Raw genomic sequence first — 40722 nt, 5'->3', positions numbered from 1 at the left:
ATAGTCTCGTAGGGTAAAGGCGCTGTTTGGGCTTGTACTGTTGTTATGTTGTGTAACGTTAGATTATTACCTGCACTAGAATAATCGTTAGTGGTTGAACTTACAATATCGGTCATGGGGTAATAGGCTTGTAAATTTAACCACGACACTTTACTACCTAAACTATGATCTTCTACATCTTTTGGGATAGCCTTACCACGTATTACACCTCCATTATTTTCTATCTCTTGATATACCATTTGCTGAATTTGCTCCTCCGTTAAGGCCGTATCGAATACACGTACTTCATCTATACTTCCTCTAAAATGACCAAAACCTGCCGTACTTGTATTAGTTGGATATCTCCCTATAGTAAATTCGCGAGTGGAATAAATATGCGGTGTGCCATTATAATTTTGTGTGATTAGCTCAGAATTTAAATATGCACTTGAAGTTGTACCTACTAACTCTCCGTTTAAATACAGCTTTACGGTTTGCTCTGAGGAATTAAACACACCAGCTACATGGTACCACATATCGTTCTCTAAACTTATACCTAATAACGGATCGGGTTGTACACTAATATTACTCGATGGGTAGTTACTCGAAGAGGTCACCTGATTTTGAGTAATAACATAAAATGCTGGGGTACGGCCTTTAGTAATATAAATACGCATACTTTCTTGTCCAGCTATACTGTAATTATCCGGCAGGTTACCAGCATTATCATGAGATATTTTTACCCAACTCATTATAGTACCATTATTCCAATTAGTAATAAACGGCGTGCCATCTAAATAATCATCTACACCATCAAAATCTATGGTGGCTACATCAGACATTACGGTTAAATCATCTCGATAATCAACATCGCCTGTGCTAAGTACATCGCCATCGGCATCTGGTAAAATACTTAAATCTGTAGGATCTTCTATATCTTCGTTCACATCTAAACTCGAATCGTTTATTCCATTGGTTTCAAAAACATCATCTAAGCCATCGTTATCGGTATCTGTTCCGCCTAAGGTACTAGCCATCCCGTTTTCTTCTATATCCAGGATACCATCATTATCACTATCGGAATCTATATAATCGGGGGTACCATCGCCATCCGTATCTTCTAAGGCTAGGCCCCCTGTGTAATTGTTATCTACACCATCATCATCATAACCATAAGTAGGTAATACATAACCTACTGTGGGTTGTGCTTCTATATTATCTGGGATACCATCGTTATCACTATCCAAATCTAAGTGGTTGGGATAACTATCTAAATCCGTTTGGATTTCGGTAGAATAGGCTAACTCATATATTTGTAAGGTTACATTATTGCTAGACCCATTGTTTTTTGCAGTTCGAATCACTAATTTATCAACAGGGCCATTTACTATAATTGCGGCACTGTTTTGAGGAGCATTTCCAGCTACTGTAGCCGATCCTACAATAGTATTATTAACTATTGTTCCTGTTGTGCCTAAATTTATATCTTCTAGTATTACAGTAGCTTCTACACCACTTAAAGTGGCTTCAAAATCTGCTCTATCTTCGAAATCGAAACCTCCCATTTTAAAGTATAAATTATGAACTGGCTGATCAAATTCAAAAACATAAACTCCTTGATCGCCATTCACGAAATCTGAATTCTTAATTTGCAGATTAATATAATCTCCAGTAATTCCTGCCTTAGATGCAGAACTTACACCAGAGCCCCAATTTGCATTGCCTTCTAAACTATAACTGAAATTAGCAAAATTTGTTCCAAATGAAAAAATATTATTTATTACAGCCGAACTTGATGTTTTATCGCTAAAAGTCTGACCTAAATCGATATAACCAGTTGGGGTATTCATTTCTACAATGTCTAAAATACCATCGTTATCATCGTCTAAATCACATGAATTAATAATACCATCCGCATCGGGGTCGTTTTCTGTTGGTGTGCCTATTATTGTTCCACTAGAACATACATCAACATTGGCATCGGGGTCTGCACACGTTCCTCCAACTGTATCTAAAGATGCACTACAATTTCCATAAATTTCGCAGGCTTTTGATACATTCGCTAATTCTGTGCCATTAAAAGTTGAATATACATTTGCTTTTTGAGCAGCAGTTCCGCCACTTATATATTCTATATCTAAATTAGGCCCTATTTCGGCACCAGATCCTACATTTGGCTTAGTGCTCCATTTTATATAACCTAATTTTGTATTATCTAAAGGGCCTTGAATTTTACCAATGGTGCCTTGAATACTCCCATCTATTGTAATTAAACCCTCATTATACAATATATTGCTCGTTCCGGCCATATTAATTTTCCCTCCAATATACATAGTTGCATAATTGTATATTGATGAATTTGTGCTACCATAATCTATATCTCCTCCAATTACATTAAATATGTTAGTATTAATTACAGAACCTCCGTTAAGATTAAAGCCTGATTGGGTAGTAATTGTTCCACAATTTGTTAACACAGAATTGACACTAAAACTAAAATTTGATCCTATATTTAAAGTTTCTTGATTCGTAAAATTAGTTGTTCCTTGCACATTCATATTTGTTACATTGAACGTTCCATAGTTATAAATACTATTAGTAGCTGAAGCATTGTTAAATTGCAAAACTCCAAATTCGGATATACCAGAATTCTTATAAATATTTATGCCAGAACCATTGAAAGTAAAAGTTCCATTACCCGAATTTCCAGATTTAATAAATCCTGAAGATTGAATATCTAATGAAAAATTGGCATTAAACGTTGGGCTTTGATTAAAAATTAACGTCCCCTGTACTTCTATTGAAATGTCATGACCGTTTGTAGTGTTTAAATTATTTTGAATTGTAACAGTTACTCCGGGAGCTATACAAACCGTACTATTATTTTGAAAAACAACATCGTTTAAAGTAGCATTTGATGTAAAGCAAGTGATTGTGTTACTATAAAATGTAACATTTCCACTTGTTGGACCAATAGTATCGCAACTATTACATTGCGCACCTAAAGATAATGGCATATTTAATACCAAAACTAAACTTAAAAATATAGTTAACTTTTTAAACATAGGCTCTAGTTTATTTCATTTTAGCTAAGCATAAATAAATCCAGTTGATTAATAGTACACCGACACATTAGCTTATAAAATTTACCATTTAAATAGTTTCATAAATTAACTAAACTCATAACAACAAAAGTTTTAGTTAATCTCACATTTGTTAATTTTTAATTATTTTTTTAGTAAGCACCTCGTTTGAGCTGGTACGTAAACATACTACGTATGCTCCAGTAGATATATTACTTAAATTTATTCCATTTTCTAATGTTGAATTGTCTACATTTTCTAACTCCATAATACGTTGCCCTCTCATATTTATTACGGCTAAGTTTTTAGCAGAGCCACTAAATTTTTTAACATAAAACGTATTGGTTGAATTTTGGAAATACATGTAGTTCGCATCAAACTGTGCTTGCTCTAAACTTAATGTTTTAGACTTACTTTGAAATACAATTTCGAAACGGTCGTTAAAAACACCTTGCTCTGAAGTGAAGCTATAGGCCTCGTTTCCAGTTAAATCAAAATAAGTATCGGTTAAATTATCACGTAAATATACTTCCTGATCGTCGGTAAAACTTTCGAATTCGGTTGCTGTTATTTCAAAACTATTATTTCCCGAAGACCTAAAGTTTAGTGATACAACTTTATCGCTTGTTATTTCTCCGTAAGCTTGAATGGTCATATCTGCCCCCTCTAGATTTAGCAATAAATCGTTATTAGTTATTTCTACACATTCTGCTTCGTAACCATAATCAAAAGCATCGGTAGTAGTACTGCTAAATCCTAAAAGTAATTCTCTATTAGTTTCAGGGCCAGCAATCGAATTAATTTCTAATCGTATTTTCATGAAATCATCACCACTTTCGTCTTTACTTGTATTTCCTTTATCGTCGTCTTTTGAATTAGACTTAAGGAACAAAGAGCCTGAGTTATACGACCCGTTACTATCAGATTCTTTTATAAAAACACGCTGACTATTTTTAAATTTAATTTCACCATCTCCAACGACTTCTACCATAAAACCTTGACCAACTGGAATATATCGGGTCGGTGTTAGAGTACCACGAACCGTACCTAAAATAGTTCCTAAGATACCTTGAAATTGATATGCTTTTATAGAACCTAATTTGGTTACAGTGGCATAACCACCATCGTATTCGTCAAGATTATGAGATGTTCCGTCCCATTGCTGCCATAATTGAACATAGCCTGCAATAACACCATAATTATCCTCGATAAACTCATGAACATCGATAGCAGACGGATAAGGATTAGCAACTAAATATTCGGTTTTTGTTGACCCTGGAGTAGAACCAAAACCACCTTTATCTGTTACGCTTAAAACTACAGTTCCGTTGTTTGGTTTACCTTCAAAAATATACTGCTGAGAATCCTCGGAAGTTCCCGTTCCTTTTTGAGAATAACCAATAGCTGGAGAAATATTTGAAGAGGTTCCTATTTTTTTCCAATCCCAGTAAGTTAAGCCATTTTTGTAAGTGTATAACCAATATGTACTTACATTACCTCTAGCTGTATAGCTTGATGTAAACGTCATTGGGTTATCGTCACCATCTTTTAACATATTTAAATTAAAAGGGGTATTGTTGTCGTTGTTAGTAGAAGCATTATTATTAGTTAAACTAGTAGCACTTAACGTCCCAACAGGCGACCCCCAATAATTATACCAAAATGCATTTGATGTTCCTTCTTGGCGTCGGCGAATTTTTCCCGATGCAGAGGTTACTAAATCGCTAGTTGAAGTCTGAATTAACTGGCTATCATCCTTTAAATCCAACGCACCATTTAATTCGAAATACCAGCTGTTCATAATCTGGTTTTCATCACTTACTGTTAACGAAACGCCATCTTCAATAATTAATCCTAAACTTGAATGTGAATTTGTTGTTGTAACGTTACTAGCTATTTTAACAATACTCCAATCTTTATTACTAGAAATATCTTCGATATCCCAAACATCTCCATATAACCAAGTACTTTCGATTTCCCAGTCGCCATCAGAAATAGTCTTATAAGGCATAGGTGCCGTTTGGTCTTCTATGTTGGCAATATTATTTATTAAAGCGCCAACGTTATAACTCGAAAAATCGGTTATAGTGTTTGACACAATATTACTCATTGGGTAATAAGCTATAAGGTTATCCCATGCTATTGTTTCGGATGCATCACTAGTAGTAATTGGTTTTGGTATTACAGTACCGTAAACATTACCTGAAACGGCTTCAATTTCTTGATAAACCATTTTTTGAATTTGAGATTCGGCTAAAGCCACATTGAAAACTCTTACCTCATCAATACCCCCCTTAAAATATTGTTTATCAGAATCAGTAGTAGACAACCTTCCAATTTCAAAATTCCCGTTAGAGTTTGAACTATTTTCTATTTGAGTTAATGATAATAGTTTTAAAGTAGTATCCACCAATTCCCCATCTACATAAAGCTTAACTAAACCATTGTATCTTGAATAGCTTGCTGCAATATGATGCCATTCATCGTAATTTAAAACGCAACTACAGTTCACAGTTGTTGAGGTTAAGGCATGCTTGGTATTTATTGTCACCGCCGGTTTTCTTCCATCTTTTAACCATAATTTTACACCGTCATCTTCACCAGCTATTACCATATCGGTTAAATTTCCATTATCAGATTTTATCCAAGCCATAATAGTTACTTCGTCTAATCCTTCTAAAAAAGCAGATCTCGATAAATAATCGTCTACTCCATCAAAATCTATACTGGCAACGGATGGAGGATTGATATTAAAACTATCTCTATAATCTACATCTCCACCAGTAGCCAAATCGCCATCGGTATCTGGAAGTACACTTAAATCTGATGGATCTTCGATATCTTCATTAACATCCCAAACAGGATCGTTTGTTCCGTTAGTTTCGAAAATATTATCTAAACCATCATTATCTTCATCTGCTCCTGCTGCAGCGTTCGCCATTCCGTTTTCTTGAATATCTGGTGTACCATCGTTATCAGAATCGCTATCTAAATAATCTGGTGTACCATCGTTATCGGTATCGACTGGTGTTAAACCTGCGCCATAGTTATCCCATAATCCAGGATAAGATCCTGTTGTATTTACAGTGCCACTTGGCAATATATAACCCGAAGTTGTTTGGGCTTCAATATTATCTGGAATACCATCGTTATCGCTATCTAAATCTACTTTATTTTCGTAGCCATCTCCATTAGAGTCTGTGCATGGTGCTTCTTCTAAAATAATTATTTCGATATCATCGATAAAATTCCCTACCGATTTATTACCATTAGCAGTACTAACAGCTTCGAAAATAAAAAATGTGTTGTCTTGTCCTGCTGGCACGTCATAAACGCCAGTATAAGATCCCCAAGCAGAAGTTCCGTCAGACATTGTTTCTACTGTTGTTGCGAAAATTAAATCGGCCCCTATTCGAACAGCGGCTACGTCTACTCCATCTCTACCTCTGTGCTTAACAGACCATTGCACTTTTGCACCCGCAGATACACAAAGCTTTTGATATAGAGCTGAAGTTTCATTAGCATTTAATTCTACAAAATTATTACCTTCAGCTGATGGCACACCATAAAAGCCACTTCCCCACAGTTCAATTTTACTATCGGTAGCAGTGGTGTTCCAACCTGGAACATTAGATTCGTTAGTTGTTTTATTACCACCAGTAGCTACTGTAGTTTCTTCAAAACCTCCGTTTATTATGCTTTCGGCACAATACAATATCCCACATTCAACAGAATCTAAAATTCCATCATTATCATCATCTACATCAATAGTATCAACAATACCATCGCCATCGGAATCTAAGTTTGAAACCGGAATACTGTTCCCGTTAGAAAACAAAACATTATAATCTTCTACTTCTCCTGCTCTATAATCAAAATCGCAGGCAGTAAATGCTGTACTATTACCCGTAATAAAACCAATTCGCATTACCGAATCTCCTAAATCGACATTGCTTGGTATGGGAATACTAATTGGTACATCAATAGTTTTTGTTTCTGATTTTTCTTTAGAACCTTGAACTGAAAACAAGAAACGCTCTCCCGAATCGTCGAAATCGTCGTCACTACTTTCATTAAAGTTTAACCAAATGGCTAACGTATTTTCGCTTTTGTTCCATCCATCAACTGTAACAGTAACCGTTCCGGTAAGCGTAGTACCAACAGTTAGCTCTTCAGCTGTATTTAAGATTTGGGAATAACCACCTGTTGTTCCAGTTGTTACATTATTAATGTTAGCAATATTTACCTCACTAATATAGTTGTAATTATAATCGTTAATGTCTGATGGTGTACAAAAAACGGGGGTTGTTGGAGTTGTAACCGTACTGCTGTTTATAAATTCTATATTATAATCTTCTATTTCTCCAGCTTTATATTTAAAATCGCAAGAATCAAAGCTTTGACTTTGACCAGATCTGAAACCAATTCGCATTCTTGATATTCCAGCTTCAACATCTGATGGAATTTCAATTTCGAAAGGCACATCGATGGTTTTATTACCACTTTTGTTATTTTTGTCTCTAACAGTAAATTGAAATTCTTCGCCATCATCATCGAAATCGTCATCGGAATTATTAAAATTCATCCAAATAATAAGGGTGTTTTTATTTTTATTCCAACCATCAACAGTAACTGTAACTGTGCCGCTAATAGTTTCTCCAGCATTGAAAGAAGTTGATGGTACAGAAGAAAAATAGGTATAATCTCCTGTAGAACCAGAACTTGAATTATTTATACTACCAACACTTACATTTGAAATGTAATAATTGTTTGAAGTACCAATATTTTGGGTTTCACAATACTGAGCTTTTACACTATTTGTACTCAAAACAAAGAATACAAATACTAAATTAAATAGTAATATTTTTTTCATAGGTTAAATTAATTAGTTTGGGACTAATAAATTTTGCACTACTAACTACTACTTTGACGTTAAATGGATTGGATTAATAAATATTTACGAGGGAAGTAAATTTATTTAAGTAAAAGTCTTTATTTTATTGCAAATTTATATTGGTTTTAAACTGCCTGTTATTACTCTATTCTATTTTCGGTAAAATACCAAAAAAGACGAAATATAACATTGACGAAAATTTAAGTGTTCATTTTTACCGATTAATAACTTTTTTTATCATTTCAAATATTTTTTTAAGTGAGCAGTTCGTTAATCCGTTCTTAAACAAACCACATATGCTCCTGTTGATTTACTTAGAATAATACCATTTTTTATAATGTACCAACACCCACCAGTTGTTTTTAATTGATATCCTCCGTCATTGTCATCTGATGCTCTGATATGGTTAATATAAGTAGTTTTGGTATCGGGAAGAACCAAATCTAATTTTTGTTCTATACCTGTAGCAATTGAAATATTAAAATCTGTAGAAACACCCTCTTGAGTATCGATATAAATGGACCAACTATCATCAGCTGGTATACGCGGCACATTAGTTTGGGAAACCGATGCATTAAAAATAAGACACGTTATAAACGCACAAAATGGTAGCTTTTTTGTCATTATTGATAGATTTGGGATATCAAAATTTGACTTTAAAATTTTATAAATTTGGTATTAGCGTAACATATAGTGTATATTAAACGCATAACTTTTTATAATTAAAAAATTTATAATACTAAAACACTGAAAATGATCTGAGGGAATAATACTTCCAGTTTTTCATTTTATAAAATAATAAAATCTTGTACAATGTTAAACAAAAAAACTGAAATAGCCTAACAAAACATCGATATAGTGCTTATTTTTTTCGGTAAAATACACTTTTTTATAAAATACTTGATTATTTCATCGATTTATGTTAATTCCATAACGAAATCTTCAATTTTTGAAAGTAGCTGAACTTTTATAATAGGATTTTTAAGAGATATTTTATTGTATTTTGACACATAAATTGTTGAAAAACCTAACTTTTCGGCTTCTAAAATACGTTGTTCAATGCGTTGAACAGGACGAATTTCTCCAGATAAACCAACCTCGGCCGCAAAACAAACATCTTTAGCTAGAGCCACATCTTCGTTTGATGATAAAATGGATGCAACCACTGCCAAATCTATTGCAGGGTCATCAACCGTAATACCACCTGTTATATTTAAAAAGACATCTTTTGCTCCTAACCTAAATCCGGCCCGTTTTTCTAAAACTGCTAAAAGCATATTTAAACGTTTAGCATTAAAACCTGTGGCACTTCTTTGAGGGGTTCCATAAACAGCTGTACTAACTAAAGCTTGTACTTCAATCATTAAAGGACGCATACCTTCAAGAGTCGATGCTATTGCATTACCCGACAACTCTTCATCTTTTTTTGAAATTAAAATTTCTGATGGATTAGAAACTTCACGTAAACCAGAGCCTTGCATTTCATATATACCTAATTCGTTTGTTGAACCGAATCGATTTTTATGTGCCCTTAAAATTCTAAATACATGATTGCGATCACCTTCAAATTGCAAAACGGTATCTACCATGTGCTCTAATATTTTAGGGCCAGCAATATTTCCATCCTTCGTAATATGACCAATTAATAATACTGGAGTTGATGTTTCTTTTGCAAATTTTATAAGCTCAGTAGTACATTCTTTTATTTGAGAAATACTACCAGAAGACGACTCAATATAATCACTATGTAATGTTTGGATAGAATCTATAATAACAATATCTGGTTCTAAAGCTTCTATTTGCTTAAATATATTCTGCGTTTTTGTTTCAGTTAGAATATAACAATTATTATTATCTGGGTTAATACGTTCTGCACGCATTTTTATTTGTTTCTGGCTTTCTTCACCTGAAACATAAAGTGTTTTATATGGTAATTTTAATGAAATTTGAAGCAGTAATGTGCTCTTTCCAATACCAGGTTCTCCACCTAGAAGTGTTAATGATCCAGAAACAATACCTCCACCCAAAACGCGATTAAATTCGCCATCAAAAGTATCTAAACGAGCTTCTTTTGACGCATCAATATCTTTAATTCGTAATGGAATAGACGCTCTTTTAGCAACTGAAGTTGGTGTTTTCCAATCGCTTTTTTCTGGTTTTTGTATAACTTCTTCAACAATAGTATTCCATTGTTTACAAGCATTACATTGCCCTTGCCATTTAGCATATTGTGTACCACAACTCTGACAAAAAAAACTTGTTTTTACCTTTGCCATTAAAGTCCGAAGTCTTCTTTAATAGATTCAACTCGGATTAACACATCATCTTTAGTAATTCCAGCAATTTCTTCAAGATCAAAAGCTGATTGATATGCTTTTAAAGCTTTTTTAGGTCTTCCTGTTTCTTCTAAAAAGCGACCTTCATAATAACCACCTAATAAAGATTCCGGGTAATCTTTTTTGGCTAGTTTACTTAATCTATCGTAATCTTCGAATAACTCATTTTTTTCAATAGCCGCCGAAATAGCTTTAAAATCGTTTACTAAAACTTCTTTTTTAATACCGTATAAATCATTAATAGTTTTATATTTATCTTCAAGATATGTAACTGGAGAACCATCTAATTCTACGATAACTTCTTTATACTCCTTTCTAGAAATAGGTTGAAAAACTTTAAACATATTTTCAATAGCACTCGGTATAGCATGTGTTGGTACAGAATAATGCGAGGTAGTTTCAAAACTATCAAATTTATAATTTACATTAGGATTACTTACACTTTGTAAATCGGTATTTAAAGCGTTTGTCATTTCTACAATGCTTCCAATATCTTCTTTGGTATTTGCTAGATAATAGAATATTTTAGATTCGGTTTTACCCAAAACTTCAGGTATATAATTTAGCATGTTTGGCGCAAGCTCTGGGCTTATAGATATATAACCTTGAAAAATGGGATTAGGTTTTAATAAATAATAATTTATAAAATTAGCAGTACTACCATGCCCGACAGCTACCCTAAAACTACCAGCATTAAAATTGCGCTCTAAATAAGGAATAAGCTCCATAGCTAAAAACTCGAAAAACACTGCGCCAGTTTCGGAAGGAAGTGAACTCATTTGCGAGTACATACAGTCATCAGAACGTGTTTCAGATTGATTTAAACCAACTACTAAGGCATCTGGCATATCCTCCCAATAGGAAAAATAATCGGCGTTACCCGCTACGGCTTCGAACATATAATCTCCATCTAAAACTAAAAACAAAGGATACGTTTTATTACTATCGGGATTATAACCACGAGGTAATTGAATTTTTAATTCACGTTTGTCACGTAATTTTTCCGATTGAAAGATTTCGTATTTGACTTGAGCTTCAACATATATTATGGAGCAAATAAAGAACAAAAAGAAAAACGTATTTTTATTCATTTTTAAAGATTTGAGATTTAATAATGCAAGTTAATAAAAATTAAGATAGCTTAGAAAGCCAAATTTAATGCTAAATTCACCCCTTTATTCTATTAAAAATTGGTAAATAAATTAACGAAAAGCCTCCAAAAACAACAATAGCTAAGGTTTGAGACGACCACATAATCCAGCCAAAAGCTCTACTTGGGTCTTCTGGAATTGTAAATAAAGAAAATGCTAAAACTATTGCTTCCGGATAAGAACCAATTCCCCCATTTGTAGCAGCTATACTAAAACTTGCTGCAATAAAAGCAATTAAAAGTGCAGACACTGAAATATTGCTTGTTTCTGGTAAGGTAAATGAAGTAACATAAAACATAAGTAAATACATAAGCCATATAAAAAGAGTATGTCCTATAAAAGCCCATTTTTTTTTCATTTTAAAAATACTTAAAACACCTTCAATTAATCCCGATAAAAAGCCTTTAATTTTTAATGCAAAATTCGATTTACTTCTATTTATTACCCAGACAATTAAAACTAGTGTAACGAGACCTATTAAGGCCGAAGTAAATAATTTAATAGGATTAAATTTTTCAATTAAAAAGCTATAAATAAAATCGAATTCTAACAGTAATGTTATTGCCATAATGCTTAACATAATTACCATATCGGCTATTCGTTCGGCAACAATGGTACCAATACCTTTTTCGAAAGGCACATTTTCGTAGTTAGTTAAAATAGAAGCACGTGCTACTTCACCGGCTCTGGGTACGGTATAATTTATTAAATAAGTGGCAAAAACAGCCATAATACTATTGCCTAACTTAATATTATACCCCATAGGCTCTAGTTGAAACCGCCAACGATAAGCTCTAGACAAATGACTTAACAGACCTAAAACCATACCTAATACAATAAAGGTATAATCGGCTTTTTTAAAGTATTTAAACAACTCTTCAATTGAAATTTCTGATAAAGAATACCAAACTAAAAAAACTCCCAATAATAATGGGAGTGCAATTTTTAAACTACTGTTTATGTTAAATTTCAAAAGAAACTATTTAAGCAAATTAGTAGCTTCGTCTGGAAAAACTAATGCTGGTTTAAAGTTTTTTGCTTCCTCAAGATCCATAAACGCATAGGTAATTAAAATTAACGTATCTCCTAAAGCCACTTTTCTTGCAGCGGCCCCATTTAACGTTATTTCCCCACTATTTCGTGGCCCTGGAATGCAATAAGTTTCTAATCGTTCTCCATTGTTATTATTTACAATTTGAACCTTTTCGCCTTGAATAATATTGGCGGCATCCATAAGATCCTCATCAATAGTTATACTACCAATATAATTGAGTTCTGCACCAGTGCATTTAACTCTATGAATTTTAGATTTTACTACTTGTATTTGCATGTGGCAAAGATAATTAATTTAGTGCGATATTGTCTATTAGTCGTATATCATCGGCATAAACCGCTATAAATGCTCTATATTTTTTTTTACTCGATTTTCTATGAACAGGTTTTAAGGTTTCTGCATCTGCAATTATAAAATATTCTAGTTCTAATAAATTATGCTTTGCAAATTCCATAGTTACCCATTGTGTAACTAATGTAGCACTTTTTGTGCCAAAATGTGCTCTGGCAGATTTTAAGGTTCTGTAAATAAACGGTGCCGCCTCTTTATATACTGGTTTTAATCTAGTATTACGAGAGCTCATCGCCAAACCACTACTTTCTCTGTAAATGTCACAACCTACAATTTTAACTGGAATATTATGTTTTTCAACCATGTTTTTAATAATAGCCAGTTGCTGATAATCTTTCTCTCCAAAATAAGCTCGATCTGGAGCTATAATTCCAAATAAGCGTTTAACAATAGTACCAACACCGTCGAAATGACCATGACGAAATTTACCTTCCATTTCATACTCTAAACCATCAAAATCGAACGATTCAGATACGGTGTTCCCCTCATAAATATCGTTAACCGTTGGTGCATAAACCAAAATATCTTTTTCACTTAAAGTTTTTAACAGCGCAACATCCGTATTTAAAGTTCTTGGATATTTTTCCAAATCATCACTATTATCAAACTGTGTTGGATTTACAAAAATACTAACTACCACCTTTTCATTTTCAACCAAAGCTCTTTTAACCAACTGCAAATGCCCTTTATGTAATGCACCCATTGTCGGCACAAGGCCAAGGCTTATATTCTTTTGCTTTAATGCCGCAATCGCAGCTATAATTTCTTGCTTATTATTGTAAACTTCCACGCTTTAAAAAAAATTTAACGGCTGCAAACTTAAGATTTTACAGCCAATTAGCATAAATTTTTGTAGTTTTGCATGTTTTTTATATCGAAATTGAAAGAATTAAGCTTTTTAATTCGACGAAAAACAAATCAATAATTACTAACGGTTTTAAAAAATCGTTATCAGTAACAAAAACAAACATATGAAAGATAAGAGGATATTGTATGTATCATCTGAAGTAGTGCCTTATTTACCCGAAACCGAAATTTCTTCTATGTCTTTTGAAGCACCAAGATTGGTGAATCAACAAGGTGGACAAATTCGTATTTTTATGCCCCGATATGGCAATATTAATGAACGCAGACACCAATTACACGAAGTTATAAGACTCTCTGGTATAAACCTAGTAATTAACGACTTAGACATGCCGCTAATTATTAAAGTTGCATCGATACCAAAAGAGCGCATTCAAGTTTATTTTATTGATAACGACGAGTACTTTAAACGCAAAGCAACGTTAACCGACGAGGATGGGAACCTATTTCCAGATAACGATGAACGCGCCATATTTTTTGCGAAAGGTGTTATTGAAACTGTTAAAAAATTAAACTGGTCACCAGACATCATTCATGTTCATGGTTGGTTAGCTGCTTTACTGCCTCTATATTTAAAAGAATATTATAAGGACGAACCACTGTTTAGCGAAAGTAAAATTGTTACTTCAATTTACAATCAAAGCTTTGATAATATGTTAAACAACGATTTAATTAACAAAATTAAGTTTGATAATATAACTGAAGACGCTATAAAAACGTTAGACAAGCCAACATACAACAATTTAATGAAGGTAGCTATCGATCAATCTGATGCATTAATTGTTGGTTCGGAAAACATTCCAGAAGAACTTGATGCACATATAAAAGCATCAGATAAACCTACCTTAGAATATAAAAGTAGAGACGAATTTGGCGAAGCTTACACAACATTTTTTAATAATTCCGTTTTAAGCTAAACAGCATTTCTTATAAAAATCTATGAAAAAGAATTTTAAAGCCCTTAAGTCCTCTGTTGCTTTTTTTATACTTGCATCCTTTTTTATTGCTTGTGATAAAGATTTTAATGTAATAGAAAGTGACGTTTTAGGAAGAGACAACACAAATTTTTCTACTAATTTTAAAGAACTTCCTATTGTTGCTTACAACAAAAAATTAGATTCAATACAAATAAATGGTTTATCATCAAATATGTTAGGCGTTTTTAATGACCCAGCTTACGGACAAACCATAGCAAGTATTGTTGCACAAGTTACGCCGTCAACATACTCCCCAGATTTTGGAGAAAACCCAGAAATCGAATCTGTAGTTTTTAACATCCCATATTATAGTACTATTATAGATTACGATGAAGACGGAAATGCCGAGTACCAATTAGATTCCGTTTATGGCAACACATCCGAGTCAATAAAACTATCTATTTATCAAAATAACTATTTTTTAAGAGACGCTAACCCAAACACGGAAGATAATAGCGCTCAAAACTATTTTTCGAATTCTAATAGTTCTCAAAACTCAATGCTTACTGGCACTTTTGCTGTTAATTTTGACGAACATTTGGGAGAAAAACTTTTAGAAATTCCTAATTTTAAAGTTAGCGCCAATAGCAACCAAGTAATTACCGATACAGACACAACTTACGCTGCACCGGCCATTAGATATACAATAACAGATCCAGATGATTTAACCTTTTGGTTTAACACCTTTATAGCAAAAGGTGACGATCAAGAATTGAGCAACCAAAGCGAATTTAAAAATTATTTTAGGGGCCTTTATTTAAAGGCTGAAGCCAACAACATCGATGGTAGTTTGTTTTTATTAAATTTAGCTTCAACAGATGCTACTATAACAATAAATTACACTGAAGAATCGACAACTGCTGGCGAACGTATAGATGCCACTTACACTTTAAATTTTTCGGGTAATATAGTAAACCCAATCATTAATAATTACAATGTTGTTATTCCTACACCAAACAAAACTGAGGGCGACAATAAATTATACTTAAAAGGTCAAGCCGGATCGATGGCTATTGTAGATTTATTCCCTAACGGTGTGCAAGCTTTTAAAGACGAATTTTTAAGCGGTGATGGTGATTTGTTAAAGCTTATAAATGAAGTTCATTTAGAGATTTATGAAGATGCCGATATAGAAATTGGAGCATACGACGAAAATTTTCATAGATATGACCGAATTTATGCTTATGATATTAAAAATAACACTATAACATACGATTACGCAGGTGATATAACTGCAAATACTGTTACACCATTAAACTCAAATATAATTAGTTTAAGCCAAAGAGACACCATTTCGGGTAAATATAAAATTCGTTTAACCGATCATTTTAATAGTATTATTTTAAACGATTCTACAAACACAAAAATTGGTTTAGTTATTTCAAACAACGTAAATTACACCACCAATGCAGAAATTTTAAATAGTGAAGACGAAGTAACGGCAATTCCTGCCGCAACTTACATTTCACCAAGAGGTACTATTTTACATGGAAGTCACGAAAATATTCCAGACGATAAACGTTTAAAATTAAAACTATTTTTTACCGAACCAAACTAAAATAACATAAGTTTGGCATCTAATAATTAAACGCAACAACTAAACATTATGTGCGGAATTGTAGGATATATTGGCCATAGAGATGCATATCCAATTATTATTGAAGGCTTAAAGCGACTAGAATACCGTGGGTACGATAGTGCTGGAATTGCACTTTACAACGGTAAAACACTCCATGTTTCTAAAACCAAAGGAAAAGTATCCGATTTAGAAGCTCGTTTTGAAACCAAAGCCTCAAAACATGGCACCGTTGGTATTGGCCACACACGTTGGGCAACTCATGGAGTTCCAAACGATATTAACTCTCACCCACACACTTCAAATTCTGGAGATTTAGTAATTATTCATAATGGAATTATCGAAAATTACGAATCGCTTAAACAAGAATTAACAGCTAGGGGTTACACTTTTAAATCGGACACCGACACCGAAGTTCTTGTTAATTTAATTGAAGATGTAAAACTACAAGAAAATGTTAAACTTGGGCAAGCCGTACAAATTGCCTTAAATCAAGTTATTGGCGCGTATGCCATTGCTGTTTTCGATAAAAATAAACCTGAAGAAGTTGTCGTAGCTCGCCTTGGTAGTCCATTGGCCATTGGTATTGGTGAAAAAGACAACGAGTTTTTTATAGCTAGTGATGCCTCTCCGTTTTTAGAGTACACCAAAGATGCTGTGTATTTAGAAGACGAAGAAATGGCCATAATTAGCCGTAAAAAAGGTGTAAAAGTTCGAAAAATTAAAGATGACAGTTTAGTACCAACATACGTACAAAAACTGCAACTTAATTTAGAGCAAATAGAAAAAGGTGGTTACGAGCATTTTATGCTTAAAGAAATTCACGAGCAACCAAAAGCTATTAGAGACACATATCGCGGTAGGTTATTACGCAATGAAGCCATCATAAAAATGGCTGGTGTAGAAGATAACATGAAAAAGTTTTTAAACGCCAATCGTTTTATAATTGTAGCCTGCGGAACATCATGGCACGCTGGTTTAGTTGCCGAATATATTTTTGAAGATTTAGCACGAATTCCTGTTGAAGTTGAATACGCTTCAGAATTTAGATACCGAAATCCTGTAATTAACGAAAATGATGTGGTTATTGCCATTTCGCAATCTGGAGAAACGGCCGATACTTTAGCTGCTATTAAGTTAGCAAAATCTAAAGGCGCTTTTGTATTTGGTGTTTGTAATGTAGTTGGTTCATCAATTGCACGAGAAACTAATGCTGGTGCTTACACCCATGCAGGGCCAGAAATTGGTGTCGCTTCAACAAAAGCTTTTACCACTCAAATTACTGTATTAACACTGATGGCACTGCGACTTGCAAGAGCAAAAGGCACGATTAGTAGTTCCGACTTTAGAAAATATTTATTGGAGCTAGAAATGATTCCAAATAAGATTGAAAAGTCTTTAGAATCTGATGCACACATCAAAATAATATCCGATATTTATAAAGATTCAAACAACTGCTTATACTTAGGAAGAGGTTTTAATTTCCCAGTAGCCCTAGAAGGCGCCTTAAAACTTAAAGAAATCTCATATATTCATGCTGAAGGCTATCCTGCTGCCGAAATGAAACACGGTCCCATTGCCTTAATAGACGAGAATATGCCTATTATTGTAATTGCTACAAAAAAAGGGCATTACGAAAAAGTAGTAAGCAACATTCAAGAAATAAAATCTAGAAAAGGAAAAATTATTGGTATAGTTACCGAAGGTGACCAACAAGTAAAAACTCTGGCAGACCACGTTATTGAAGTCCCAGAAACCTTAGAATTTTTAACGCCATTATTAACTACCATTCCGTTGCAGCTTTTATCGTATCACATGGCCGTTTTATTGGATAAAAACGTCGATCAACCTCGTAATTTGGCGAAATCTGTTACAGTAGAATAATTTTCTATCAAATTAACACCCATAAACAGGCTAATTCTCACTTTAAAACCACTTCTATTGAACAAATAATAATTTTTGTTATCGTTTTTTGTTAAAAAACTAATATGCATGCATAATTTTTTCTATTTTTATGTTAAGTAATGCATTAATATATATATATTGCTTGTTCGAACTAAAACTAAATTTTATAGATGAAAACAATTCTCCAATTCTTTTTGTTACTATTCTGTAGTATATCCTTTGCTCAAACAACCATTTCGGGGACGGTAGTTGATGATAACGACCAACCTATTCCTGGAGCAAATATTTTAATTTTGGGAACCACTACAGGAGTTGTAACCGATTTTGATGGCAACTTTACTTTAACCTACGGGCAAAATCCACCATTTACAGTACAGGCTAGTAGCGTTGGGTTTGAAAGTTCCACAATTCAAGTAACCCAAAACAACCAAAAATTAAACTTTGCTTTAAAAGAAGGCACCACACTCGACGAAGTTGTGATTTCCGCTTCCAGAACACCAGAACGTGTTTTCGAATCACCTGTAACCGTTGAACGGTTTGGGTTAAAAGAAATTAAAAATACTGCTTCCGCAGATTTTTACGACGGTCTTGAAAACTTAAAAGGCGTTGATGTTAATACAAACAGTTTAACCTTCAAATCAATAAATACACGTGGATTTGCAACCTTTGCAAATAACCGTTTTATGCAGCTAGTTGATGGCATGGACAATTCTACCCCTGCATTAAACTTCCCTATTGGCAATTTGGTTGGAATGACAGAAACCGACGTGCTTAGCGTAGAGCTTTTACCAGGAGCTTCATCGGCATTATACGGTGCTAATGCCTTTAATGGTATTTTATTTATGCGAAGTAAAAACCCTTTCGATCATCAAGGGATTAGCGGTTCAATAAAAAAAGGAATCACTTCGCAAGAAGCTGCAGGTGATAACGATTATATCGATGTTAATTTTCGTGCCGCTTATAAATTTACCGAACACTTTGCTGCCAAAATTAATTTTGGTTATTTAAAAGGAACCGATTGGGCTGCCACTAGCGAAATTGACAAAATTGACCCAACGAGAAGTAGAGCAAATTTAAATTACGATGGAATTAACGTTTATGGTGACGAAGTTTCAGCAAATATTCGCTCGGAAGCACCAGATGCAATTAAAGGTATTATTCCTGATGTTGAAGTAAGCCGAACCGGATACAACGAACGTGATTTAACAGATTATAATGCCGAAAGTATAAAAGCTGATTGGGGCCTATTTTTACGTCCTTGGGCTAACGATTTCGAAATTCAATATGTTGGAAAAGTTGGTACGGGTTCTACCATTTACCAAGGAACAAACCGTTATTACATCGATAATTTTTTCCAACAACAACATAAGTTAGAATTTAAAAACGATAACTTTTTTGTAAGAGGTTATATCGTTGCCGATAAAGCTGGAGACTCTTACGATATGGTATTTACCGGTATTAATATTAACCGCGCTTGGAAAAGCGACGAAGATTGGTTTAGACAATACATAGAAACCTACGCCGGAGCAACTATTGGCGGTGCAACCGAAGCCCAAGCTCATGCTGCCGCTCGTGCCCAAGCCGAATCTGGCAGATATTTGCCAGGAAGTACAGAATACCAAGATGCTTTTAACCGCAGCATTCAAGACCCCAATTTAGCGACAGGCTCTAAGTTTCAAGATGCCTCAAAATACTATCATTCCGATGCTAATTACAATTTTGGACACTTAATGGATTGGGCCGAAATTCAAGTTGGCGGATCATACAGACGCTATAGTTTAAATTCATTTGGAACCATTTATACAGATACCGATGGACCAATTGACTATTCAGAGTATGGTTTGTACACGCAAATACAAAAAACCATAGAATTTGATGAAGACCTAAGCCTTAAAATAACTGGTTCTGCACGTTATGACAAATCTGAATTCTTTGACGGGTTTGTATCTCCACGTTTATCTTTAGGTTTAACACTTAATGAAAACCATAACATTAGAGCTTCAGCTCAAACTGGTTTTAGAAATCCAACAACGCAAGATTTATTTATTGGTTTAGATGCTGGTAGAGCCATTTTAATTGGTGCTGCTCCAGACAATTTAGATCGTTACGAACGCACTTATTCTCTTAGTACAGAAGGACAAGCATTAACGCAACAACAAAGCATAACTCAAACAGGTAGAGTTGCTTACGAAAACTCATACACTGCAAGTTCCGTTTTAGAATTAGCAGAAACTGGGAACCCTGCAGTTTTAGAAATTTCAAACCCAGATCTTATAAAGCCTGAACAAGTAACATCGGCCGAAATTGGATATCGTGGTAAATTCAATGGTATTATTGTCGATTTTAGCGCTTACTATAACAAGTATCAAGATTTTATTTCGCAAGAGGTAGTAATTTCTCCATTTTATGGTACCGTTGGAGACGGTGGCGCTTCGGTAGTTGCAATTGCCAACGATGATTATCAAGCATATAGTACTTATACCAATTCTCCTGCAGATGTTAATTCTTATGGTGGTTCGGTTGGCGTTTCAACTAAAGTATTTGGAAATTTCGATTTAAGTGGAAGCTATACTTACGCAAAATTAGATTTCGATCGTCAAAAGTTTCCAGATTTTACAACAAATTTTAATACGCCAGAACATAAATTTAAAGCGTCATTCGGTAATACCGAATTATTTAAAAATTTTGGCTTTAATATCGCTTATAGATTTAGCGATGATTACTATTGGGAAGCCACTTTTGGTAACGGTTTAGTTCCAGAATTTCATGTTGTTGATGCTCAAATCAATATAAAAGTCCCAAATATTAAGTCCGTTTTTAAAGCTGGTGCAACCAATCTTTTGGGTGACGAATACTTTACTGCATTTGGTACAGGAAATATTGGCTCTATGTACTACGTTTCTTGGACAATTAACAACCTATAATTATTATGAAAAATACAACTTACACTAAATATACATGGCTTTTTGTTTTACTAATTGGGTTTGTTTCTTGTAACGATCCAGAAGATGTTTTAGCCGACTTTAATATAGACGCAAGCACAGAAACCTTACCTAGCTTAACTTCAGGTTCTGTTGACTTCTCTACTTATGTAGCTATAGGTAACTCATTAACAGCAGGTTTTACAGACAATGCTCTTTTTATTGCTAGTCAAGAAAATTCTATGCCTAATATTTTATCTCAAAAATTTCAATCTTTAGGCGCTGGAACATTTACCCAGCCTTTAATGAATGATAATTTTGGTGGACTTATTTTAGGCGGAAATATAGTTTACGATCCTGATACTGGCGAACAGCTATTAGCACCGCGTTTAGTAACTACTGGTGGCGCGCCCTTAGCTTTAACTGATGTTATTGGAGATGTTACACCAACAACCGATTTTTTATTAAACAACCCTACTGGGCCATTTAACAACATGGGCGTTCCAGGAGCAAAAAGTTTTCATATAATCGCTCCAGGTTATGGTAACATTACTAACTTTCCGGCAGCTGCAAATCCTTATTTTATACGAATGACAGGTAGTACACCAGATGCCAGTGTATTAGAATTAGCCATGGCGCAAAACCCAACGTTTTTCACACTTTGGGCAGGAAATAATGATGTATTAGGATATGCAACAACAGGAGGAGACGGTAGCGACCCTATTACAGACGAAACAACGTTTAATTTTGCCATTAATACACTTATTACTTCACTTACATCAAATGGAGCGAAAGGTGTAATGGCAAATATTCCTTATGTAACAGATATTCCGCATTTTACAACTGTACCTTATAATGCGCTAGATCCTACGGATGAAGACTCAGGAGCCGATTTAGTTGCTCAAATACCAACTTTAAATACTGTTTATGGTGCTTTAAACCAAATTTTCTCGGTATTAGATCCTTCAAGAATTATAACCTTTTCTGAAACTGAAGCTAATGGTGTGGTTATTCGCGATGAAACACTCACAGATTTATCTATGCAAATAACAGCCGCTTTAAGCACAAGCGATAGTTTTTCACTTTTTGTACAAAGTCTTGGCTTATCTGAATCTTTTGTACCACTGGTAGCAACTCTAATGGGAAACTATTACGGTCAAGCAAGACAAGCAACAGAAAGTGATTTATTTGTTTTACCTAGCAGTTCAGTGATAGGTGAAGTCAATACCACTTCGTATGCTACACTTTTAGGTTATAATTTATCGCCAGAATTAGCTGCACAATTTTCTGTTGAAGGTATAACATTACCTTTAGAAGACAAATGGGTATTGTTACCAAGCGAACAAGAGGATATTAAAATCGCAACAGATTTATTTAATGCAACTCTTAAAACTGCAGCAGACAATGCCGGTTTAGCCTTTGTAGATGCTAATGCACTTTTATCTGAATTAGCAACAACAGGTCTAGCCTCAGATAATTTTATTTTAACCTCTAATTTAGTAACTGGTGGTGCCTTTTCTCTTGATGGTGTACATTTAACTGCAAGAGGTTATGCCTACATTGCAAACGAGTTTATGAAAGCTATAGATATTACTTACGGTAGTAATTTTGAAGCCTCAGGTAATTTAGTCGATATTGGAAACTACCCAACAAACTATTCGCCTTTACTACAATAAGTTAAAAATTTCACAATTTATAAAACACCTTCAAAACGAAGGTGTTTTTTTATTATGAAAAAACACAAAAAAACAACTTTCAATTTAAATTAAAAGGTATATCTTTGCACGCGAAAACTAAAAGTGTTTTCATTTAATTAAAACACATAATATTAAACAAATAAGCAATGTCTAAAGTTACAGGTAAAGTTGCACAAATAGTTGGTCCAGTTATCGATGTTGAATTCGAAGCTGGTTCAGAGCTTCCAAAAATTTATGATTCATTAGAAATACAAAAGCCAGATGGTTCTGCTTTAGTATTAGAAGTACAATCGCATATTGGCGAGAATACTGTTCGTACTATCGCTATGGATTCTTCTGATGGTTTAAGTAGAGGAACTGAAGTTGTTGCAACTGGTGCACCTATACAAATGCCAATTGGTGACGATATTTACGGACGCTTATTTAATGTAATTGGTGATGCTATTGATGGTTTAGGTAACTTACCTAAAGCAAACGATGCAGGATTACCAATTCACCGTCAAGCCCCTGCGTTTGACCAATTATCAACTTCAACTGAAGTTTTATTTACAGGTATTAAAGTAATCGATTTAATTGAGCCTTATGCAAAAGGTGGTAAAATTGGTTTATTTGGTGGTGCCGGTGTAGGTAAAACAGTATTAATACAAGAGTTAATTAATAACATTGCAAAAGGTCACGGTGGTTTATCAGTATTTGCTGGTGTAGGTGAAAGAACTCGTGAAGGAAACGACCTTTTAAGAGAAATGTTAGAATCTGGTATTATTAAATACGGAGATGATTTTATGCACTCTATGGAAGAAGGTGGATGGGATTTAGCAAAAGTAGATAAAACTGCTATGAAAGATTCTAAAGCTACTTTCGTATTCGGACAAATGAATGAACCACCAGGAGCACGTGCGCGTGTTGCCTTATCTGGTTTAACTATTGCTGAATATTTCCGTGATGGTGCTGGCGACGGACAAGGAAAAGATGTACTTTTCTTCGTTGATAACATTTTCCGTTTTACCCAAGCAGGTTCAGAGGTATCGGCACTTTTAGGTCGTATGCCATCTGCGGTAGGATACCAACCAACATTAGCAACCGAAATGGGTGCGATGCAAGAGCGTATTACTTCAACTAAAAAAGGATCTATTACATCTGTACAAGCGGTTTACGTACCTGCAGATGATTTAACAGATCCGGCTCCAGCAACAACCTTTGCTCACTTAGATGCTACAACAGTATTATCTCGTAAAATTGCCGAGTTAGGTATTTACCCAGCGGTAGATCCATTAGATTCTACTTCACGTATTTTAACTCCAGATATTTTAGGTGCAGATCACTATAACTGTGCGCAACGTGTAAAAGAGCTTTTACAACGTTACAAAGAGTTACAAGATATTATTGCTATTCTTGGTATGGAAGAATTAAGTGAAGAAGATAAAATGGCTGTAGGACGTGCTAGACGTGTACAACGTTTCTTATCTCAACCTTTCCACGTAGCTGAACAGTTTACAGGTATACCAGGAGTATTAGTAGATATTAAAGAAACTATTAAAGGTTTTAACATGATTATGGATGGTGAATTAGATCACTTACCAGAATCTGCATTTAACCTTAAAGGAAGTATTGAAGAAGCTATTGAAGCTGGTGAGAAAATGTTAGCTGAGGCGTAAACCAAAGCTAATACTGAACTTGTTTCAGCATCTATTTGTATTAAGAATAAAAATAATGAGATCCTGAATCAAGTTCAGGATGACAAATAAATTTGTCTATGTATTTAGAAATTGTATCACCAGAAGCAACACTTTTTAGTTCGGAAGTAGACTCTGTTGTTGTACCAGGTATAAATGGAGAGTTTGAGTTATTACAAGGTCATGCTCCTATTGTATCGCTTTTAAAAGAAGGTACCGTTAAAATAAGAACACATTCGCAAAGCCACCTAGAGCTAGATGAGTTACACGGTAATGTTGTTCCTCATAAAGACGACAAGAAATTACTAACGGTAACTATTAATTCTGGTACTTTAGAAATTAATAATAATAAAGTTATTGTTTTAGCAGATTAAAACAACCTTAAATAAATAAAAAAAATGCGAAGCAAATGCTTCGCATTTTTTTTAATCTATTTTTAAAACTAACCACACAACAATAAAACACATCTGTTTATAAATCAATTGGTTATTTTTTATATTTGTACCACCAACTATTCTAAATAATTTATTTTAATTGACTTTAAAAAACACCACATTAAAGCTAATTTCCAATATTAGGTTGCTCATTATTATTTGCGCACTAAATTCATTTTATGCATTCTCAGGAACCACACCTTTTGTTACGACTTGGTTCATAGGAGAAGAAGTCGATAACTTTGATGTTAGATTAGATAATTTTGTTTCCATATTTACCACTGGAAACGGCCATAATTATACAGTAGACTGGGGCGATGGTAACATCACTACAAATCATACAGGAAACACCCGTCACGATTATGAATTAGCAGGTATTTACACGGTAAGTATTACTGGTGATTTCCCAAACCTAAATTTTGCGTACCAAGACCGTTTACTAACCATAGAGCAATGGGGCAACAATAACTGGTATTCAATGTCCAACATGTTTAATGGTTGTTATAGGCTGGTAGGCAATTATTCCGATACTCCGAATACATCAAATGTAACAGACATGTCTTATATGTTTAATGGCGCTCTAAGTTTTAACGAATATATTTCCAACTGGGACGTTAGTAATGTTACCAATATGATGCATACTTTTTCTAACACTTATAACTTCAATCAGGACATTAGCAGTTGGAATGTTAGTAGTGTTATAAACATGAGTAATCTGTTCGCTAACGCTAGGTCGTTCAATCAAGATATTGGAAATTGGAATGTTAGCAAAGTTACCTCAATGGCTAGCATGTTTGAAGCCACAAGTTTTAACCATGACATTGGAAATTGGAACGTAAAACAAGTTACCGATATGAGTAATATGTTTTACCTAAACGCCGAGTTTAATCACGATATAACGCGATGGGATGTAAGTAACGTTATGGACATGAAACAAATGTTTTCTCATGCCTTTAAATTCAACCAAGATATTAGTGATTGGGACGTTAGCAATGTACTTAACATGAGCAATATGTTTTATGCTGCAGAAGCTTTTAATCAAAACATAGGTATTTGGGATGTTAGTAAAGTAACGAATATGGAACTTATGTTTGGGTTGGCTAACAATTTCGACCAAGATTTAAGTAACTGGAATGTATCGAACGTATTAAAAATGTTCGGAATGTTTACAGGCATTGCGTTATCTACCCCAAACTACGACTCCTTATTAATAGGTTGGTCGAAGCTTAATTTAAGTTCAAATGTCGAGTTTCATGGTGGCTACAGCACGTATTGTTCTGCCGAAGACGCTAGAGAAAAAATAATTACAGAATTTAATTGGAATATAATTGATGGTGGCTCTGTTGCGCCAATACTAAATAATTTAACCGACCAAAACGTTGTAGATAATTTTACTTTTCCGCAAATTACAGGTGAAAAATTAACAGGAAACGAAAAATATTATACCCAACCTGATGGTAATGGTGTAGCCTATAATTCTGGAGATAGCATAAATTTTGACGATTTCGATTCCTATCCCATTCAACTGTATATTTACTCAAAGTACAATGCTTATTGTAGCTCGGAAGTAAATTTTCCGCTTACAATAATATCAAGTGCCATTAATTGTTCTAATCTAACCTTCCCTACTTCTGGTGCTACAAATGTTGATGTTTCAACAAACATAAACTGGAACAATGTTAAGGGAGCAGAAGGCTATAAGTTATCAATAGGAACAAACTTTGAAGCAAATAACATAATTGACACATTGGACGTTGCAAATACTACCACCTTTACGCCAGAAATGGCTTTACCCCAAAACCAAACTATTTTTGTAAAAATAACGCCTTATAATGCAATTACAGAAAGCGAATCTTGCCTTGTAGATAGCTTTAAAACAGTATTAACCTATACTGGAATTCCAAAATATTTTACGCCAAATAACGACGGATATAATGATAAATGGATTATTCCAGAAACTGTTAGCTCTATTTCGAAAGTGCTCATATTTAACCGTTACGGTAAATTACTAAAACAATTAAATGAGCCCTACTCTGGATGGGATGGTACTTACTCAAAAAAAATGTTGCCAAACGACGATTATTGGTATAATATCTTGTTTAACAATGGCACTTCTTTAAAAGGGCATTTTGCATTAATACGCTAGATGAAATTATTTACCAATAACCTCGTAACAATTATTTAAAACATACCATTAAAACTTAACCCTAAAATATAAAGGCATAACATAAAATTAAGACACCAAGATTTACTATAGTGTAATTTTACTTACATGAAAGTTAAGTTTAAAACGGTATTACCTTTTGCTATTGTTTTAGCAGTGTTTTTTCCACTTATTTTTGTTTCTAAAGAAGCATCTTCAATTTATGTAAACAGCTTTCACACGCCAAGTCTTGACACCTTTTTTATTAAAACAACATGGTTAGGTGAAGGCTTTATGCTAATTAGTGCACTTGTTTTAATTTTGATAAAAAAAACAAAATGGTTAATTGCCTTTTTAATAGGATTGACTATCCATTTTATACTCATACAAATTAATAAGCTTTTACTATTTCCTGAAGTATTAAGACCTCTCGGTTATTTTGAAGCGATTGGTAAAGAACATTTACTTTACCGTATAGAAAACTTAAGAGTTTACAGAACCACAAGTTTTCCCTCTGGACATACTACCGGAGCAACCTTTGGTGCCACTTTTATAGCATTTGCCTTTAAAAAAATACGAAGCATAACATGGTGCATGATGCTTTTATCTGTATTTGTAGGTATTTCAAGAATCTATTTAATTCAGCATTTTTTAATTGATGTGTATTTTGGATTACTATTTGGGTTTACCTCAGCAGTTTTATCTCTAGTAATTACAAAAAGAATTCATAAAAAATATCCTTGGATGAATAAATTTTTAATCCCAAAATTTAAACATCTTGAGGTTTACTTAGAAGAACAACAAGATATTATTGAAGAATCTTGGAATTAAACTAAAACCAAATATTCCCTTTGTTTATAAGCTTTTTAATTAAACACCAGACTACCTTAACTATATTTTTTATTAGTTTAATACTTTGCATTTTAGGTTCTGGACAATATCCCATTTATATTCTAGACGAAGCCAAAAATGCCGAAGCTGCAAGAGAAATGCTAATGAATGGAAACTTAATTACACCATATTTTAATAACAGTTTACGCACAGATAAGCCACCTTTGCATTACTTTTTTATGATTTTAAGTTATAAAATATTTGGTATAAATGCCTTTTCGGCACGTTTTTTTTCTGGCGTTTTTGGAGCTTTAACAATGGTGACTTCTTACTACTTTGTAAAAAAATTTACGAACAAAATTAATGCCCTTATTTTCATTTTAATATTATGGTCGTCGGTGTTTTTTGTTCAAGAATTTCATCTATCTGTACCAGATCCTTACCTTATTTTTTTTATAAGCTGTGGGCTTTGGAATTTTTACAACTTTCAGTGTACAAAAAACCCCATTTCACTTTGGACTTTTTACACATGCCTAGGTTTTGGTGTATTAGCAAAAGGACCTGTTGCAATTGCTTTACCAGGTTTAATATGCCTAATTTACCTTTTAGCCACAAAACAATTTAATTTTAAAACTATTTTTAAAAACAAACCACTATTAGGCTTATTACTTATACTAGTAATAGCGCTGCCGTGGTACATTATGGTGCATATAAAAACTAATGGTGCGTGGACACAAGGTTTTTTTATTGACCATAATATAAACCGTTTTGGAAGCAAAATGGAAGGTCATGGAGGTGTTTTTTTAATTACATGGGCCTTTGTTTTACTTGGGTTAATGCCCTTTTCTTTTTTTACATTTCATGCTATTAAACACGCCTTTTTAAACCGAACAAACACTTTAACCTTATTTGCTTTAATAACTTCGATTATTTTTATTGCTTTTTTCAGCATTTCTGGCACAAAATTACCTAACTACACCATGCCTTGTTATCCGTTTTTAGCATTTTTAATAAGCTTGTATTTAGTTAAAGCTTTTCAAAATAATAAAAAGAAAACAGGAATTACTATAGTAGTTATTTTAATAACAATATTATCAGTTTTATTACCCATTGCTGGGAAATTGGCTCTGACTAACGAAAAATCTTTATCGCAAATTAGTCATGTGGCGTTTTGGTTAATGCCAACTTCAATTATGACTTTAATAGGATTAATTTTTTACATTAAAAATCGTTTTAAAAAATCGTTTTACAGTATAGCTATAGGCTGGATCATTTTAGCGCCTATATTATTTCTAATTATTTATCCAAAATTAACAGCACAAAGTCCTGTTGAAGTTGCAAAAAATAAATTACCAACAAATAGTAACATACTGTTTTTTAAAAGCATGGACCCCGCTTTTCCAATTAATTTTAAGCAAACATTTGAGATTGCAAAAGACGTTTCAACGGTGTTTAAATTTATTGAAACACATCCAGAAGGTTTTATCATTACAAACCATAGAAATGATTACAAGTTACTTGAAGCCGATAACCGTTTAGAACTTATTTTAGAACAAAAAGCCATTTTTGAAAACCATACCACAAGAATTTTCAAAAGTAAAAATTAACAGATACGCTGTTTTAAATAAGGTCTTTTTTGGCTTTTAAAATGATATACAATACCGAATAAAGCAATAAACGCTGTAATTATAGAAAACAATAATCCAACTGCTACGGCTTTGGTATCATCGAACAAGAATATTGTCGAGGCTTGCAAAAATATCATTTCTCGAACTCCAATTCCAGAAAAAGAAAATATAGAAAGTACAGACGATACTAAAAATACTAATATGTAAATTACAAATTCGCTAGGCTGCACCGAGATGCTTAATAATATAAACAGCACAGCAACACACTGTAAAATTTGAATAACTAAAGACAAAGCAATAGCGACTATAGAGACACTTAAAAACGACTTAAACCATTTTTTTATAATGTAGTAGGTTAAAATTATGCCTCCTAAAAAGGCTAAGCCTAAAATTCCAAGTAAGTTTTCTTCTCTAAAATAAGGCACAAAAAACTCTAATAGAACAACTATAAAACTTATTGCTACAAACCCATAAAACCTATCGATAAAAATAACAGCACTAAGCTTTTTTATTGGCCATTTAAACGTTTTATTTAAAATAAAAACTTTGTAAGCATCGCCACCAACACCTCCAGGAATAAAAAAATTGTAAAACATACCAAGTAGGTATAATTTGTAATTGCTAATTCTGGAGATTCCAAAATCTTGACTTCTAAACAAAACAAAAAGCCGTCTTGCCGAAATAATTTGAGACAACACGAAACAAAGTAGTGCTACAGCAAAAAATTTAGGATTTACCCTGGTTAAAGCATTTAAAACTTGAGCAAATGAGATACTTTTAATAACAAAAGTTAATAAAACTCCGGTTACTATTATTTTAAGATACGTGTAAAGCTGTTTTTTTGTCCGTTGTTCCAAAACTCGTGATTTTTTTAACGTTATAAGGTGTTTTGTTTTGGGACTCGTAGTAGGTACGCATCAGTAAATCGGCAACAATTCCAATCGTAAACAACTGAATACCAACCAAAATTAATAAAATTCCTAGTAATAACAAAGGTCTTGTACCAATTTCGGAACCTAAAAATTTAATGTATAATAAATATAAATTAATTAGCATGCCTAATCCAAAAAATACCATTCCCATATTACCAAATAAATACAAGGGTTTTTGAAGGTATTTACGCTGAAATAATATAAGTAACAAATCATTCATTACCTTAAATGTTCTTCCTAAACCGTATTTTGAAACACCATGCTTACGCGGATGATGTTTTACTGGTATTTCGGTTATTCTGGCACCATCAATATGAGCATTTAACGCAATAAAACGGTGTAACTCGCCGTAAAGTGGAATATTTTTTGCCGTTTCGCTAGTCATTACCTTTAAAGCACAACCAGCATCTGAAATATGAAGTTTTGTTGCTTTTCGAATTATAAAATTAGCTATTTTCGACGGAAAAGTTTTTATAATATTATCTTTTCTCTTAGCGCGAATTCCTGTTACCAAATCCCAATCTTCGGCAATAGCCAGCTCTAGCATGTTTGGAATATCGGATGGGTCGTTTTGCATATCGCCATCCATAGTAACCACAAAATTTCCACGAGCAAACTCTATACCAGCAGCAAGTGCAGAACTTTGTCCGTAATTTCGTTTAAGCTCAATAAGTATCACATTAGGGTTCTCAAGATCTTTTATTTCTTGTCTGGTTTTATCTGTTGAAAAATCATCAACATAAATAATTTCATATTTATACAATTTTAAAGCATCTTCAATAGATTTTGTTAATAACCCAACGTTACCTTCTTCATTATAAACAGGTATTACTACAGATATATATGTATTAGAGCTCATTGTAAATTTTTAATTTTCTTGAATTTCTTTTTCTAAATTTTTGGTGTTTTTTTCAGCAAAATAATCGACATACCAATCTACAAATGCCTTAACACCATCGTTTAAACTCGTTGTTGGTTTATAACCAATTGCTTTTTTTAAGCTGGTTACATTCGCAAATGTTCGTTTAACATCGCCAGGTTGCATAGGCAAAAACATTTTCTTGGCTTTTATATTTAAATTATTTTCTAAGGCTTTTATAAATGCCATAAGTTTAATTGGCTTGCTATTTCCAACATTGTGTAACACATAGGGTGGTTTTTTATTTTTTACAACTGGCGGATGTTTGCTTATTCCTATAATGCCTTTTACAATATCATCTACATAAGTAAAATCGCGTTTCATTTTACCGTTATTAAAAATTTTAATGGGTTTGTTATTTATAATGGCATCGGTAAAAAGTGACGGTGCCATATCTGGCCTACCCCAAGGCCCATAAACCGTAAAAAAACGTAACCCTGTAGTTGGTATTTTGAATAAATGACTGTATGTATGCGCCATAAGTTCATTGCTTTTTTTGGTTGCAGCATATAAACTTATAGGTGTATCTACTTTATGTTTTACAGAAAATGGCACTTTTTTATGATTACCATAAACGGAAGAGCTTGAAGCATATACTAGATGTTTTACAGGGTTTTGCCTGCAAGCTTCAAGAATATTTAAAAATCCGTCAACATTACTTTTTAAATATATTTCGGGGTTTTGTATGCTATAACGAACACCCGCTTGAGCTGCCAGATGAATAACAATATCGAATTTATGAGTTTCAAAAAGTTGCATAACAGCTTCCTTTTGACATAAATCCATTTTAATAAAAAAGTAATTAGAATGCGTTTCGGACTGAACCTCAACATTATTTAAAACCTTATGTTTTAAAATTCCAGTTTGTGCTAAACGGTCGTATTTAAGTTGTGCACTGTAATATTTGTTTAAATTATCGAAACCAACTACAAAATGACCTGCTTTTAACAGTTTTGAAACCACATGAAAGCCAATAAATCCCGCAGCTCCTGTTACTAAAATTTTCATACGAAAATAACTCGATTAATACACCAAGTTATTAATTCTTATTCGTACAAAACAGACATAAAGCAAATACTAACAGTTATTTAATACTTAGGAAACAAACCTATTACAAACACAAATATTCGTTAATTTACAAGTAACATTACAAACTGTTTTCTTTATTTTTTAATAGACTCTAACTCTACTTTTAGTTCTTGAAACATATTCATTATACTGCTTAACTTTAACTCGTCTTTATCGTACTCTTGAGTGTTAATACAGCAAGTAAACTCCCAAAGTTCTATAACATCTTCAGTTTTTACTTCGTAAGGTTGGTAGGTTTTGTTATCGGAATGCAGCTCTAAACTTCCTTTTTCTTTTATAGTATTGTAAACGCGTTTATACACCAAACCATCATTTTTAGTTAAAACAATATAGGTTCGGCCGTTTTTTACATCGTTTATATCATCTAAAAATTTAGCAACTACAAACGAGCCGTTTTTTACAGGCAACATAGAATCGCCACTAATTGGAAATGCGCGATGTGTTCCGGTGGGTAAAAATGGTAATTTTATTTTTTGAAGTTGCTCTATATACTCAGGGTCGGCATAACCCTGTAAATAACCCGCTGAGGCTTTTGCTGGTACAATTTCTATTAAATCTTCGTTGGCTTCGCTTACTGTAATAGGAAACAATACGCGTTTATTCCCTACTTCTATAAACGAGGTGTCTTTAGCGGCACGCAAATCGTTTTTCACTAAAATATCTATAGGAATATCGAAATAGTTAGAAAGCTCTATTAAACGATGTATTGGAGGTTCCGAACGGCCTTCTTCGTACGAACCCACCATGGAACGAGTCCATTTTAATTCTTCTGCAAAACGTTCTTGCGAAAACTTTTTAAGCCCACGAAGATGCTTTATGTTAAACTGAATATGCTTCATCTTAAAATAAACTTTAACATTATTTGCTACAAATATAAGCAACAAAAACTACAAATAGTAGCTAATTTTGTTAATCCTATGTATTTAAATTGTCATTCATATTACAGCTTACGTTATGGCACCATTGCTCCCAAGCAATTATTAGCCATAGCTTCTGCCAATGGCATTAATACCTTGGCGTTAACCGATATAAATAACACCTCGGCAAGTTTAGATTTTGTTCGCCTTTCGGAAAAACACAACATAAAACCCGTACTTGGTGTCGATTTTAGAAACGGCGCACAACAGCAATTTGTATTATTAGCAAAAAACAACAATGGTTTTAAAAACATAAATAGCTACCTCTCTACATTTTTGCACGACGACACCTTAAAAATTCCCGAAACCGCACCAGAGTTAAACGACACTTTTGTTATTTATCCGTATAAAAACGGTGTAAATTACAATTTAAAGCATAACGAATTTTTAGGTATAAAGCCTCAAGACCTCAACGCGCTTAAATTCTCGAAATGGAATAAACTACAACACAAACTAGTTATTTTAAAAACAGTCTCTTTTCAAAACAAAAAAGGCTTTAACACACATCGTTTATTACGCGCTATCGATAATAATACACTATTAAGCAAACTTTCGAAAAACGAAGAAGGCCAACCTAATGATATAATGTTGCCTTATAATGATTTATGCGATACTTATAACGAATTCCCACAACTTATAAAAAACACCAAGTCGGTTTTAGAAGGTTGCCAAATTGAATTCAATTTTTCTCAAGAAACACCAAACAATCAAAAATCTTACACTAAAACTGAAGCATCCGATTTCGAATTGCTAAAAAAACTAACTTATGAAGGCTTGCCTTACCGCTATACTCCTTCTACCACTATTATTCGGGAACGTATAAAAAAGGAGCTTAATATTATAAAAGAGAAAGGTTTTGTATCGTACTTTCTTATTAACTGGCGCATTTTAGAATATGCCCGCAGCAAAGGGTATTACCACGTTGGTCGTGGTAGTGGCGCCAATAGTATTGTTGCTTATTTACTTAGAATTACCGATGTAGACCCCGTAGAACTCGATTTGTATTTCGAGCGCTTTATAAATTTATATCGTAAAAACCCACCCGATTTCGACATTGATTTTTCGTGGACCGATCGCGACGATGTTACCAATTTTATATTTAAAACCTTTAAAAACACGGCGCTAATAACCGTTTATAACACTTTTAAGTTTAAAGCTGCCGTACGCGAATTAGGTAAAGTTTTTGGCTTACCTAAAACCGAAATAGACAAACTTACACGTGGCAAATACCAAATACAAAACCTAGATAAACTCTCGCAATTGGTTATAAAATACAGCGAATACATTCAAGGCTTTCCCAACTATTTAGGTATTCACGCTAGCGGTATTATTATTTCAGAAAAGCCTATACATTACTACACCGCCACCTTTTTGCCACCAAAAGGTTACGCTACTACGCATTTCGATATGGTTGTAGCCGAAGATATTGGCTTGTATAAATTCGATATTTTAAGTCAGCGTGGTTTAGGAAAAATTAAAGATGCCGTACAAATAGTTAAATACAATCACCCAGAAAAAGCACCTATAGATATTCATGACATTAAACGTTTTAAACAAGACAAGCGCATTAAATATTTACTAAAAAATGCTAAAGCTATTGGTTGTTTTTACGTAGAATCTCCCGCCATGCGCATGCTGCTTAAAAAACTGCAGGTCGATAATTATTTGGGCTTGGTAGCCGCTAGTTCTATAATTCGTCCTGGAGTAGCAAAATCTGGTATGATGCGCGAGTATATTTTACGCTACCGCTACCCCGAGCGCATTAAAAAAGCACATCCTGTTTTGCTTAAAATAATGCCCGAAACTTACGGCGTTATGGTTTACCAAGAAGATGTAATTAAAGTAGCCCATATTTATGGCGGATTAACTTTAGGTGAAGCCGATAAGTTACGACGTGGTATGTCGGGAAAATTTAGGTCTCGCGAAGAGTTTTTACAAGTTAAACAACTGTTTTTTAATAACTGTAAACAAAAAGGTGAAGCCGAAGCTACCACACAAGATATTTGGCGCCAAATAGAAAGTTTTGCAGGTTATGCCTTTGCCAAAGGACACTCGGCTTCGTATGCTGTAGAAAGTTATCAAAGTTTATTTTTAAAAGCTTATTTCCCATTGGAATACATGGTAGCGACTATTAATAATTTTGGCGGATTTTATAGTACCGAATTGTATGTACACGAAGCCAGAATGCATCAAGGTATTATTGAAGCACCTTGCATAAACCAAAGTTTTAACCAAACCATAATTAAAGGGAAAACTATTGTTTTAGGGTTTATGTTTTTACATGCTTTAGAACAAAAAATTAGTATTAGAATTATTGATGAACGCCAAAAAAATGGAATTTTTAAAAGTTTAGATCATTTTATTGAGCGTGTACCTATTTCTATTGAGCAAATTTCAATATTAATAAAAATTAATGCTTTTAGATTTACAGGTATTAACAAGCGAGAATTACTCTGGGAAGCACACCTAAAAATAAGCAAAACAGTTATAAAAGACCACGTTATAACACTTTTTAAAACCCAACGCATCAACTATAAAACACCTCAATTATCTAGTTCGGGTTTAGAACATGCTTTCGATGAAATGGAACTTCTTGGTTTCCCGTTATGCAACCCGTTTCATTTACTACAAAACCCAACAAACAACCCTTTACGAGCCACACATTTAATAAGGCTTGAAAATAAAATAATAACTATTGAAGGCTATTTGGTTACCGTAAAAAACACCAGAACAGCCAATGGTAAAACCATGCATTTTGGCACCTTTTTAGATTATGATGGTAATTTTATCGATACGGTTCACTTTCCGCCTATAGCTTCAAAACACCCATTTCGAGGCAAAGGTATTTACAGTATTACTGGAAAAATTACGGTAGAATTCGACTGTGTAACTATTGAGGTTTCGGCTATGGAACGTTCGGCTATTATTGAAGATCCGCGTTACGCTGTAAACTCGATAAACAAAACGTTTCAGAATAAAAAAAGCTTTGCAACCCATAAGGCGAATCAGCTATCGCCAATGTCTCCAAAATCTATCTAATTTTTGTGTTTTTATGAGTTTTCAGCGTTCTATAGTTCATATGGATCTAGACACTTTTTTTGTGTCTTGCGAACGGTTGCTAGACAGTCGTCTTAACAATAAACCCGTGCTTATTGGTGGCACTTCCGATAGAGGTGTTGTAGCTTCATGCAGTTACGAAGCTCGGCGTTTTGGCATACACTCTGCAATGCCCATGCGATTAGCAAAACAGTTATGTCCCGAAGCCATAATTTTAAGAGGAAACTCTGGAATTTACACCAAGTTTTCGCAAAATGTTACCGAAGTTATTAAAGACACTGTACCACTATACGAAAAAACATCAATCGATGAGTTTTATATAGATTTAACCGGAATGGATAAGTTTTTTGGTTGCCATAAACTGGCTACCGAATTACGCCAACGTATTATTAAAGAAACCGGTTTACCTATTTCGTTTGGCTTATCTATTAACAAAACCGTATCGAAAATAGCAACTGGGGAAGCCAAACCAAATAACGAAATACGCATTATTTCGGGTACCGAAAAACCCTTTTTAGCACCACTTTCGGTTAAAAAAATACCTATGGTGGGCAATGTTACTTACAAAGCTTTGTGCGACTTAGGTGTAAAACGCATAAAAACAGTACAAGATATGCCTATGGAACTCATGCATCGTGTACTTGGTAAAAACGGATTAAGTATTTGGAAAAAAGCCAACGGTATAGATAATAGCCCTGTAATACAATATCACGAACGTAAATCTATTTCAACCGAACGCACTTTTAATAAAGACACTACCGATGTTGCTAAACTAAAAGGCATTATTATAGCTATGGCCGAAAATTTAGCCTATCAATTACGGCGTGGTAATAAATTAACCGCTTGCGTAACGTTTAAAATTCGTTATTCCGATTTTCAAACTTATACACAACAACAACGTATTCCGTACAGCGCTATGGATCACACCATAATTCCTGTGGTTTTAGATTTGTATAATAAACTTTATAACCGACGACTACTGGTAAGACTAATAGGCGTAAAATTTAGTCATTTAGTTGAAGGCGGACACCAAATTAATTTATTTGAAGACAACGAAAAACAACTGCGATTAATTGAAGCTATAGATAAAATGCGTGTACGTTATGGCGATAGAGCCGTAATAAATGCTGCTGGAATGGATGCCAAAAGCATTAGCCGTTGGAATCCGTTTAACGGCGAACCACCACCACTTTTAGCAAACAGACGGCAATAAATACAATTCTGTTTTATATTTACAGCATGTATACCATTGAATTTACTATTAAAGAACCTCAACGACCTTGGCTGGTAAAAGTTTTTGTTGCTGCAGCATTTTCGGGTTTCTTCACTTATTTAATTCATTTTTTTACAACAACGGAATACAACACAGCACAAAAATGGTCAATAATCACCTATTTTGTTTGGTTTTTTGGTGTGTTATTTGTTTTTCTTATTCCTTTAATAGCACAACACAACATTCATTTAAATTTTACAAAACTAAAAATTAAACACAGCTATTCTATCGGCATGCTTACTTACAACGAAAGCTGGCAAGACTTAAAAAACTTAGAATACATCTCGGTTTTTCAAACACAAAATGGTTACGAAATAAACATGTGGTTTAATAAAAACGATAATCTTAATCTTGCGGCTTTAACAGATGCCGATGAAGCCATTAAACAAGGCCAGTTTTTTTCAGAAAAATTAAATATTGATTTACTCGATGCACGAAAAAGAGGTTATCATAAATGGGTTGATAAAACGGCATCGAAAAAAACTAATACAATTGTTTATAAAAGCTAAAACACTTCTATTTTCTTTGCAACGCTATGGCCTATACGCTTATAAGTCACTTTTTCACCGTTGGCACAAAACTTATAAGTTCCTGTTTTTTTATTTTCTTTTACCGCCAGCAAAACCACTTGATCTACAGGACATTGAAAATCTTTAGCCACTTTTTGTTTAATATGTTTTAAAGTTGCGCGTCCTTTTTTTAATTGATTTTGAACTTTATTATCTAATTCTGGTTCAATAAAGTTTGGCTGTACATGGCATGCATTTTCATTGTTTTTTATAGGTTTAACTTCCGAAATTTGGTTTTTTGGCGCTTCTAAATCGATATATTCCCAAGTAAAATCGGCTTTAAGTAACACACGACGACCATCTTCGGTTTTAACAATGTAGTTGTTTTGAGAAAATGCAGTTAGGGTAATAAAAAATAGAAAAATATAAACTAAAGACTTCATAAAATTAAAATATGGTTTCGTTCAAAAATACAATTTTATTCTTGTTGATACTCTAAAATATCAGCAGGCTGACACTCAAGTGCTTCACAAATAGCTTCCAGCGTTGAAAACCTAACAGCTTTAGCTTTTCCAGATTTTAAAATAGAAAGATTAGCCTCTGTAATACCAATAATTTCTGCCAATTCTTTGCTTTTCATATTTCTACTAGCAAGTATCAAATCTAAGTTTACTACTATTGGCATAATTAAATTGTTAAATCGTTTTCGTTTTTAACCTTAGTAGCATACTTAAATATTTCACCAAACGAATAAATCGTAATCGCAATAAACACTACATAACCGTTATTAAAATAACCTCGTTCAACATCGAAATAATTTAAAATATAATGGATAATAGCATATACAATTAAAAAGGTTGACACCCGAAATAATAAACGATAGTTGTCTTTATTAAACAAAACGTTTGACTTTATATTTTTTAAAAATTTATGATAAAAGTAAAAGGCCACTACTAAAAAAGCCACACTTAAAAATCGAAGTGTTTTTACCACTAATAATTTACTAAAATTTTGATTTGTAATTTTTTCGTTTAAAGCTATAACCTCTAAATTATCGCTTGTATAGAGTGCTTTTACCCAAGGGAAATAATCAGAAAAAGCGATATCTAAAACAATAACCAAAAACATTAATATAAAAAACCTTTGACTATTAATTACACCAGAATCCATAACTAAAATTATTGTTTAACAATAACAAATATAAAAAAATTATCGAAAAACAATAATTTTAATTGAAATTAATTCAGTATCTTCAATATCATATGAGTGAAACGTTTAAAACCTTAGCCCGATTTCAATATTCCACCGAAGCCCAAATTATAAAAGGCCGGTTGGAAGCAGAGGGTATAAATGTATTTTTATTCGATAATATTACCATAGACACCGATCCTTTGGTTAGTAACGCCATTGGTGGTGTAAAACTAAAAGTTTTGTCATCCCAATTTAATGAAGCCCTAACCATTTTAAATAGCATTAAAAAATACTCTACCGACGAAGCGGGTAATAACATAAAATGTCCAAAATGCAATAGTGAAAAAGTAGAATTGTTTTCCACCATTAAAAGCTTAAAATCCTTTTTTGCGTTTATTTTTTCGCTTTTAACTAATTTACTTGTATTAAATTTACCCGTTTACACCAAACATTTATATAAATGTGAAGATTGTAATCATGAGTTTGACACCGAGTCATAAACAACTTTTAATTTTTTTACTACAATTTCAATCTCATCTTCATTTAAATGCCCAAAACCAAAACGAATCGCACAATTATTTTGATCTTGGTATAAAACGGTTTTAGGCAAAAGTAAATCATGCTCTTGGGCCACTTTAGCGAGTTTAATTAATGAAACTTTAGTTTTAAACTGCAACCAAATTGCTAATCCGCCGCTAGGTATATTGTACGTTACTATATCTTTTAAATGCAAGTTCAATTGTTTGCATAACGCATCGCGACGCTGTTTGTAGGTTACCACATTCTTTTTAAGGAGTCTGTAAATTTCGCCTTCGTAAATTAATTCCAAAAGCATTTGCTCCTGTATTAAATCGCCTTGTTGGTCTAGTAACTGCAAATAGTTTTTCGCTTCAGAAATTAAATTATCTGGAGCTACAACAAACCCCGTTTGAAAACTAGGAAACAGCGATTGCCCCATTTTTCCTAAATAAATTATCATGCCATTGGCATCGGCACTTGCCATAGGTAACATAGCAGAACCATCGAACTGAAAATCGTAATCGTAATCGTCTTCAATAATGGCGAAACCATAAGTTTTTGCTAATTGCATCAATTGTAAACGCCTTTCGGTACTTAAAGAAACGGTAGTTGGATAATCGCGATTAGCACAAATGTAAACGCAGCGAATGCGGTTTTTAATAAAATGCGTTTTTATATATTCAATATCCAGTCCGTTTTCATCAACCGGAATAGTTATTATAGTGGCACCGGCTTGCTGAAAAATCATGTTTGCAGCATAGTTACTTAATTGTCCAACTAAAACAATATCATTGGGTTTAATTAGTAATTGCGAAACTA

Annotated in this window: 30 protein-coding genes (1 of these 30 cut by a window edge); 14 read left to right on the top strand and 16 right to left on the bottom strand. The window is 33.5% G+C overall.

Annotated features, from left to right (window positions below; translation table 11 throughout):
* The 8 genes from PW52_RS04925 to panC form a co-directional block, all read right to left on the bottom strand.
* Positions 1-3044 (bottom strand): LamG domain-containing protein (locus PW52_RS04925; protein ID WP_044631814.1); only part of this gene is annotated, 3044 nt, incomplete at its 3' end.
* 151 nt (positions 3045-3195) lie between these two features.
* Positions 3196-7935, bottom strand: a complete 4740-nt coding sequence (locus tag PW52_RS04920) for a LamG-like jellyroll fold domain-containing protein (RefSeq protein WP_044631813.1) — start codon at positions 7933-7935, stop codon at positions 3196-3198.
* A 291-nt stretch (positions 7936-8226) separates the two neighbouring features.
* Positions 8227-8580 (bottom strand): hypothetical protein, encoded by a 354-nt coding sequence (locus PW52_RS04915; protein WP_044631812.1) that lies wholly within the window; start codon positions 8578-8580, stop codon positions 8227-8229.
* Between the two features lie 293 nt (positions 8581-8873).
* Positions 8874-10232, bottom strand: a complete 1359-nt coding sequence (gene radA, locus PW52_RS04910; protein WP_044631811.1) for a DNA repair protein RadA — start codon at positions 10230-10232, stop codon at positions 8874-8876.
* The gene (locus PW52_RS04905; protein ID WP_044631810.1) at positions 10232-11383 is read right to left on the bottom strand and encodes an alpha/beta hydrolase; all 1152 of its coding nucleotides are present in this window, start codon (positions 11381-11383) and stop codon (positions 10232-10234) included. Before PW52_RS04905 ends, radA begins: the two co-directional genes overlap by 1 nt.
* A gap of 76 nt (positions 11384-11459) precedes the next feature.
* Entirely contained in the window at positions 11460-12416 is a 957-nt protein-coding gene (locus PW52_RS04900; RefSeq protein WP_044631809.1) for a lysylphosphatidylglycerol synthase transmembrane domain-containing protein, read from the bottom strand.
* A gap of 6 nt (positions 12417-12422) precedes the next feature.
* Positions 12423-12773 carry an aspartate 1-decarboxylase gene (panD, locus tag PW52_RS04895; protein ID WP_044631808.1) on the bottom strand — a complete coding sequence of 117 codons (351 nt, stop codon included), beginning with the start codon at positions 12771-12773 and terminating at the stop codon, positions 12423-12425.
* Between the two features lie 13 nt (positions 12774-12786).
* The gene (gene panC / locus PW52_RS04890; RefSeq protein ID WP_044631807.1) at positions 12787-13638 is read right to left on the bottom strand and encodes a pantoate--beta-alanine ligase; all 852 of its coding nucleotides are present in this window, start codon (positions 13636-13638) and stop codon (positions 12787-12789) included.
* Between the two features lie 181 nt (positions 13639-13819).
* On the opposite strand from panC, the gene PW52_RS04885 reads away from it, so the two are divergent.
* The 10 genes from PW52_RS04885 (at position 13820) to PW52_RS04840 (ending at position 29476) form a co-directional block, all read left to right on the top strand.
* A complete protein-coding gene (locus PW52_RS04885) occupies positions 13820-14629 on the top strand; it encodes a glycogen/starch synthase (RefSeq protein ID WP_044631806.1) in 810 nt (269 codons plus the stop codon).
* Positions 14630-14651: 22 nt separating this feature from the next.
* Positions 14652-16247 carry a DUF4270 domain-containing protein gene (locus tag PW52_RS04880; protein ID WP_044631805.1) on the top strand — a complete coding sequence of 532 codons (1596 nt, stop codon included), beginning with the start codon at positions 14652-14654 and terminating at the stop codon, positions 16245-16247.
* Between the two features lie 48 nt (positions 16248-16295).
* Positions 16296-18149, top strand: a complete 1854-nt coding sequence (gene glmS / locus PW52_RS04875; protein ID WP_044631804.1) for a glutamine--fructose-6-phosphate transaminase (isomerizing) — start codon at positions 16296-16298, stop codon at positions 18147-18149.
* Positions 18150-18340: 191 nt separating this feature from the next.
* Positions 18341-21094, top strand: a complete 2754-nt coding sequence (locus PW52_RS04870; RefSeq protein WP_044631803.1) for a TonB-dependent receptor — start codon at positions 18341-18343, stop codon at positions 21092-21094.
* A gap of 5 nt (positions 21095-21099) precedes the next feature.
* Positions 21100-22767: an SGNH/GDSL hydrolase family protein gene (locus tag PW52_RS04865; protein WP_044631802.1), complete on the top strand. Its 1668-nt coding sequence runs from the start codon at positions 21100-21102 to the stop codon at positions 22765-22767.
* A gap of 167 nt (positions 22768-22934) precedes the next feature.
* The gene (gene atpD / locus PW52_RS04860) at positions 22935-24443 is read left to right on the top strand and encodes a F0F1 ATP synthase subunit beta (RefSeq protein WP_044631801.1); all 1509 of its coding nucleotides are present in this window, start codon (positions 22935-22937) and stop codon (positions 24441-24443) included.
* A 98-nt stretch (positions 24444-24541) separates the two neighbouring features.
* Positions 24542-24835: a F0F1 ATP synthase subunit epsilon gene (locus PW52_RS04855; RefSeq protein WP_044631800.1), complete on the top strand. Its 294-nt coding sequence runs from the start codon at positions 24542-24544 to the stop codon at positions 24833-24835.
* Positions 24836-24995: 160 nt separating this feature from the next.
* Positions 24996-27041 carry a BspA family leucine-rich repeat surface protein gene (locus PW52_RS17055; protein ID WP_052823385.1) on the top strand — a complete coding sequence of 682 codons (2046 nt, stop codon included), beginning with the start codon at positions 24996-24998 and terminating at the stop codon, positions 27039-27041.
* 126 nt (positions 27042-27167) lie between these two features.
* A complete protein-coding gene (locus PW52_RS04845; RefSeq protein WP_044631799.1) occupies positions 27168-27869 on the top strand; it encodes a phosphatase PAP2 family protein in 702 nt (233 codons plus the stop codon).
* 20 nt (positions 27870-27889) lie between these two features.
* Entirely contained in the window at positions 27890-29476 is a 1587-nt protein-coding gene (locus tag PW52_RS04840; RefSeq protein ID WP_052823384.1) for an ArnT family glycosyltransferase, read from the top strand.
* Here PW52_RS04840 and PW52_RS04835 read toward each other — a convergent pair.
* From PW52_RS04835 to PW52_RS04820, 4 genes are all read right to left on the bottom strand, one after another.
* Entirely contained in the window at positions 29473-30354 is an 882-nt protein-coding gene (locus PW52_RS04835; protein ID WP_044631798.1) for a lysylphosphatidylglycerol synthase transmembrane domain-containing protein, read from the bottom strand. The genes PW52_RS04840 and PW52_RS04835 overlap by 4 nt on opposite strands.
* Entirely contained in the window at positions 30314-31288 is a 975-nt protein-coding gene (locus tag PW52_RS04830; RefSeq protein WP_044631797.1) for a glycosyltransferase family 2 protein, read from the bottom strand. The genes PW52_RS04835 and PW52_RS04830 overlap by 41 nt, the downstream gene beginning before the upstream one ends.
* A 9-nt stretch (positions 31289-31297) precedes the next feature.
* Positions 31298-32356: an NAD-dependent epimerase gene (locus tag PW52_RS04825; protein ID WP_044631796.1), complete on the bottom strand. Its 1059-nt coding sequence runs from the start codon at positions 32354-32356 to the stop codon at positions 31298-31300.
* Between the two features lie 155 nt (positions 32357-32511).
* Positions 32512-33276 (bottom strand): XRE family transcriptional regulator, encoded by a 765-nt coding sequence (locus tag PW52_RS04820; RefSeq protein WP_044631832.1) that lies wholly within the window; start codon positions 33274-33276, stop codon positions 32512-32514.
* A gap of 78 nt (positions 33277-33354) precedes the next feature.
* Between PW52_RS04820 and PW52_RS04815 the strand changes: the two genes are divergently transcribed.
* Genes PW52_RS04815 through PW52_RS04805 form a run of 3 tightly spaced genes read left to right on the top strand, consistent with a single transcriptional unit; the run spans position 33355 to position 38193 of the window.
* Positions 33355-36393, top strand: a complete 3039-nt coding sequence (locus tag PW52_RS04815; protein ID WP_044631831.1) for a DNA polymerase III subunit alpha — start codon at positions 33355-33357, stop codon at positions 36391-36393.
* A 13-nt stretch (positions 36394-36406) separates the two neighbouring features.
* Positions 36407-37624 carry a DNA polymerase IV gene (gene dinB, locus PW52_RS04810; RefSeq protein ID WP_044631795.1) on the top strand — a complete coding sequence of 406 codons (1218 nt, stop codon included), beginning with the start codon at positions 36407-36409 and terminating at the stop codon, positions 37622-37624.
* Positions 37625-37650: 26 nt separating this feature from the next.
* The gene (locus PW52_RS04805; RefSeq protein WP_044631794.1) at positions 37651-38193 is read left to right on the top strand and encodes a hypothetical protein; all 543 of its coding nucleotides are present in this window, start codon (positions 37651-37653) and stop codon (positions 38191-38193) included.
* Here PW52_RS04805 and PW52_RS04800 read toward each other — a convergent pair.
* Genes PW52_RS04800 through PW52_RS04790 form a run of 3 tightly spaced genes read right to left on the bottom strand, consistent with a single transcriptional unit; the run spans position 38190 to position 39363 of the window.
* Complete coding sequence (locus tag PW52_RS04800; RefSeq protein ID WP_044631793.1) at positions 38190-38636, bottom strand: DUF3157 family protein; 447 nt, start codon at positions 38634-38636, stop codon at positions 38190-38192. The two genes, PW52_RS04805 and PW52_RS04800, sit on opposite strands and share 4 nt — an antisense overlap.
* 35 nt (positions 38637-38671) lie before the next feature.
* Complete coding sequence (locus PW52_RS04795) at positions 38672-38878, bottom strand: helix-turn-helix domain-containing protein (RefSeq protein ID WP_044631792.1); 207 nt, start codon at positions 38876-38878, stop codon at positions 38672-38674.
* 2 nt (positions 38879-38880) lie between these two features.
* Entirely contained in the window at positions 38881-39363 is a 483-nt protein-coding gene (locus PW52_RS04790; RefSeq protein ID WP_044631791.1) for a DUF2975 domain-containing protein, read from the bottom strand.
* Between the two features lie 62 nt (positions 39364-39425).
* On the opposite strand from PW52_RS04790, the gene PW52_RS04785 reads away from it, so the two are divergent.
* Entirely contained in the window at positions 39426-39884 is a 459-nt protein-coding gene (locus tag PW52_RS04785) for a putative signal transducing protein (protein ID WP_316930120.1), read from the top strand.
* Here PW52_RS04785 and PW52_RS04780 read toward each other — a convergent pair.
* Positions 39860-40722: the 3' portion of an aminotransferase-like domain-containing protein gene (locus tag PW52_RS04780; RefSeq protein ID WP_044631789.1), read on the bottom strand. It continues 634 nt past the right edge of the window; only the last 863 of its 1497 coding nucleotides appear in the window; its start codon lies off the right edge, out of view — the gene reads right to left on this strand; it ends in the stop codon at positions 39860-39862. The two genes, PW52_RS04785 and PW52_RS04780, sit on opposite strands and share 25 nt — an antisense overlap.

The organism is Neotamlana sedimentorum (genome assembly GCF_000943565.1).
GTDB lineage: Bacteria > Bacteroidota > Bacteroidia > Flavobacteriales > Flavobacteriaceae > Neotamlana > Neotamlana sedimentorum.
Note: the sequence above shows the minus strand (reverse complement) of the source record. Positions and strands in the feature narration are given on the sequence as shown.

Excerpts from the sequence above, each read along its gene's own strand:
- PW52_RS04920 (WP_044631813.1), bottom strand. The coding sequence starts at position 7,935 with ATGAAAAAAATATTACTATTTAATTTAGTATTTGTATTCTTTGTTTTG.
- PW52_RS04915 (WP_044631812.1), bottom strand. The coding sequence starts at position 8,580 with ATGACAAAAAAGCTACCATTTTGTGCGTTTATAACGTGTCTTATTTTT.
- radA (WP_044631811.1), bottom strand. The coding sequence starts at position 10,232 with ATGGCAAAGGTAAAAACAAGTTTTTTTTGTCAGAGTTGTGGTACACAA.
- PW52_RS04905 (WP_044631810.1), bottom strand. The coding sequence starts at position 11,383 with ATGAATAAAAATACGTTTTTCTTTTTGTTCTTTATTTGCTCCATAATA.
- panD (WP_044631808.1), bottom strand. The coding sequence starts at position 12,773 with ATGCAAATACAAGTAGTAAAATCTAAAATTCATAGAGTTAAATGCACT.
- PW52_RS04885 (WP_044631806.1), top strand. The coding sequence starts at position 13,820 with ATGAAAGATAAGAGGATATTGTATGTATCATCTGAAGTAGTGCCTTAT.
- PW52_RS04880 (WP_044631805.1), top strand. The coding sequence starts at position 14,652 with ATGAAAAAGAATTTTAAAGCCCTTAAGTCCTCTGTTGCTTTTTTTATA.
- glmS (WP_044631804.1), top strand. The coding sequence starts at position 16,296 with ATGTGCGGAATTGTAGGATATATTGGCCATAGAGATGCATATCCAATT.
- PW52_RS04870 (WP_044631803.1), top strand. The coding sequence starts at position 18,341 with ATGAAAACAATTCTCCAATTCTTTTTGTTACTATTCTGTAGTATATCC.
- PW52_RS04865 (WP_044631802.1), top strand. The coding sequence starts at position 21,100 with ATGAAAAATACAACTTACACTAAATATACATGGCTTTTTGTTTTACTA.
- atpD (WP_044631801.1), top strand. The coding sequence starts at position 22,935 with ATGTCTAAAGTTACAGGTAAAGTTGCACAAATAGTTGGTCCAGTTATC.
- PW52_RS04855 (WP_044631800.1), top strand. The coding sequence starts at position 24,542 with ATGTATTTAGAAATTGTATCACCAGAAGCAACACTTTTTAGTTCGGAA.
- PW52_RS04845 (WP_044631799.1), top strand. The coding sequence starts at position 27,168 with ATGAAAGTTAAGTTTAAAACGGTATTACCTTTTGCTATTGTTTTAGCA.
- PW52_RS04830 (WP_044631797.1), bottom strand. The coding sequence starts at position 31,288 with ATGAGCTCTAATACATATATATCTGTAGTAATACCTGTTTATAATGAA.
- PW52_RS04825 (WP_044631796.1), bottom strand. The coding sequence starts at position 32,356 with ATGAAAATTTTAGTAACAGGAGCTGCGGGATTTATTGGCTTTCATGTG.
- PW52_RS04820 (WP_044631832.1), bottom strand. The coding sequence starts at position 33,276 with ATGAAGCATATTCAGTTTAACATAAAGCATCTTCGTGGGCTTAAAAAG.
- PW52_RS04815 (WP_044631831.1), top strand. The coding sequence starts at position 33,355 with ATGTATTTAAATTGTCATTCATATTACAGCTTACGTTATGGCACCATT.
- dinB (WP_044631795.1), top strand. The coding sequence starts at position 36,407 with ATGAGTTTTCAGCGTTCTATAGTTCATATGGATCTAGACACTTTTTTT.
- PW52_RS04805 (WP_044631794.1), top strand. The coding sequence starts at position 37,651 with ATGTATACCATTGAATTTACTATTAAAGAACCTCAACGACCTTGGCTG.
- PW52_RS04800 (WP_044631793.1), bottom strand. The coding sequence starts at position 38,636 with ATGAAGTCTTTAGTTTATATTTTTCTATTTTTTATTACCCTAACTGCA.
- PW52_RS04795 (WP_044631792.1), bottom strand. The coding sequence starts at position 38,878 with ATGCCAATAGTAGTAAACTTAGATTTGATACTTGCTAGTAGAAATATG.
- PW52_RS04790 (WP_044631791.1), bottom strand. The coding sequence starts at position 39,363 with ATGGATTCTGGTGTAATTAATAGTCAAAGGTTTTTTATATTAATGTTT.